Source organism: Enterococcus sp. E5-37 (assembly GCF_035726925.1).
In the GTDB taxonomy this organism is placed as follows: domain Bacteria; phylum Bacillota; class Bacilli; order Lactobacillales; family Enterococcaceae; genus Enterococcus_B; species Enterococcus_B faecium.
Window position 1 is genome coordinate 115344 of the sequence record NZ_JAPMLG010000007.1, and the last position, 43939, is coordinate 159282.

Here is a 43939-nt window from a genome sequence, read left to right on the forward strand (position 1 = left end):
AAACTTTGTGGAAGTGAAAAATGCTCAAATCGGCAAAGGAACTAAAGTCGGTCACTTGACTTATGTTGGGGATGCTACGTTGGGAGAAGAAATCAATGTCGGATGTGGTGTTGTCTTCGTCAACTATGATGGAAAGAACAAGCATCATACGACTGTCGGCGATCACAGCTTTATTGGTTCTAGCACGAATATCATCGGACCTGTCGAGGTAGCTAAAAACAGTTCGATTGCTGCCGGGTCAACAATTACAGACAATATTCCAGAATATGCGCTGGCAATTGCGAGAGCAAGACAAGTCAATAAAGAAGGATATGCAAAAAAACTCCCTTATCTAAACTAAGACTTTTGCAAAATCACTTGATTTATTTAAAAAATATGACTACTATTTATTAGGTAGAATTCTAGAGTTGTGAAAAAGAAAGTGGAGGTCCCCATGTCAAAACATTACTTTGACCCAAGATTAAAAATTTTTGCGTTAAATTCCAATCGCCCATTAGCAGAGAAAATTGCAGCAGCAGTCGGCGTCGAGTTAGGAAAATCATCTGTTACTCAATTTAGTGATGGAGAAATTCAAGTAAACATTGAAGAAAGTATTCGTGGATCGCATGTCTATGTTATTCAATCAACGAGTAGCCCAGTCAACGATAACTTGATGGAGTTGCTGATCATGATTGACGCACTGAAACGAGCAAGTGCAAAAACAATCAACGTAGTCATGCCTTATTATGGCTATGCGCGTCAAGACCGTAAAGCACGTGCACGGGAACCAATCACAGCGAAATTAGTAGCAAACATGATTCAAAAAGCTGGTGCAACAAGAATGCTGACTTTGGACCTTCATGCAGTCCAAATCCAAGGTTTCTTTGATATTCCAGTCGATCATTTGATGGGTGCGCCACTTATTGCCAATTATTTCTTAGAAAAAGGAATCAAAGGCGATGATGTTGTCGTTGTTTCACCAGACCATGGTGGTGTTACACGGGCACGTAAATTAGCGGAATTTTTGAAATCTCCGATTGCGATCATCGACAAACGCCGTCCAAAAGCAAATGTTGCAGAAGTAATGAATATCATTGGACAAGTCAAGGGCAAAACTTGTGTACTGATCGATGATATGATCGATACAGCAGGTACGATCACATTGGCTGCCAATGCTTTGAAAGAAGCTGGTGCAACCAGTGTGTATGCTTCATGTACACATCCAGTATTATCCGGCCCCGCTTTACAAAGAATAGAAGATTCAGCTATCGAGCGTCTAGTTGTTACAGACTCGATCTATCTTCCAGAAGATCGTAAAATCGACAAAATCGATGAAGTAAGTGTTGGCGGATTAATGGGAGATGCAATCAAACGTATCCATGAAAACAAACCAGTTAGTCCATTGTTTGAAACAAAAAATAAATAATAAATAAACTCACAAAGGGGAGTCCAATTGGGCTGAGATTGAATCTATTTCTAAACCCTTCGTACCTGTATCGGTTATGCGAGCGTAGGAATTGTGAATAAACAGCTGTTTGACTATTTTCGAAAGCTGCTTCCTCCTTTGTGACTTTTTTATTCAAAGGAGGAAGTTTTTTTATGGGAAAAAATAGAGTTTGGGTAGAAGGAACGATTGTTGCAGCGTTAGCGATGGTGTTGTCGTTGATTCCGATCCAGATCGGCAGCAGTTTTTCTATTTCATTAGGGCAGATTCCATTGACTCTTTTTGCGTTAAGAAGAGGGACAAAGGCAGGGATGCTGGCAGGTTTCATTTGGGGCATCCTACATTTTCCGTTGGGACAAGTTTATTATTTAAGTGTCGTTCAAGTGTTGATTGAGTACCCGATTGCCTATACTTTTGCAGGCGCAGCAGGGCTCATGGCTTCAAATGTCCAAAAAGGCTATGTAGACGATAATACGAAACAAATTAGAAAAAGCATCGTGTTTGGTGCATTGATTGGCGCACTTTCCAGATATTTTTGGCATTTTATTGCAGGAGTGGTTTTCTGGGGAGCGTATGCACTATGGGGGATGAATCCTTGGCTCTTTTCTTTCGTAATGAATGGTGCCAGCGGGTTGAGTACAGCTATTGTAACGATCATCGTTTTATTAGGGATCCAACAAACGATTCCTTCGATTTTTGTGCCAGATAAACGACAGGAGCTGTAAATAAAAAAGAAGCAAGAAACTTGAGACAGAATCATGTCCTAGTTTCTTGTTTCCTTTTTATTTTTTGATAAGAAATAGATCTACTTCAATGGCAGATAAGAAAGATCGGCATCTTCCACCAATTGCCAGTGTCGATCGGTGACAGAGTAGATTAAAGTAGCGATGATTTCCTCTTCTCGATACCGGGTGCCTTTTAATTTCCAAATATAATCTTCAATCACATAGATTGGGATACGATATTCACCATCGATCAAACCAACTTGATCAAAAGAAAAAATGATCCCTTCCTGCATCAAATTACGCATTTCTTTCAATAATTCCACACTGATTTTTTCAACAGGTGTTTCTTTTTTGAAAAAAGATTTTTTTACATTGATCTTATCTGACAAGATCGAACTTAATTTACTAGCAAAAATCCTATAAAATTCATCTAAATAGCGATAATAAATCCGATTCAGCTGATCATTAAGATCGAAGTATACAAAATTATTCTGTAGTTTATAAAAAAACGGCGAATGAAGGTGTGTTTTCATATGACCAAAATATAATAATTCTGAAATTTCTAAAGGTGTCAATTCTTTCAGCATCGTTAAATCAGTAAAGTCGATCCACTTCAATTCATCGAATCCACGCCTGTTACGAGAAGAGGAAAAGAAACGCTGGATATTTTCTGTACCACGAATTACTTTCAGCCCTGTATGGGATTCATATTCTCCAGCAGAAGCAGATGGATCAAGCAAGAGCAAGTTTTGAGGAAAATGCACGATACTGTTTGCAAAGTCAGTAGCAGTCAGCCCTTTTGTTAAAACAGCATTACTTGTGGTATCAATATGTACATAAACTGACTCAGTCATCATGTTCCTCCTCTTATTTCCTCTTAATCTCTTTTATTTTACAACATTTGCATTAAAAAAGCTTGTTTCTTTTATTTTAAAATTCCATTACAAAATCACGTTTTCATTAAAAATACTCTCATTTTCAATTAATTTTTGTGATTTTTGTATTTTTTTATTTAAAGGAGGTTTTATGAATTGTTTTCTTATGGAATCTACAAAGTCGAATACGAGACTCATGACCTTTTTATGACATACTGGTATACTTGAAGAAAAAGGAGAGAGCGATGGAGATAAAAAAAGTTTACTTTTCACAGAAAATGTCGCTGTATTCGCCTATCCAGCAAGCAAAACAACCCCTTCCATTTTTTCAAAGTCATCAAGAAAGTAGAGACGCTTTTTGGCGTTCTGCAAAAAAGCAATGTGCTTTTAAAGCAGTATCGAAAAAATATACCGTCTATTTTACTATTGCTAAAAGTAGAGGAAATGTTATTTTTAATAATCTGTTGATTGAAGGTGAAACTTTTGAATGGAAAAAATTTTTTCGGTATATGGAAGCTTGCGCTCGTTTTTTTATTAAAGAAAACTGTTGTTTTTTATTTCAATCTCCTCTATCAGAAGAATGGTTGCGTATTTTTCATAAAAACGGCTATCAAGGAACCACACAATTAAATAAAAAGCTGGTCTATCATACAGCACTTGTTTTAGGTGGAGGAGGAGCGCACGGTGCTTATCAGATTGGTGTGTGGCAGGCGCTGAAGGAACATGATATCAACTTTGAGATTATCACAGGTACCTCGGTAGGTGCGTTGAACGGCGCATTGATTTTACAAGGAGATATGAAAAAAGCTGTGAATTTATGGAAAAAGCTGTCGACAAGACAAGTGCTTGCGTTACCAGAAATGGCTGCGGTTGAAGACCTTCGTGAACGCTTCTATCGAGAAAGACGCCAAATGACGAAAACAGCACTAATTGAAGGCGGGGTTTCTTCTGCTCCATTGGAAAAGATGGTCAAAGACAATTTGGATTTGTCCTTACTCAAACATAATCCCAAAATACGTTTATATACGGTGTCTACTAAACTGCCAGAACTAGCGGAAGTAGTGACTGATATCCAACAGACAAAAACAGAAGAAATACCAGATTGGATACTCGCCTCTGCTTCATTTTATCCCGCTATGGCTTATCGAAAGATCGGAAAAAATAAATATGCAGACGGTGGGTATCGCAACAAAATACCTATTGATATTGCGATTAACAAAGGAGCAACAGAGGCATTTGTCGTAGATGTGCAAGGGCCAGGCCCAGCGAAAAAAATTCGTATGCCAGACATTTTTATCCATTGGAAATGTCAAACATTGTGGACACTAGGCAGCTTTCTGCTTTTTGATAGCCAAAGGAACCAATTAAATTTACAATTAGGCTATCTGGAAATGAAAAAACGATTAGGTTGTTACTATGGGAATTGGTATACATTTCATTCTGTTAAACCTGCAAGAACATACTGGCGAGGATTTTTGTCTTACTTAACAAAAGAAATTCAGTTAGAATTATCTTTTTTCAAAAGCATAAAATTTTGGCAAAAACTGCGTAATTTATATAAGAACAGGGTCGTACCAGAGACATGCGGATTGGCGATGCTAGAACTTTTAGCAAAAAAACATTTTTTATTGCCCAATGAAATCTATCAAGTAGACATGATGATTCAAATGATCTGCCAACAAGATATAAAAAGTATGCCGGATGATTTATTGGCACAAATTGGTCAATTAAGTACTGAAGAATGGCGAAGGTATCGAAAATACCAGCAAAAAATACAAAATGAGCGCACGAAAACTGTTTATTTTGATTATCTGCTACAAGGAAAACGCAAGAATTGTTTGCAGCATGAATTGCTTAAGCAACCAGTTGACACATTACTGATCCTATATTTATATTATCTCAAGGAGGAACAACCATGGCACAAGAATTTTCATATGAAATCGTAGAAGAAATCGCTATATTGTCAGAAAACAACAAGGGGTGGCGTAAAGAACTGAACCTAGTCAGCTGGAATGGTCGCCCGCCAAAATTCGATCTTCGAGATTGGGCGCCAGACCATGAAAAAATGGGGAAAGGCCTGACATTGACGAACGAAGAGTTTGAACAACTGCAAAAAGCAATAGAAAATATGTAATGAGGAAGGACCCTGTCGAATGAAAAGTATGACTGGTTTTGGCAAAGCCATCCGCGAAACAAAAGCGTATCAGTTAGATATTGAAATAAAAAGTGTCAACCAGCGTTTTCTAGATGTTCAAATACGAAGTCCTAAAATCCTGAACTTTATTGAAAACGATTTTCGTCAGCTTATTAAACAGCAGTTAAGCCGCGGTCGAATCGAAGTATTTGTGAATCTAGCTTATATTGGCAAAAACGAAAAACAGATCGTCATCAACTGGGAATTGATTGATTCACTTATCACTCAATTGACAGACGGAATTCAACAACGATACGGTAGTCAAAATCAAGTGTCAATTAGTCGGATGGCGGAACGCTTCGCGCTGGACGAAAACTTCGTAACGGTAGAAGAAAAACCGGAAGAGAGCATGGAAGAATTGGCACAGTTAGCTCTAGATACATTGAAAAGCGCACTTGACTCTATTGAGGCGAGTCGAGAAAAAGAAGGTCAAGCTTTAGCTTTAGTGTTGAAAAAGAATACTGAAGAATTCAAAGAAGTACTAAAAAAACTCGATAGTTTTGTAGAAATCTATGAAAAGGAATTTCAAATAAGGTATCAAAAAAAGCTGGAGGAATTTCTTGGAGCGAAAGTCGATGAGCAACGGTTGTTGACGGAGCTAGCCATCTTGTTGGAACGCGGAGATATTCACGAGGAACTGGATCGTCTGGCGATCCATGTACAAAAACTAGATGAACTTATCGAAGCACAATGTCCTGTAGGTCGGGAATTAGATTTCCTGATCCAAGAAATGAATCGGGAAATCAACACGATCGGTTCCAAATCAAATGCAATCGAAATTAAAAATCAAGTCGTCCAGTCTAAGACGATCTTAGAAAAAATCAGAGAACAAGTACAAAATATTGAATGACGAAAGAGGTAGAGATAATGAAATACTATGACGTAACGTTCCACGAATTAAGTGGAAAAACTGTTGTAAAACGGGATATCCCTTCTGAAAAAAACGGCTTTGACGTATGGAAAGATGCCTGTGCAGACTATAATGAGAACGAACTGTTTATTTTGATCAACGACGGTGCTTACGTGACGATGAATCGGAAATTTATTGTTCGAATCGACACAGAAGAGGTAGAAGATCCGACAGAAAAAGCACGTTCTCGAAAAGATGAGATCATGGGTGTAGTGAATACTTTGTCCAATATGGGCTTTTAGCAAGGATGCTGAACAAAGAAATACAATAAATAATCAGAATTGGATTTCTTCGCTTAGCTTCTTTGCTCTAGGAATACATTTAAAGGTTGTGACAAAATTCGTGTCACAACCTTTTTTTATTTTGAATAAGTGATGTTCAAAAACCATTTTCTCGGTATTAAGCCAAATTTATGCAAAAATGTGAGAAACCATTTTCACAAAATTTTTCTTCATACTCGAAACTAATCGGCTTCTTCACGACCTCTTATACACGGCGTTCAAAAGCTTGCATCTGCGGTAATAACCCCAACCAAACGAAAAACATGAGAAACTGTTTATGTTTGGCTGTTCTTATTACTTGATGCTGAACAGCTTTTTTACGACCTCTTATACACGGCGTTCAAAAGCTTGCATCTGCGGTAATAACCCCAACCAAACGAAAAACATGAGAAACTGTTTATGTTTGGCTGTTCTTATTACTTGATGCAGGACAGCTTTTTTACGACCTCTCGGTACAGGGTAGCTTTTTTACCAATTTCTAGCTATAATTAAAGATAACCTTGAAAGTTGCAGAAAAAAAGTGCAAAATAAACGATAAGTACAAAAAGACTAGTTGAAAGGACGTCGTCATGTCAGAGCGTGGATTATTAATCGTGTTGTCTGGTCCATCCGGTGTAGGAAAAGGCACAGTACGAAAAGCAATTTTTGAGAGTGAGGATAATGATTTTCAGTATTCGATCTCAATGACTACCCGTAAAATGCGTGAAGGGGAGGTCGAAGGCGTTGATTATTTCTTCCGAAGCAAAGAAGAGTTTGAATCAATGATCGAAGCTGGAGAGATGCTGGAATACGCAGAATATGTCGGGAATTATTATGGAACTCCTTTGTCATATGTCAACAAGACATTGGATGAAGGAAAAGATGTTTTCTTGGAGATTGAAGTCCAAGGAGCAAAACAAGTCAAAGAAAAAGTGCCCGATGGTGTATTCATCTTTTTGACTCCGCCAGATTTAGCGGAATTAAAATCACGGATCGTAGGCCGAGGAACAGATGCAGATGAAGTAATCGAAGAACGAATGAAAGTTGCAAAAGAAGAAATCGAAATGATGGCTCTTTACGACTATGCTGTTGTAAATGATGAAGTGCCGCTAGCAGTTGAACGAATCAAAAACATTATTGCCAGTGAACATTTTCGAGTAGATCGCGTAATCGGTAAATATATTAAAATGTTAAAGGAGATGTAGTCTTATGATGTTAAAACCTTCAATTGACTCACTATTAGATCGTGTAAATTCAAAATATTCTCTAGTGATTTTAGCAAGTAAACGCGCGCATGAATTGGATGCAAGTGCACAGCCTACTCTAGATTCTTTTGATTCAGTAAAAAGCGTCGGTCAAGCTTTAGAAGAAATCGATGCAGGAAATGTAGTCAATGATCCACATCCTGAATTAAAACGTGAACGTTTGAAGATGGAAGAAGAGGAACGTCAAGCACAAAAAGAGCGTGAACAACACGAATTGGAATCACGTATCCGTGAAGAGCAAAAAATGTAATAAAGAAAAATAGAGCGAACATCTAAAAAGAAAAGCAAACCCAGCTGTTTCCTTTTCAAACATTCGCCACTTATTGTCTGGTAGAAAAGGCTGTGTCTGAACTTTTTGACACAGTTCTTTTTTTTCTTATCTGCTGTTAATTTTTTGTTAGGATTTGGCAGAAAATAAGACAAATCCATCGATCTCTAGTAAAATAGGCAAGGAACTTTTTGTCGCTTGATAAGAAAAGACAAAAAAAGGAGGAAACGAACCATGACATTAACAGCTGAAGTCATTGTGGACGTACCTACTATGCAGACCGATCAGCCATTCACTTATTTGGTTCCCTCTGAAATGGAAACAGCTTTGCAAGTCGGGATGCGAGTAGAAGTCCCTTTTGGTAATGGCAATCGTCATGTCCAAGGATTTGTTATGGCTATCCAAAAATCAGAAGAATCAGCTAATCCATCTTTGAAGGCAGTTATTCGTTTGCTAGACCTTGCTCCGGTGGTCAATGAAGAATTGCTTTCATTAGCTGATTATATGAAAAAAATTACTTACGCATTCAAAATCACTTGTCTACAAACGATGCTTCCGAGTGTGATGAAAGCAGAATATGATAAATTGATCTATCCTTTGGCAGACACACCAGAAGTTCAGGTATTGTTTGATCAGCGGGAAGTGATTTCCTGGAAGGAAGCAGAAGAAGAAGGCAGCCTTTCTCAATTGATTCGCTGGCGCCAAGAGCAATTAGTAGATATCAAATATGAAGTCCATACACGAAATAAAGTAAAAACGATTCGTTTGGTCCGTTCTTTGTTAACTGAAAAGCAAATCGAAGAAGAATGGGCAAAATTACGGCAAAATGCCAAGAAACAAAAAGAACTTCTTTTGTGTTTATCTGAACTGAGCCAAGAAGAACCAATTGCTTATTTCAAAAATAAAGGAATCAGTACTGCTGTCTTGAATCAAGGAAAAGAAAAGGGCTGGCTGGAGTTTATAGAATCAGAACGTTATCGCGACCCTTATAAAGACCGAGTATTTGACCAAACGACGGCATTGGAACTGAATGCAGAACAAAAAAATGCTGTCGAACAAATCATCACAGCAGGTCAGCAGCAAAAAGATCAGGTCTTTTTGCTGGAGGGAATCACCGGCAGCGGGAAAACAGAAGTATATCTTCAGGCAATCGCTGATGTTTTGTCAGAAAATAAAACGGCGATCATGTTAGTGCCTGAAATCGCATTGACTCCGCAAATGGTCGAGCGATTCAAAGGACGCTTCGGAGAATCAGTTGCGGTCTTACATAGCGGACTTTCCCAAGGTGAAAAATATGATGAATGGCGCAAGATCGAGCGGGAAGAAGCACAAGTAGTAGTAGGCGCACGATCTGCTATTTTTGCCCCGCTGAAAAATATCGGGCTGATCATTATCGATGAAGAACATGAATCAAGTTACAAACAAGATGAGACACCGCGTTATCATGCGAGAGATCTAGCAATTTGGCGCAGTAAATATCATCATTGCCCAATAGTTCTAGGAAGCGCGACGCCCTCTTTAGAATCAAGAGCACGAGCTCAAAAAGGCGTTTATCAGTTATTGCAGTTGAACCACCGAGCCAAAGCAGCTGCACAGCTTCCAGCTATTGAGATCGTAGATATGCGTGAAGAGTTTCAGAATCATCGGACCTCTACTTTTTCTGCTAATTTGCAGGAAAAAATACAAAATCGATTAGACAAAAAAGAACAAACTGTCCTACTGCTCAATCGTCGAGGATATTCGTCTTTTGTGATGTGTAGGGACTGTGGATTTGTTCTTCCATGTCCTAATTGCGATATCTCTCTTACACTGCATATGGATACACGTTCAATGCGCTGCCATTATTGCGGACATGAAGAACCTATTCCCAATCGCTGTCCTAATTGTGGCGGCAATAAAATCCGCTACTATGGAACAGGTACTCAAAAAGTAGAAGAGGAACTCCGAGAACTTTATCCGCAAGCTAGGATTTTGCGTATGGATGTAGATACCACTCGAAGAAAAGGGGCACACGAACAGATTTTACAAAAATTCGGTGCAAAAGAAGCAGATATATTATTAGGGACACAAATGATTGCTAAAGGTTTGGACTTTCCAGAAGTGACATTAGTTGGGGTGTTGAATGCTGATACCTCCCTGAATTTACCGGATTTTCGTTCTAGTGAGCATACATTCCAATTGCTTACCCAAGTTTCAGGACGAGCAGGGCGAGCGGAAAAAGCAGGCGAAGTCGTGATCCAAACATTCAATCCTCAACATTACGCCATAGAATTGGCTAAAAAACAAAATTATGAGCAGTTTTATCAGCAGGAAATGCATGTACGGCATCGTGGAGGCTATCCTCCTTATTACTTTACTGTGAAAATAACCGCCAGCCATCCTGAAGAACAAGTAGCGGCAAAGAAAATCTTTCAGATTGCCAATCAGCTAAAAGAAGTGTTAAGCCCTCAAAGCTTGCTATTAGGGCCAACGCCCAGCATGATTTTGAGAGTGAAAAACCGATATTATTATCAATTAATCATCAAATATAAACATGAACCGAATCTTCCTCATGTTTTGGATGAAATTTTGAATGGAAGCCAGAAAGAACAGCGACAAGGTCTTTTTGTGGCAATTGACAACGAACCATTAAACTTTATTTAAGAAAGGGCCAAATTATGCGCTATCCTATATTGATCCACCCTAATGATAAATTAAAAAGAACTGCTCAGCCAATCGATGTAATCACGGACGAGACAATCGCTTTATTAGACAATTTATATGAGACAATGATTGCGAATGACGGAATAGGGATCGCTGCTCCTCAAGTAGGACAAAACAAGAGAATTGCTGTGATCGAAGTAGATGAAGGCGAGAAATTTGAACTGATTAACCCAGAAATCATCGAAGCAAAAGGTGAAAGCCTTGACGTAGAAGGTTGTCTCAGTATTCCGCATGTCTATGGAACGGTCAAGCGAGCAGATGAAGTGACCGTGCGTTATTATGATCGAGACGGAGAAGAGATAGAAGTGACGGCTTTTGGCTATTTAGCCCGTGCCTTCCAGCATGAAATCGATCACTTAGACGGTATCTTGTTCATTGAGAAAATGGTACAGCAGATCCCGGAAGAAGAACTTGAAGAATATATGGAGGAACATCTTGATGACTAAGCTAGTATTTATGGGCACACCTGCTTTTTCTGTGCCGATTCTTGAAGGGCTGATAGAATCAGGTTACGAGATCCAGGCAGTGGTAACACAGCCCGACCGTCCAGTTGGGCGGAAACGAGTAATTACGCCGACACCGGTAAAAGAAGCGGCTCTGAAGCACGGTATCCGTGTGCTGCAGCCAGAGAAAATCTCCGGTTCGCCAGAAATGGAAGAAATCATTGAATTGGCGCCTGATGTGATCGTCACTGCGGCATTTGGCCAATTCTTGCCTGAAAAGTTATTGCAAGTACCAAAATTAGGGGCAATCAATGTCCATGCTTCTTTACTTCCTAAATATCGGGGAGGTGCGCCTGTTCATTATGCCATCATGAATGGGGAGAAAGAAACTGGTGTAACGATCATGGAAATGATCAAAAAAATGGATGCAGGCGGAATCTATGCGCAAGAAAGCATACCAATCACTAAACAAGATGATGTAGGGACGATGTTTGAAAAGCTTAGCCTTTTAGGAAGAAAGCTATTGCTAGAAACATTGCCCAATATTTTGGATGGACAAAAACCAGTACCTCAAGACGAGTCAGAAGCAACTTTTTCGCCAAACATCACACGGGAACAAGAAGCAATCGATTGGCATAAAACTGCAGAAGAAATTGACAACCAAGTACGCGGAATGCGTCCTTGGCCAATTGCATTCACGACCTATGAGGGCATACGCTGGAAATTATTATCGGTTGAAGTATTGGCAGAAACTACAGACAAAGCACCTGGTACGATCATCCGGAAAGACAAAAAAAATCTATGGATTGCTTGCGGTAAACAGACCGTCTTAGCCATCAATGAATTACAGCCAGCTGGTAAAGGAAAACAGGCCGTACATGATTTCCTTAACGGAAGCGGTCAGCAAGTTCAGATTGGTCAGCAGGTGAAATAATGAAAAAAATCCCTAAAAAAATGAAAAAATCAGTACGATATATGGCATTACTGACATTAGAGCGAGTGAACAAGGGTGGCGCCTACTCGAATCTTTTATTGAATGAGATGATCAAACAAAGCGAACTAAATCAAAAAGATGTGGGTTTATTTACAGAATTGATCTACGGTACGATTAGCCATCAGCGACTATTGGAATTTTACGTTGCACCATTGATCGCTAAAGCAAAAAAAGTGGATGACTGGGTCAAGACGCTTCTTTATCTTTCTGTATACCAATTAGAATTTTTAGATAAAGTCCCTGCACATGCTATTTTAAACGAGGCGGTCGAAATCGCAAAAGTAAAAGGAAATCCTGGGACAGGGAAATTTGTAAATGGTGTCTTGAGGAATTATCAGCGTCAAGGAGCACCAGATCTGCAAGGCATTGCTGATCCTATCGAAAGACTTTCTGTCAAAATCAGCCTGCCTCTATGGATGACGAAACGACTGGTGGATCAAATCGGATACGAAGAAACTGAAAAGCTCGGTTTATCGCTATATCAGCCTAGCCATGCTAGTGCCCGAGTAGATACACGCCGACTTTCCAGAGATCAGGCCATCACTGTTTTGCAAGAAGAAGAGATCACAGCTGAAAAAAGCCAAGTCAGTCCATACGGTATAGTAGCGAAAAAAGGGCATTTAGCTTCTAGCTCATTGTTCCACGATGGCGTCATGACGATCCAAGATGAAAGTTCGATGCTTGTAGCGCCGTCTATGCAAATCGAGCCTGAACATCATGTTTTAGATGCCTGTGCAGCACCCGGAGGTAAGACGACGCATATTGCTTCTTTTTTAGATCCGTCATGCGGTGGAGAAGTGGTCGCTTTAGATGTACACGAACACAAAGTCAAACTCATTGAAGATAATGCAGCACGTCTAGGTGTCTCTTCTGCTGTCTACGCTCAAAAGATGGATGCTAGAGAAGTCAGTAAACAGTTCGAAGCAGAGCAGTTTGATCGGATTTTAGTAGACGCGCCTTGTTCAGGTCTTGGGCTGCTTCGGCGAAAACCAGATATTCGTTATAAAAAACAGCCGGATGAGTTAGCGAATTTACCAAAAATCCAATTGGAAATTTTAGAAAGCTGCGCACCAGCTTTAAAGTCTTCCGGTATTCTGACTTATAGTACTTGTACGATCTTAAAAGAAGAAAACCAAGACGTTGTTTCTGCTTTCTTGGAAAGACACCCTGATTTTGAGAGGATTGATGTTTTGACCAATCCTATGCTACAATCATCAATCGAAGAGAAAATGTTGACTTTGTATCCGCATCAGTTTTACACAGATGGATTTTTCATTTGTTGTTTGCGCAAAAAGTAATGAGGTGAAAAAATGCAGATTGAATATCAATCAGATGTAGGAAGACGACGTAACACAAATCAAGACTATGCCAGTGTATTTACCAGCCGTTCAGGTCTCAAGCTTGCTGTATTAGCAGACGGGATGGGTGGTCATCGTGCCGGAGACATTGCCAGTCAGATGGCGGTAACGAATCTAGGCGAAGCTTGGGAAAAACAAGAAGCTGTTGACGATGAAAAAATCGCCCAATGGTTCATTCAATCGATTCAAGAAGAAAATATGCTGATTTATCAGCGTGGACAAGAACAGCCGGAATATAACGGTATGGGAACAACAATCGTAGCGGCCGCTCTGTCAGATGACTGGTTCACGATTGCCAATGTTGGGGATAGCAGAGCTTATTTGATTCGTGAAGATAAAATCATGCAATTGACGGAGGATCATTCTTTAGTCAATGAACTAGTCAAATCAGGAGAAATCAGCGAAGAAATGGCAGTGAACCATCCAAGGAAAAATATTTTAACACGTTCTGTCGGCATGCCTGGAACAGTCGAAGTAGATGTTTCTACTCATCTTTGGCAACTAAAAGATCGACTGCTGTTATGTTCAGATGGCTTGACGAACATGCTGTCTGAAGAAGAAATAGGAACGATCATCAATCAAGAAGGCCCATTGTCTCATAAAGTAACTGAGCTGATTGATCGTGCCAATGAAGCAGGCGGAGCAGATAATATCACCGTTCTTCTTATCGAATATAAGGAGGACAGTGTATGATCGAGTTGGGAAAAAAATTAAATGGCCGTTATCAAATCACTGGAAATATCGGTAGCGGTGGTATGGCAAATGTATTTTTGGCGCACGATTTAATCTTGGATCGTGATGTAGCAGTTAAAGTCTTACGATTTGACTTTCAAAATGACCAGACTGCGATTCGACGATTTCAGAGAGAAGCTTTAGCAGCAACAGAACTCGTTCATCCAAACATTGTTAGTGTTTACGATGTTGGTGAAGAAGACAACATGCAGTATCTGGTGATGGAATACGTCAAAGGAATGGACTTGAAACGATATATCCAAACACATTATCCTGTTCCTTATGAAACAGCAGTAAATATTATGCAGCAGATCCTTTCTGCTATTTCTTTAGCACATAACCATCAAATCATCCACCGAGATTTGAAACCCCAAAACGTACTGATCGATAATGAAGGTGTTGTAAAAATCACGGATTTCGGGATTGCTATCGCTTTATCTGAAACATCGATCACGCAGACGAATACGATGCTAGGATCTGTTCATTATCTGTCCCCTGAGCAGGCCAGAGGAAGTATGGCAACGAAGCAGTCAGATATTTATGCTTTAGGGATCATCCTTTACGAGATGTTGACGGGTAGCGTACCGTTTGATGGTGAATCTGCTGTAACAATTGCTTTAAAACATTTTCAAGATGATCTTCCATCTATAAAAGCACTTGATCCAAATGTGCCACAAGCACTGGAAAACGTGATTTTACGGGCAACGGCTAAAGAACCTGCAGACCGTTATAAGTCAGCCGAGGAAATGTCTGATGATCTTTCTACAGTATTATCACCAGCTCGTGCAAACGAAGAAAAATGGCAGCCTCATGTGATGGATAATGAAACAAAAGTTATCACACCCCTTACGGAAGATGCACCAATGCCTGATTCATTCAAATCTATGCCTCTGCCAAAAGACAAGCCAGAAAACGAAACCTTACCAGATGAGGAAGAAGTTCTGCCTGATCCTAAAAAGAAAGGACAGAAAAAATGGTGGCTGATCCTATTAGCTATTCTTGCTGTTTTAGGAATCGGAACAGCTGTATTCTTTGCTTCTGGCGGGCGAGGAGAAGTTGTTGTTCCTGATGTTTCTGATCTTTCTGAAGCTTCTGCTAGAGAAACACTCGCAAAAGCGAAATTAGAAGTAGCAACAAAAACAGAAGAAATTGCAGATGACAAAATCGAAGAAGGTAATGTAGTGAAGACAGACCCGGCAGCGGGAACGACAGTCAAGCAAAAACGCGAAGTCACTCTGTATATTAGTAGCGGCACGAAAAAAATCAAATTAGATGATTACAGTGGTAAAAGTTATGAAGATGCCGAAGCAAGTTTGAAAGAATTAGGGTTTTCTGCTGACTTGATTCAAAAAGAAGAGGAATTCAGTTCAGAGGTAGAAAGCGGAATGATCATTTCGCAATCTCCATCAGAAGATACAGAAGTCGATCCTAAAACAGACACGATTACTTTCACAGTCAGCAAAGGACCAGAAACAGTGACTTTGAGTAGTCATGTAGGAGAAAACTACGAAACTGTTCGTAATTGGCTTGTTACACAAGGATTCAATATCAATAATATTAGTGCTACTTATGACTATAGCGACACTGTACCATCAGGTTCGATCATCAGTCAGGATCCAGCCTCGGGTGAAGTTGTAGCAGAAGAAACTTACATCAATTTTGTCGTAAGCCAAGGAACAGAGCCTAAATTGAATGATATCTCCGGCTATACAAAAAGCGAAGCACAAAGTTATTTAGCTAGTGTCGGTGCAGAATATATCGGGCATGAGACTTCCGAATATTCAAACACGGTGGATAAAGATAAAGTGATTCGTACAGTACCAGGGGCAGGAACGACAATTACCAAAGGAATGGTTGTGAACGTAATTTACTCTAAAGGACCAGACCCAGCGTCTTCTAGTTCTGAAAAAGACTCTTCAGACAGTTCTAGCAGCTCAAGTAGCTCCAGTAGCACAAGCAACTCTTCAAAAGAAGAATCTTCCAGCTCCACAAGTTCATCAGATAGTACCTCAGAAAGCTAAAAATAAGTTTTTAATAAAATATAATAAAGAGGTTGTGACAGAAGTGATCAGCTTCAAGAAATAAGAAGGGATTTACGAAAATTGCTTCTCAAATTTTTGTGAAATTTCGGCTTATTTCCGAAGAAGATACTTCTGGAACACCGTTTATTCGAAGGGACTGTACCACAGTCCCTTTTTTATGTTTTCTATCTCTTTTGATCAATTTTCAAGCTTTTTACTTTGAGAAGTTTGCGTGGAATAACACCTACTTTCCTCTTCGTATGGTAAAATAAACAAAAACGGAGGTGGCACTTATCAAAGGACAAATCAGAAAAGCAATCAGCGGTTTTTACTATGTATACGCAAACGGAGAGACCTATCAAACAAGAGGAAGAGGAAATTTCCGGAATCGGAAAATCACGCCGCTTGTCGGAGATCAGGTGATCTTTGAGAGTGAAAATCAAACAGACGGCTATCTTCTGGAAATCTTGCCGAGAAAAAATCAATTAGTTCGCCCACCAGTCACAAATGTTGATCTTGGAATCATTGTCACAAGTATCGTAGAGCCTGCATTTTCTTATAATCTACTTGACCGCTTTCTAGTTACCTTGGAATACGAGTCGATCGAACCGATTATTTTTTTGACGAAGACCGACTTGTCAGACAACCCAGAAAAAATCGAAGAGATCAAGCAAACCTATACTAAAATAGGCTATCCGGTGATTGTACCCAATCATACGGGTGATACGACAGAACTGATCCGTTACTTCCCAGAACGGCTATCGGTCTTCATGGGTCAGTCTGGAGCAGGAAAATCGACGCTACTGAATCAAATATCACCGGAACTGAATTTAGCAACAGGAGAGATTTCTGATGCACTTGGAAGAGGACGGCATACAACACGTCATGTGGAACTGATTCCTATCTATGGCGGGTTAGTAGCAGATACACCAGGATTTAGCTCGATTGACTTTTTGACCATTGAAGCAGGAGAACTGCCGAGACAATTTCCGGAATTTGTAGAAGCTTCTGTCCATTGCAAATTTAGAGAGTGCATGCATGCTAAAGAACCTGGCTGCGAAGTAAAACATAGAGTAGAAACAGGTGGTATCGCACAGACACGTTACGACAATTATTTGCAATTCTTACAAGAAGTCGAAAAAAGAAAACCAATGTATGCAAAAAAAGAAGGTAAACGAAAATAGGAGGAAACAAGAATGAAGATAGCACCATCCATTTTGAGTGCAGATTTTGCCAATTTACAAAGAGACATTGAGTTAGTGGAAAAAGGAGGCGCAGATTACATCCACGTAGATGTAATGGATGGCCAATTTGTCCCAAATATCACATTAGGGCCAAATATTGTTCAGGCAATCCGTCCTGTTACTAAATTACCGTTAGACGTCCATCTGATGATCGTTGATCCAGAAAACTACATTCCAGCATTTGCAAAAGCTGGAGCAGATATCATTACTGTCCACGTCGAAGCAACTCCTCATATTCATCGGGCACTTCAAATGACAAAAAGCTTAGGAGTTAAAGCTGGAGTAGTTATCAATCCAGGAACACCAGTCTCCATGATCAAACATGTTTTGCCTTTGGCTGATCAAGTACTAGTCATGACTGTCAATCCTGGGTTCGGCGGACAAAGCTTTATTGAAGAAACAGTAGAAAAAATTACGGAACTCGCTGATCTACGTAAAGAGAACAATTGGACTTATGCAATCGAAGTAGATGGCGGAATCGTTCCAGAAACAGCAAAAGTCTGTAAAGATGCAGGGGCGGATGTCTTCGTTGCAGGATCATATATCTATGGAGCCGAAAATCCAGTCGGACAAATCGAACGATTAAAAGAGGCATTAGACTAAATGAATATTTTATTAGCTGCTGGAGGTAATCCGCAAAACTGGCCGCAGTCTCTGCTGTCCAAATACGATGTCTATGTCGGGATAGACCGTGGTGCGCTGTATCTGCTTCAAGCAGGCTACCCAGTAGATCTGGCAGTGGGTGATTTTGATTCATTGTCGAACGAAGAGCAGGAAGAAGTATTTGCAAAAGCCAAAGAGTATACCCGTTCCCCTGCAGAAAAAGACGATACAGATACACAGTTAGGTATCTTAAAAACATTTGAACGTTACCCGCAAGCGGAAGTCACTTTGATTGGAGCTACGGGCGGAAGATTGGATCATCTTTTAGCCAATCTCTGGTTAGGTATGGAACCTCGTTTCAAACCCTTTGCCCATCAGCTTATTATCAGAGATTGTCAAAATTATTTGTCTTATTATTTGCCTGGAGAGCATATAGTAAGACAGATACCAGATATGAAGTATTTAGCTTATTGCTGCTTGACTCCCGTCTCGAATCTTACATTAAAAGGCAGCAAGTATGTATTGGAAAATAAAGAAGTAGAATATCCGACATCTTATGCAAGTAACGAATTTCTTTCAGATACCGCAGAATTTTCTTTTTCAGATGGTATGATTGCAGTTATTCAAAGCAAAGATTGATCCATAAACAAATAAAAAAATTTGTCTTTCAGGCTAAAAATGACAGAATCTATTATTTGCTAAAAAAAAGCTTAAGAGGAGCAACTTACCTTTTGTTTCACGGCATTTAGTGATAAAATTGAACACAAGAGTCTAATTAATTCGAGGTGTCTTTGTGAAGAAGTTCAATCCTAATAAAAATATTATTATTACCTTGGTTATTGTTATCATCGTGGTGACGATACTAAGTGTGACCGCTGCGCAGCGAGCGAATGAAGGAAAGCCTAATTTCTTCCAATCCATCGTTAATGACAGTGTTGCAATGGTTGATAAAACAATCTCCGCCCCAGTACGGTGGGTACGAAATGGAGTAGATTCTGTCCATAATCTTTTTTCAACTTATGCCGAAAATGAGCGGCTAAAAGAAAAAATCGATAGCTATGATGACGTTTCACAGCAAAACAAGAATTACGAGAGAGAAATCGAATCGTTGAAAAAAGAACTTGAGTTGAATCAGACGCTGACTAGTTACGAAAAAGTAACGGCAAATGTCATTACTCGTTCGCCTGACAGTTGGCAGGACATGCTGATCGTAGACAAGGGTTCTAAAGACGGTATCGAAGCAAATATGGCAGTCATGTCGCAAAAAGGATTGATTGGCCGAGTGATCGAGGTCAATACGGCTTCGTCTAAAATCGAATTACTGTCATCCTCTAATGAAAGTTCCAATCATTTTCCAGTACGGGTATCTTCGGCTAATGGCGAAGCGTTTGGTTTGCTTAAAAACTATGATGAAAAGCTCCATGCCTTAGTGGTGACCCAATTAACTGGTGATACGGATATCAAAGAAGGGGATGTTGTCCAGACATCCGGTCTTGGAGGGAATTCTCCAGCTAACTTGCCGATCGGTACGGTTATTAAAACGAAACCAGATAGTTATGGGCTGGATCGGGAAGTTTATGTGAAACCTTATGCAGAAATGTATGACGTGTCAGTTGTGACGATTGTCCAACGGCTAGCGGAGGATTAGTCCATGTTGAAGAAAGAAACAATGAAGTACTATCTGCCAATCGTTTTGTTCTTTTTGATGTTGATAGATGGTCATTTAACAAGAATGCTAGGGGAGTGGTCGAAAGGCACCTATATGTCAAATGCCCACTTTCTGATATTGGCATTATTATGTTGCAGTATGGCGTTTGAAAAACGTTATTTACTGATTACCACGATTGTTCTCGGGGCTATCTATGACGCTTACTATATTGGCGTTATCGGTATTTATGCAGTAGCTCTCCCTTTAATTGTATGGTTGATGTATGTAATGAAAGACGTTATCCATGTCAACATCTTTACTGAATTTTTCAGTATGATCATCTTTGTCACGGGTTATGAATTGTTTACGATGGTAGTCCAGTTGATTTTTAAATTAGCAGTAGTAAATAACACGTATTTTATTACAAGATTTTTAGGACCTACACTGCTGTTGAACATGATTATATTTGTATTATTCATTTTTCCATTTAAGAAATTATTCAGTGATGAATAATTTCTTTTTTTATTTTTAGGTCGACAGCGAAAAAAAATCGTTGTTATCTTAAGAAATGCTAGACTTAACGCGGCTTTTTCATGATCATTTTCTGAAACGAACAGTTTTGTCATTTTTAAAGGTTGTTTTGAAACATTTTTGTAACATAACTATTATATCGTTGACATACTGCTATGGTACAATTTTTATATCGTTAAGAAAGACTTAAATATATTTAGATATTTATTAAATTAAGCCAGTCGGAGGAATGAAGAGTGAAAAAGAGTTTAATATCAGCAGTAATGGTATGTTCAATGACCTTGACTGCCGTAGCATCACCGATCGCTGCCGCGGCGGACGATTTTGATTCTCAGATACAACAGCAAGATCAAAAGATTGCAGACTTGAAAAATCAACAAGCAGATGCACAATCACAAATCGATGCCTTAGAAAGCCAAGTTTCTGAAATCAACACACAAGCACAAGACCTATTAGCAAAACAAGATACATTGCGTCAAGAATCTGCACAATTAGTAAAAGACATTGCAGATTTACAAGAACGTATTGAAAAACGTGAAGATACAATCCAAAAACAAGCACGTGAAGCACAAGTAAGCAACACAAGCTCAAACTACATCGATGCTGTATTGAATGCTGATTCATTAGCAGATGCTATTGGACGCGTTCAAGCAATGACAACGATGGTAAAAGCAAACAACGACTTGATGGAACAACAAAAACAAGATAAAAAAGCTGTAGAAGACAAAAAAGCTGAAAACGATGCTAAACTAAAAGAATTAGCTGAAAACCAAGCTGCTTTGGAATCTCAAAAAGGCGATCTTTTATCTAAACAAGCTGATTTGAACGTACTGAAAACTTCATTAGCTGCTGAACAAGCAACTGCTGAAGACAAGAAAGCTGACTTGAACCGTCAAAAAGCAGAAGCTGAAGCAGAGCAAGCTCGTATTCGTGAACAACAACGTCTAGCAGAACAAGCTCGTCAACAAGCTGCACAAGAAAAAGCTGAAAAAGAAGCACGCGAACAAGCTGAAGCACAAGCTACTCAAGCTTCAGCAACTGCACAAAGCTCAGCAACAGAAGAATCATCAGCTACACAATCTTCAATGACTGAAGAATCATCATCAGCTACACAATCTTCAGCAACAGAAGAATCAACAACACCTGAATCTTCAACAGAAGAATCAACAGCGCCTGAATCTTCAGCAACAGAAGAATCAACAGCGCCTGAATCTTCAACAACAGAAGAATCAACAACAGCGCCTGAATCTTCAGTAACAGAAGAATCAACAGTACCTGAATCTTCAACAGAAGAATCAACAGCACCTGCGCCTACAACACCATCAACAGATCAAAGTGTTGATACAGGAAACGGTACAGGAAGTAGTACTCCGGCTCCAACACCAACACCTGAACAACCAAAACCTGTAACACCTGCTCAAGCTCCTTCTGGAAGTGTGAATGGTGCAGCAATCGTAGCAGAAGCTTACAAATATATTGGTACTCCATATGTTTGGGGCGGTAAAGATCCAAGTGGCTTTGACTGCTCAGGGTTCACACGCTATGTTTACATGCAAGTAACTGGTCGTGACATCGGTGGTTGGACAGTTCCTCAAGAATCAGCTGGAACAAAAATTTCAGTTTCTCAAGCAAAAGCTGGAGACTTGTTATTCTGGGGATCACAAGGCGGAACTTACCACGTAGCGATTGCTTTAGGCGGAGGACAATATATCCATGCTCCTCAACCAGGCGAAAGCGTAAAAGTTGGTTCAGTTCAATGGTTTGCACCTGACTTTGCTGTCAGCATGTAAGAATGATTAATCAAAAAGAGTTAGCCCATTCTGGACTAACTCTTTTTTTATTGTGATAAAATAGAAATCAGATAAATTCTTCTGTCAATTCCATGAACGTTTGGATATCTTCAATCACCATGTCGATACCTGCTTGCCAAAAATCTGGTTGGGTAAGATCGACATTCAAATGGTTCTTCGCAAGATCTTCCGTCGTCATTGAGGCAGTATCGCGTAGTAAATGGATATATTCTTCTTCAAAATTTGCTCCCTTTTGGTTGGCGTAAGCATAGATGCCCAAACTAAAGAGGTAGCCAAAGGTGTATGGGAAGTTATAAAACGGTACGTCATCAATAAAGAAATGCAATTTTGCAGCCCAGAAATATGGATGGTAAGTAGCTAAAGCTCCTTGATAGCCTTCTTTTTGCGCCTCAACCATCATCTCTGTGATCTTATCTTCTGAGACTAATCCTTCTTTCCGTGCTTCATAGAATCGATTTTCAAAAATGAATCGGGAATGGATATTCATGAACATAGCTAAAGCATTTTGCAGTTTTGTATCTAGCAAATTGATTTTTTCTTCTTTTGTTTTTGCGGCTTTTAATGTAGCATCGGCTACGATCAGTTCTGCGAATGTACTTGCTGTTTCTGCGACATTCATGGCATATTCGCGATTTAAAGAAGGTAAATCCCACATCGTGCTGCTATGGAAAGCATGTCCTAGTTCATGAGCAAGTGTCGCAACCTCATTAACAGAATTACTGTAGGTCATAAAGATCCTTGATTCTTTTGTTTCTGGTAACTCAGTACAATAACCACCAGGACGTTTCCCAGGACGATCTTCTGCTTCGATCCAGCTCTTTTCAAAAGCAGATTGGGCAAATTTAGCCATTTTTGGACTGAATTTGTTAAAGTTTTCGATAATAAATGCTGCTGCTTCGTCAAAACTAAAGGTTTTTTCTTTCAAATCGCCTAAAATAATAGGTGCATCTTGATCTTGCCATTCCATTTTTTCTTTACCGAAAAGATTAGCTTTTCTAGTCAAGTAATCAACAAGGGGTTGTTTGTTTTTCTGGATTGTATCCCACATGACAGATAATGTTTCTTTCTTCAACCGATTGTACTCTAATGGTTTTTGTAGAAAATCTGTGACACCATGAAGTTCATAGTCAGAAAGTCTAAAACCATCTAAATGATTCAAAGTATCCGTGAAGAGGGGTGCCTTTTCTTTCCAGGCTTCTTCCCATGCTGTGAAAAGTGTTTCTCTGACTTTTGGATCTGGATCGCCCATCATCTTATTGAAGGCTTGTCCAGCAGATAATTCGACTACTTGTCCATCTTGTTCGAAGGGAATCGAAATGCTGGCTACAATCGTATCATAATGACTGCTCCAAGCATTTAGACCATCTAAAGAAAGCGTATTTATAATGTTTTCTTCAGCTTCTGATAATAATTGTGAGCCATCACGACGAATCTCGTTTAAACGAAAAGCAATTGTTTCAAACGAAGATTGAGAAAGCATCTGATTCCAATCATTGTCAGATATTTCTGCAAATTTCTTTGACAATACAGTTTCGGCTGATTGCAGACGAGGCAGCATCGCGTAAAGCTTGCCCGATAAGACCTTTGCATCTGAATCATTGACATTGGCAGAAAGCAATGCAGTAATATAGCTGCTGCATTGGGTAAAGCCATTCGTAATCGTTTCTTGCAATTGAAGAATAGCGTTTAACTGCTCTGCATTGTCAGAACTAGGTGACCATTTTGTTACGCGGTGATAATACTCGTTCATTTGGTCTTCCAATTGCTTCATCCGTTGGTTCAAAGCATCAGAATGACTGCCTCCGGAAAAAATAGAATCTAGATTCCAATTTAATGAATAACTCATGAAAAAACTCCCTTCATATTGTAATACAAAATTAAGTATAGCACTTTTTTATGGAAGAAGTCTCTATGAAAATGATTGTTGTTTCTTCAAAAAAAGTCTAAGATAAAATACAGAGGTGACTTATGAATTCTTCAAAAAAACAAATGAAAAATGGAAATATTTATTTAGTAATCGCACTGATAGTCGTTATAATCTTATTTTACAGTTCTTCTCAAACTTACGGACAGCAATCACAAGTTTCGCGATTAGAAAGCTGGCTGCCTAATCAGCCATTTAAAGACACATTAGCGGGTATACGTTTTAATTATGGTGGAAGTATGGTGAGTATCGACCATCTGGGCTACGCCAAATTTTTAGAGTTCTTTTTAAGGAAGGGCGCACATTTCGGTACCTATTTTATTTTGGGAGGCAGCTTGTTTTTAGGTGTTTTCCCCAAGCTAAAAATTTGGTGGCTGACAGCGATCCTTGCTTGGCTTTCAGCAACAGGGTACGCAGGTTTGGACGAATTCCATCAGATGATGACCGGTGGACGAACACCTATGTTCCAAGATGTCATGTTGGATTCGATCGGTGCTCTGACTGCTGTGATATTATGTGTGCTTTTTGCGGCATTCAAGAAGCGTTTATAGATTGGCTGTGGCTTTGTTTTTTTGTGAAATAGTACTAGAATAGAAGTGTATTCTCAAAAGAACAAGGGAGGAAAAATCATGTCAGGACATAGTAAATGGCATAATATCCAAGGAAGAAAAAATGCCCAAGATGCAAAACGAGGGAAAGTCTTTCAGAAACTTTCTCGTGAAATTTATATGGCAGCTAAAGCAGGCGGTCCTGATCCATCTATGAATCCAGCTTTGCGGCTTGTTGTGGACAAAGCAAAAGCTGCAAATATGCCTAACGACAATGTGGAACGGGCGATTAAAAAGGCTACGAGTGCCGTAGATGAAACGAATTACGATGAAATCACGTATGAAGGATATGGTCCGGGTGGAGTAGGAATCTTAGTCCATGCATTGACAGATAACCGTAATCGGACAGCGACAAATGTCCGAGTAGCTTTTACTCGAAACGGTGGATCACTGGGAGAAACGGGTTCAGTCAGTTACTTGTTTGACCGCAAGGGATATATCGCTATTGAACGCGATGGGTTGACTGTTGATGAAGAGACGATGTTTGAGGATGTATTAGAGGCGGGGGCAGAAGATCTGCAAACTTCTCCTGAAGTATTCGAGATTTATACTGCACCAGAAGATTTTGCTGCTGTACGAGATGAGTTGGAAAAAGAGTTCACTTTGGCGCAAGCAGAATTGACGATGATTCCACAAACGACGATTGATTTAAATGAGGAACAAAAAGAGCAATTGGAACGTCTAGTAGATAAGCTAGAAGACGATGATGATGTTTCAGAAGTCTTTACTGCTGCTGAAATGTAAGTAGCACATGGTTAGATAATAAAAAGAAAGCACCTGTACCAATCGTACGGGTGCTTTCTTTTTATATATTATTTTTGTTAGAAGACCAATACAGGCGTTCCTTTTTCGACCATCCCGAATAATTCCTTCATTACACTTGGTGGGGTGTTGATGCAGCCGTGTGAACCGCGGGTTTTCCATAAGTCTCCACCGTATTCAGGTTGCCAGTCTGAATCGTGGATACCAACACCTGTCCAGTCAATCGGCATCCAGTAGTTTACCGGACTCTCGTAAGGTGTTCCATCGTCATTTGTTCCTTTTAAAGTTGCATCTTCTTCTTTATTCCAAACATAGAAGACTCCAGCAGGTGTAGGTGTAGTTGGCTTTCCGGAAACGATATCTGTTTCAAGGGCCACTTTTCCGTCTTTGTAATACCACATATGCTGGTTCTCCAGATCAACTTCGATATACGTATCTTCGATCAATGGATGATCAGCGGTTGTGCCACCTTGCACAATGGGTGAACGAGTAAAATCTTGGCCTGCCAGAATCGCTTTTTTCAATGCTTCTGTCTCGCTGTCTGTTTGGATCGTCCAACTGTAAGTGCCAACTGGGACCGTAACTTCTCCTCTTTTTGTACTTTTAAATTTTGTGTCATTCGTACTTGTGTTATACTTTGTGCCTAAATCTGTTACATATTGACGTACTTGTTCTGTATCTAAATCGACTTTTCCATCATTGTAGGTCAGCCAACTCATAATATCACTTGATGGGATCTGGAAAGTCTCACCGTTTATACTGTAAGTAGCTTTTACATTTGCGATAGCATTCATGGATGCGAGTTGTTCTTTCAGTGAGCTGTCTTCAGATGTTACTTTTGGTTTTTCTTTGAATTCAGTCAATTCAATTGTATCTTTACCAGAGTTTACCGCACTTTTTAATTGTTTGACCGCAGCATCGACGTCGATCGTATTTCCATTGACTTCAGGCTTGATAACGAAAGAGTCACCTGCTTTTTCGATCGTTGCATCAGTAGTAGGTGTCCGGTCTTTGTTCAAATCAGTCAGCTTAGTTGTCAATGTCTGAACGGTAGTGTCTAGTTTTTGGTGGTTTTGACTGACAGGATCTATTTCTTGTTTTTCTGCCGCTGAGACATAAGTCATTCCCCAAGTCCATCCGTTTTGTTCATTTAGGATCGGAGAAAGCTCCGAAGTGAAATCATCTTTGTAGCCGAGCTCGGATTTTGGTACTTCCTGCCAGACTTTTCCATCTTCTTTAATAGCCAGTTTTTTATCAGAATAAGCTTCTTTTAATTTTTCATTTGCTTTTTCGACTGTTAGATTGCTGACATTTATTCCATTTATTTCTGTATTCGGCAAAAAATGCTTTGTGTAGTATGTACTGCGATAGGTATAAAAGCTGATCAGCACTAAGAGAACACCAAGAGCTGAAAGCAAAGCAACATGTTTCGATTTTTTTCGATGCGAAGATCTTGTCATATCGACAACTCCTTAAGTAAAAGTTTAGGGTGGAACGGTCTCATGATAGCATAATTTAGAGGAAAAGACGAAGGTTATCTCTACTTTATGAAAAAATTTAGAAACCATAAGGGTGATAAAATAAAAAAACGGAAAACACCGAATAGATGTTTTCCGTCATGTTCAAAGATTATTCAGCGTCTAGTTTAGCAAAAGCTTCATCTAGAATTTCTTTTAATTGCTTAGCAGAAGCAGCCATACGGTCTTGCTCGCTGTCACTTAAAGGAATTTCGATTACTTTTTGGATACCTTGACGGTTGATAACAGCAGGTGCACCAATGTAGATGTCGTTCAATCCATATTCGCCATTCATGAATACTGATAAAGGAAGAACAGCATTTTCATCATCTAAGATGGCACGAGTGATACGTGCTAATGCTACTGCGATACCATAGAAAGTAGCGCCTTTTTTCTCGATAATTGTGTAAGCAGCGTCACGTACGCCAAAGAATAGGTTAACCATAGCTTCTTCATCGATTTCTGGGTTGTTTTTTACCCATTCATAGATTTGCAAGCCGGCAACATTTGCATGTGACCAAACTGGGAATTCTGAATCTCCGTGTTCACCTAAGATGTAAGCATGGACGTTACGTGCATCAACGTCAACTAATTCCGCAAGTGCTTGACGGAAACGAGCTGAGTCAAGAGAGGTACCTGAACCGATTACGCGTTCTTTAGGGAAACCTGAGAATTTCCAAGTTGAGTAAGTCAAAATATCTACTGGGTTAGCGGCAACTAAAAAGATACCGTTAAATCCTGATTCAACGATTTGTGTGACAACATCGCGGTTGATTTTTAGGTTTTTGTTTACTAAGTCTAAACGAGTTTCACCTGGTTTTTGTGGTGCGCCAGCTGTAATAACAACTAAGTCAGCATCATGTGCGTCTGCGTAAGTAGCAGAATAGATTTTTTTAGGTGAAGTAAATGCCAAAGCGTGAGACAAGTCAATTGCGTCTCCTTCAGTTTTAGCAGTATTGATATCCACGATACCTACTTCTTGAGCGATATTTTGAGTAACTAGAGCAAAGGCATAGCTAGAACCTACGGCGCCGTCTCCAACAAGAATAACTTTTTGATGATCTTTTTTTTCTGCAGCTGCAGTCATTTAGTATCAATCCTTCCATTGATTTGTTTTTTCCCATGCTTATGCTAACATTTCTCAAGCCCCATGTCACGCTATTTGGCTATAAAATATAACAGATAACAAGGTTGTATTATATGTAAAAGCTTACATGTGCGTTATTTCACTATTTTTATATATCAATTATTTCATTAAACTTTGAAGAAATTTTTAATTTCTTTATCATTTATTAACGATTCTCTTTTAGCCGAAACGCTTTGTTTTGTGTTATACTATGCATTGACAAGTATAAAAAAGAAAAAAGCTCGATGGACTGGACCGCTAATTAGCAGTCCAGCCTTTTGTGCTGCTTTTTAGAATTAGGTGGAAAACAAAAATGAAAATGATCGTCGGGTTAGGAAACCCAGGTACCAAATACCAATATACAAAACACAATATCGGCTTTATGGTCGTGGATAAAATTGCACGCGAGCATCAAGCTACTTTCAAAAAAAATCCGTTTGAAGCAGAAGTTGCCGAATTTTTTCATAATGGAGAAAAGATCCTTCTAGTCAAACCACAAACATTCATGAATGAATCTGGTCGTGCAGTCGGCCCACTAATGACTTATTTTGGGATTTATCCAGAGGAATTAGTCGTAATCTACGATGATTTGGATCTGGCAGTGGGAAAAATCCGGCTCCGTCAAAAGGGAAGTGCCGGCGGGCATAACGGTATCAAAAGTATCATTTCCCATTTGAATACGAATGTCTTTGATCGAATCAAGGTGGGAATCGGCAGGCCAGAAGGAAAAAAAACAGTAGTCCAGCATGTGCTTAGTCCTTTCAGCAAAGAAAATCAGCCTTTGATAGAAGAAAGCATGTGTCAATCTGTTAAAGCAGTCGAATATCTCATAGAAGGGCATTCGTTCGTGGATGCGATGAATCGATTCAATTGAGGAAGGAGGAAAAGGAATGGATATTATTCAATTAGTCGGAAAAGATCCGCAAGTAAAAGAATGGGTCAGCAATTTAGAAGAAAAAATGCCTAGACAACTAATCACAGGATTAGCGGGCTCAGCGAAAACACTTCTATTTGCTCGAGCGTTTAAGAAAACAAATAAAAACATGATTATTCTGATGCCAAATTTGTATTATGCGAATCAGTTAGCAGAAGATCTGCAACATGTGATTCCGCAAGATCAGATCCATTTATTTCCAGTGGATGAAGTGCTTTCTGCTGAAATGGCCTTTTCTTCTCCAGAAGCGCGAGGCGAGAGAGTCGCAACGCTTAACGCACTTCAAGAAAAAAAAGCAGGTATCTATTTGTTGCCAGTCGCATCTTTGCACAAGCGACTGCCGAATAAGAAAACTTGGCTACAGGCGCAATTGAATTGGCATATTGGTGATGAGATAGACGTGGAAAATCTTCCTCGCCAATTGACTTTGATGGGCTATGTACGAGAAGAGATGGTCGCAAAACCGGGAGAATTCAGTATTCGAGGAAGCATTATCGATATTTACCCGTTAACGACAACCTATCCTGTTCGTGTAGAACTATTTGATGTAGAGATAGATTCTATGCGGTATTTTGAAGCAGAAACACAACGCTCAATCGAAAAAACGGAAGAAATCTGGGTTTCCCCAACGAGTGAACAAGTCTACGGACCAGAAGATCTAGAACATGGAATAGAGCAAATGCAAAAAATGCTAGAAAAACGGCTTGCTGCGACCACAGAAGAAGCAGACCGCGAGTTTTTGCAAGATTACTTCGGTCAGCTGACTTCAAGCTGGCAAGCAGGTGTCCCGACAGAAGAAGCAAAATTCTACTCAGATCTTCTTTACCAAGAATCTGTGACGATCTTGGATTATTTCCCTTCAAATAGTTTACTAGTCGTTGATGATTATCAGCGAATCATGGAAACAAATCGGGAAATCGAAAGGGAAGCGGCAGAATGGCAGACTCAAAAAATCAGCGAATTGCGGGTGTTTTCTGAGCAGACATTTTCAGCAGATATACAAAAAATCGTGCAGAAGGAAAAGTTCACCACAACCTTTTTCTCGCTCTTTCAAAAAGGAATGGGAAATCTTCGCTTCCAAGCAATCCATAATTTTCAATATCGGACGATGCAACAGTTCTTCGGACAAATGCCATTGCTGAAAACAGAAATGGACCGTTGGCGCAAGCAAAAGCAAACTGTTGTGATTTTTATTCCGACAAAGGACAGGATACGCAAAGCAGAACAAATGCTTCGAGATGAAGACATATTAGTAGTAGAAACAGAAAAAAATGCATTGATCAGAGGACAAGTGCAATTAGTTGAAGGAGCTTTGCAAGCTGGTTTTGAACTTCCTCAAGAAAAAATAGTAGCTATCACAGAAAAAGAAATTTTTCAAAAAACAACAAAAAAACAAACGAGACGTCAAACAGTAACAAACGCAGAGCGATTGAAAAGCTATAATGAATTAAAAGCAGGAGATTACGTTGTCCATGCCAATCATGGTATCGGGAAATACATCGGGATGGAAACGCTAGAAGTAGATGGCGTTCACCAAGACTATATGACTATTTTGTACCAAAACGACGATAAACTGTTTATTCCTGTTACTCAACTGAACCTGATCCAAAAATATGTCGCCTCTGAAGCCAAAGCGCCTCGCATCAATAAGCTAGGCGGAAGTGAATGGACGAAAACCAAGCGAAAAGTCTCTTCAAAAATCGAGGATATCGCTGACGATCTAATCAAATTATATGCCGCAAGAGAGTCAGAAAAAGGATATGCTTTTGGACCTGATGACGCCTACCAAAAAGAATTCGAAAATGCCTTCCCCTACTCTGAAACTGATGACCAGTTGAGAAGTGCAGCGGAGATCAAACGGGATATGGAAAAAGAAAAACCAATGGATCGGCTACTCGTAGGTGATGTTGGTTATGGGAAAACAGAAGTAGCGCTTCGAGCGGCCTTTAAAGCGATAAAGGAAAGCAAACAAGTAGCCTTTTTAGTTCCAACAACGATCTTGGCACAGCAGCACTATGAAACGATGCTGGAAAGATTTGAAGGTTTCCCCGTAAATATCGGGCTATTAAGTCGTTTCAGAACAAGAAAGCAACAAAAAGAAACCATCGAACAACTGCGTACAGGTCAAGTTGATATTGTTGTAGGAACCCATCGAATCTTGTCAAAAGATATTGAATTTAGCGATTTGGGTCTACTGATCATTGACGAAGAACAACGTTTTGGTGTAAAACATAAGGAACGATTGAAACAGTTACGTGCACAAGTGGATGTTTTGACTCTGACTGCAACACCGATTCCGAGAACTTTGCATATGTCGATGTTAGGCGTGCGGGATCTTTCAGTAATCGAAACACCGCCTGCGAATCGTTATCCGATCCAAACATATGTTATGGAAAAAAATCCTGGGGCTATTCGCGAAGCAATCCATCGAGAAATGGGACGAGGTGGACAAGTATTCTATTTATATAATCGGGTAGAAACGATCGAACAAAAAGTAGAAGAAATCCAAGAACTCGTTCCGGAAGCACGGATCGGTTATGCTCATGGGCAAATGACAGAGGCGCAATTAGAAAATACGCTTTTTGAATTTATTGAAGGTCAGTATGATGTTCTTGTCACTACAACCATCATTGAAACAGGAGTAGATATCCCGAACGCAAATACGTTGTTCGTTGAGAACGCTGATTATATGGGATTATCCACGTTATACCAATTGCGAGGGCGGGTAGGAAGAAGCAGCCGTGTCGCATATGCTTACTTTATGTATGAGCAGCAGAAGATCCTTAACGAAGTCAGTGAAAAACGTCTTCAGGCAATCAAAGATTTTACAGAATTGGGATCTGGATTCAAGATTGCGATGCGGGATCTTTCCATTCGCGGTGCAGGTAATCTCTTAGGTGCTCAGCAGCATGGATTTATTGACGCAGTCGGTTTCGATATGTATTCTCAAATGCTAAGCGAAGCTGTTTCTCGTAAACAAGGAAAGAATAGTCAAGTGGAGAAGACCACTGTTGAGATCGACCTCGGTGTCGATGCGTATCTACCTGAAACATACGTGGCAGATCAACGGCAGAAAATCGAGATCTATAAACGAATTCGTGAACTTGATTCGCAAGAAATGCTAGATGAACTAGAAGATGATCTGCTCGACCGTTTTGGAGAATACCCAGAAGAAGTAGCACATCTCTTGACAATTGGGCAGATCAAAATGGATGGCGATCGAGCGCTCCTAGAAACGATAAGGAAACAGGAGGCGCATATAGTCTTTACTCTAAGTAAAGTTGGAACAAAACGCTATAGTGTGGAACAGTTATTCGAAGCACTGACAGCGACAAAACTAAAAGCCAGTCTAGGCGTTGAAAAAGAACAGATGGTGATACGCTTGACGATCCCCAACCAAATGGAAGAAGCAGTATGGCTTCAGGAAATCCAAAAGTTTGTCAAAGCGTTGCGTGAGCAAAAATATCTGTCAGCGTAGGAAGGAGCAATGATTTGGATCATAAAGAAATGCGGCGCGTCATGCAAGGAGCATTTGTCTTGACGATTGCTTCTTTCATAGCAAAAGTATTAAGTGCCCTTTACCGAATTCCCCTCCAAAACTTAGTCGGCGACGAAGGTTTTTATGTTTATCAGCAAGTTTATCCAATTTATGGGATAGCAATGACTTTAGCTTTATCCGGTCTTCCGCAGTTCATATCAAAGTACGTTGCAGAAAGAAAGAATCCTTTCGAGCGAAAGCAAGCTTTGCAAAATCTTTATCCCTTAGTATTTTGGACAGGTGTCTTTTTGTGGTTGTTTGTCTTTTCATTTAGCAGCTGGATTGCTTGGATGATGGGAGACATACAATTGAAACCGCTGATCCAAGTAGTTTCCTTTACCTTTTTACTGATGCCTGGTCTATCTTTTTATCGAGGGAATTTCCAAGGAAGATTCTTGATGGAACCAACTGCTGTTTCTCAAGTAGTTGAGCAGTTCGTTCGTGTTTTTGTGATTGTCTGTAGTGCGTTTGCTTTTAGAAAGCTTGGATGGACGGTGTACCAAACAGGGACGGCAGCAATGAGTGGAGCTGTTTTTGGCGGTTTATGCGCATATGGGATCCTTCACTACTATGAACAAAAGATTCATGGAGGAGCGTTAAGCTTCCGACGGTTTCCATTGTTCAAACAGCCGTCAAAGCCCTTGATCCGGCGTTTTCTGGTAGAAGGCGGACTGGTTTCGATTTATAGTGGATTGCTTATCTTTTTCCAGCTGATCGACTCTTTCTTTGTAAAAAATGCTTTGGAAGTTTACGGACTGTCAGAATACGGTGCGAAGATAGCAAAAGGGGTCTATGATCGAGGTCAGCCTTTAGTACAATTAGGTTTAGTGATTGCCACTGCATTAAGTGCGACATTCCTGCCTGCGTTGACTCGTCATTTGACCAACCGGATCTATCGTCAGTTTTTACAGACAGCCAAAATCTATCTTAGATTGACGACCGCTTTAGCATTAGCTGCGTCTTTGGGATTAGCCTTGCTGCTCCCTTATATCAATTATGCGTTGTTTAAAGATTATGCGGGAAATGCAGCGCTTGTATTGTTTGTTTTTTCCATTGCTTTCACTGCAGTCATCCAAGCTTATCAAAGTATTGCTCAAAGCAAGAACTCGTTTCGCCCTTCTTTAAAAGGCGCAGGATGGGGACTATTGGTAAAAGGATTGACTACTTCTTTTCTGACCGGTTTATTAGGAACAGCAGGTGCAAGCCTGTCTACCCTTTTAGGATTAGGTGTGACGCTTTGGTATTTTGTTCGAATCGAAACAAAAGAGCTAAATGCTTTTTGGAAAGAACGGCATTTTGGACGGAAGTTGATGATCAGCCTTCTTTGTATGACAGTAGTACTGCTGCTGTATTATGGTGTATTGAATATAGTATTTGGTCCTGTAACTCATCGTTCCACTGCTTTTTTTGTCAGCGTGATAGGAGTTGGGATCGGGGCTTCTGTGTTCATTTATGCAGTGATCCGTCTTCGTCTGTTTACAGTACGAGAATGGCTAATGTTGCCTTTTGGTAAGAAAATCCTGCGATTAAATAAAAAAATTAAAAAGTGAGGAATAAGATATGCGATTAGATAAATTTTTAAAAATTTCCCGAATCATCAAAAGACGATCAGTAGCAAAAGAAGTAGCTGATAAAGGAAGAATTCAAATCAACGGTAAATTGGCGAAATCTTCCAGTGATGTCAAAGTAGGCGATATTTTGAAAGTCCAGTTTGGCAACAAAACGTTGGAAGTGAAAATTACGGAATTACATGAATCAACCAAAAAAGAAGATGCACAAAAAATGTACGAAATTATTTCTGAAAATCGCACAGAAACACTAGAGAAATAGATTAGACAAGCTTTCACGATATTGGTATAATGAAAAAGACAATCAAAAAGATTGGAGCGAATCCAAGTGACGAAAAAAAGCAATAAAATCGCTGCGCTAGATACGGAATATGCAAAGAAAAAGTATGCTGAATTTCAGCAACAACAACGTCAACTGATTTTTCGAAGACGCAGACTGGCTGCAATTTTTGTTGGTGCTTTGGTCATTTTCGCGATAATAGGTGTGCAGATTTTCCATGACATGCAAAGGATGCATCAATTGAACGAATTGAGAGTCGAAGCAAATACTGAAATGAAAGAAGTCAACGCAGACGTTGATCAGCTGCACCAAGATGTTTCATTGCTGAAAGATGATGAGTATGTAGCTAAACTTGCCAGAAGCAAATTCTTTTACTCAAAAGACGGTGAAAAAGTTTATCCTATATTAGAATCAAATACAGACAGCTCGACAAATGAAACAGATCAATCAACTAGTTCTACAACTGCAAAATAAGCAGGAATATAAAAAAGGGAAATAATTAGGAGGAACATTTTTTTTATGTCAATCGAGGTAGGAGCAAAACTGCAAGGAAAAGTATCAGGAATCACAAATTTTGGTGCGTTTATTGATCTAGGTGCTGGAAAAACGGGTCTAGTTCATATTAGCGAAGTGTCAAATGGCTATGTAAAAGACATCCATGATGTTTTAAGTGTAGGAGATGAAGTAACAGTCAAAGTTATTTCAGTAAATGATGATGGAAAAATCGGACTATCTATCCGGAAAGCGCAGGAACAACCTGCTGAATCTGGAGAAGAAAGCCGTCCTAAAAAATATCAACAAAAAGATCCCCGTGACAACCGAAATCGTCCAGCACAGAAAAAATCTTTTTCTCGCAGTCAACCTTCAGCTCAAAAAGAAGACTTCGATTCATTGATGAGTTCATTTTTGAAAGATAGCGATGACCGCTTATCTTCATTGAAGCGAAACACAGAAGGAAAGCGCGGTGGCCGTGGCGGACGCCGCAGCTAAAAAGCCGCAAATAATGATAGTGCGACTATTTGGGTCATAGTATCAACAGAGGGCAGGTTAATTGTCGTTTTAGACGTTTTCCCGCTCTCTTTTTTTTAGGAAGAAAGGGTGTGGAAAGGATGAACGTTGAAAAAGGCGGGAAAAAAGCACCGCTATTACAGCAGTCATTTATTCGGCACGGGAATGAACAAGGATTCTGGCAACAAGGATCGAGAATTTTAGCAGCGGTATCAGGTGGTGTTGATTCGATGGTTTTGCTCCATTTACTTTTACAAGTGCAACGCCAAATCGGTTTTTCTTTAGGTATCGTCCACATCAATCATCAATTAAGAGAAGAATCAGCAGAAGAAGCTGCCTATCTTCGCTCATATTGTGAAGAGAAGAATCTCCCTTTATACGTAAGTATTTGGGAAGATCCAGCCAAATCCGCCATAGAAACAGAAGCTCGTAACTTTCGTTATCAAGAATTCACTCGCGTGATGGAAGAAGGACAATATGACACATTGATGACTGCTCATCACGGAGATGATCAAATCGAGACGGTGTTAATGAAAATCGTTCGTGGGGGACAGTTAAATACTTTTTCTGGAATCAAAGAAGTACAACCATTTGCTACGGGCAGACTGGTTCGTCCGTTGCTGAGTTTTAGCAAAGAAGACCTATATACTTATGCAGCGGAATCGCAGCTTGTTTACTTTGAGGATCAGACAAACCAATTGTTAGATGTCCAGAGAAATCGGCTTCGTCATTTGGTAGTTCCTCAATTGAAACAAGAAAATACACAGGCGTTGAGACATTTCCAGCAATTTTCGCAACAGATCCAATGGGCAGACCAAGTCATTCAAAAATATATGGGACAGTTGATCGAAAAGGAAGTCGAACAGTGGGAGGAACAATTTCGATTTTCTGCAGAAATGATCGAAGAAATGACAGATGCTGAACGATACTATTTTTTTTACTCCTTTTTCGACAAAGCATTCTCAAAAACAGGGATTATTTTGAAAGAACAACAAATGGAGTCGATTTTAGAACAGTGGCAACAGAAAAAAAGCCAATGGCAACTCAGTATTGGCAATAATTGGATACTGAAAAGAGAGTATCATTTTGTTGTACTCTCTAAAAAAGAAAAACAAGCAACTAGCCAGACAGAAGACCAGCGCTTGTTGCTGATTCCAGAACAAGGAATATATTTGAATGAAACAGAATGGATTGGTCTGGTCAAACCTGAAAATGCAGGGGACATCAAAGCAACAGATTCATGGTCTCTATTTTCTCATGACATTTGGATTCCTGCTGATGTGCAACTGTATGTCGAAAAAAGAAAAGCAGGAGACCGCATTAAATTAACAGAGAATCTCACAAAAAAAGTATCTAGATATTTTATCGATCAGAAAGTACCTAATTCACAAAGGCAGCATGCTTGGATCATTACAGATGCCAAAAGAAATATATATAGCTTGATACCTTTTGCCTTTTCATATTTGAGTATTCGTGAAGAAACTGATAAAATACACTACATACTTCTTTACAAATATCAAAAAGAAGCAATTGGAAGGAGAACCTGATGTTGGAAAAGGATATTGAGAGAATTTTGATCTCACAAGAAGAGATACAAGTTCGTTGCAAAGAACTAGGCAAAGAGTTAACAGAAATTTACCAAAACACCAATCCCCTAGTAGTAGGTGTCTTAAAAGGAGCGGTACCATTCATGGCAGATATCGTTCGTTCTATCGATACGTATTTGGAATTGGATTTCATGGATGTTTCAAGCTACGGGAATGCAACAGTCTCGTCAGGGGAAGTAAAAATCGTCAAAGACTTAGATACGAATGTAGAAGGTCGCGATCTGTTGATCGTTGAAGATATCATTGACAGCGGAAGAACACTTGCTTATTTAGTGGATCTTTTCAAATACCGCAAAGCAAAATCAGTCAAAATTGTTACACTACTTGACAAACCTGAAGGAAGAGTAGTAAATATCGAAGCAGATTATGTTGGCTTCAACGTACCAAATGAATTTGTGGTCGGTTATGGCTTGGATTATGCAGAAGCATATCGTAATCTTCCGTACATCGGTGTATTGAAACCTAGTGTTTATCAATCAAATTAATGCTGTATCTCAATTAAATTATGGTACAATAGAATGGTCAGGATTGATAAAAAACTGTTAAATTAAATTGACGCTTAGGGAGGGCAACTATGAACAAAAAGAACAACGGCATGATGAAAAATGCCTTGTATTATGTCCTCGTAATCTTAGCGATGGTAATGGTCGTTTATTTTATTTTTGGTAATAACGGCCAGCAATCGTCAGATATCGAGTACTCAAAATTCACAGAACAACTACAAGCAGGCAAGATCAAAGAATTTGAAGTGCAGCCTGCAAATGGTGTATATAAGATCACTGGTGAATACAAAGAACAGCAGACCGTCGCTAACAGCGGTGGGTTAGCTATCTTAGGTTCAACAGATACGACTACTACCCATTTCACAACAATCATTTTGCCAAATGATACAACATTGAGCCAAGTAACAGAACTGGCAAAAGAAAACAAAGTTGCTACAACAGTAAAAGAAGAATCAAGCAGCGGTATATGGGTTTCCCTATTGCTTAGCTTCTTGCCAATCGTAATCATCATCTTTTTCTTTTACATGATGATGGGACAACAAGGCGGCGGCGGTGGCGGTGGCGGCCGTGTCATGAACTTTGGTAAATCAAAAGCCAAAGAAGCAGACAAAAAAGCTAATCGCGTACGTTTTTCTGATGTAGCGGGTGCGGAAGAAGAAAAACAAGAACTAGTTGAAGTTGTTGAATTTCTGAAAGATCCTCGCCGATTTGTTGAATTAGGTGCCCGTATCCCGGCAGGTGTACTTTTAGAAGGACCTCCAGGAACAGGTAAAACCTTATTAGCAAAAGCTGTTGCCGGAGAAGCTGGAGTACCGTTTTACTCGATCTCGGGTTCTGATTTCGTAGAAATGTTTGTCGGTGTCGGAGCAAGTCGTGTTCGTGATTTGTTTGAAACAGCGAAGAAAAACGCACCAGCTATCATTTTCATTGATGAAATTGATGCGGTAGGTCGTCAACGTGGTGCCGGTATGGGCGGCGGACATGATGAACGCGAACAAACATTGAACCAATTGCTTGTAGAAATGGATGGCTTCGACGGAAATGAAGGAGTAATCGTCATTGCTGCAACCAACCGTTCTGATGTACTAGACCCAGCGTTACTACGTCCAGGTCGTTTTGACCGCCAGATTTTAGTTGGACGTCCAGATGTAAAAGGTCGTGAAGCAATCTTGCGAGTCCATGCACGGAATAAACCGATGGCAGATGACGTTGACTTGAAAGTTGTGGCTCAACAGACACCAGGTTTTGCCGGAGCAGATTTAGAAAATGTCTTGAATGAAGCAGCGTTAGTAGCTGCTAGAAGAAATAAAAAGAAAATCGATGCTTCTGATATCGATGAAGCGGAAGATCGCGTGATTGCAGGTCCAGCTAAAAAAGATCGCGTAATCAGCAAAAAAGAACGCGAAATGGTTGCTTATCACGAAGCTGGTCATACGATTGTCGGATTAGTATTGAGTCGCGCTCGGGTCGTCCACAAAGTAACGATCATCCCTCGCGGACGCGCCGGCGGATATATGATCGCTTTACCAAAAGAAGATCAGTTCTTGATGACAAAAGAAGATATGTTTGAACAAATCGTAGGCTTACTTGGTGGACGTACAGCTGAAGAAATCATCTTCAATGTCCAATCAACTGGTGCTTCCAATGACTTTGAGCAAGCGACAGCTCTAGCACGAAGCATGGTAACAGAATATGGAATGAGTGATCGTTTAGGTCCTGTTCAATATGAAGGAAACCATCAAGTGTTTGTTGGCCGCGACTATGGTCAAACAAAAGCTTACTCTGAACAAGTCGCTTTCGAGATTGATCAAGAAGTACGAAAAATCTTGATGGAAGCTCATGATAAAGCTCGAGAAATCATCGAAGCTCATCGTGCACAGCATAAACTGATTGCTGAAAAACTTTTGGAATTCGAAACATTGGATGCCAAAGCAATCAAGTCATTGTTTGAACACGGTGTGATGCCTGAAGGTACTGAGTCAAATGATTATCCAAGCGAAAAAGAAGCGAAAACTTTTGAAGAAGCAAAACGTGCTTTGGAAGAAAAAGACGCTGAAAAACAAGCGGAAGAAAAACGTGATTTTGAAGAAGCAAAACATGAACTGAATGAGGAAAATAAAGCAGAACATGATTCAGATTCTCAACAATCAGAAGATAATCATTCAGACGATCAATACAAATAAAAAAATATAGGTCAATTGATCTGATATGACTCCCGAAAACCGGAACAAAAACCGGTTTTCGGGAGATTTCTTTATTTAAGATGTAAATAGGATGATGTCCTGTTTTCTAGATGATTCTGAATTATTTTTAAAAGAAGCATTCCAAAGTTGAAAAAAGCAGTAGTTGCTAGTATGATTCACTATGAGTTTAAAAACGGAAAAAGGAGTACATAACAAATGAAAGATTATTTGGTTAAGGCACTTGCTCACGACGGATTCGTCCGAGCATACGCCGTTCAAGCAACAAATACCGTAGCGGAGGCACAAAGACGTCATGATACTTGGCACACCTCCTCAGCTGCTTTGGGACGGACATTGGTCGGTAGTCTGCTACTTGGTGCGACGCTCAAAGGAGAAGACAAACTAACTGTTCGAATCCAAGGCGATGGTCCAGCGACAGGAATTGTAGTAGATGCAAATGGAAAGGGAGATGTGAAAGGTTACATCAAAAATCCGCATCTCAGTCTTCCTCTAAATAGTGAAGGTAAAATCGATGTGCGGGGAGCAGTTGGAACACAAGGAATGTTTACTGTCACAAAAGACTTAGGATTAAAAGAACCTTTTTCTGGGCAAACGCCGATTGTTTCTGGAGAAATCGCTGAAGATTTTACTTACTATCTTGCTATCTCAGAACAAATCCCTTCAGCTGTTGGACTGAGTGTATTGGTCAATACTGACGACAGCATCAAGACGGCGGGAGGATTCATGATCCAAATCATGCCAGGTGCCGATGAAGAAACAATCAGCAAGATCGAAGAACAATTAAAAACGACACCAAGAATCTCTACCCTCTTAGATGAAGGACAGACACCAGAAGAAATATTGAAAGGATTGCTTGGTACAGAAGAATTGAACATTTTGGAAAAAATGCCTGTTCAATTCAAATGTGACTGTTCAAAAGAAAAATTTGCAGAAGCAATTATCGCGTTAGGTGCAGAAGAAATCCAAGCAATGATAGACGAAGATCACGGTGCAGAAGCGGTTTGTTCTTTCTGTAATAACAAATACAAGTATAGTGAAGAAGAATTAGCTGGATTGAAGAAAGAAGCCTTAGGAGGGATTTAAGTGGAACACACATGGAAAATCGGCAATGTGGAAATCCCTAATCGTGTCGTTGTTGCACCGATGGCTGGAATAACAAATTCAGCATTTCGAGTCACTGTCAAAGAATTTGGTGCAGGCTTAGTCGTATGTGAAATGATCAGTGACCAAGGTATTCATTTCAGAAACAAAAAAACTTTAGAGATGCTCCACATTGAAGAAACAGAACATCCATTAAGTTTACAGATATTTGGCGGAAATAAAGATAGTCTAGTTGAAGCTGCTCAATTTGTCGAAGAAAACACAGCTGCCGATATAATAGATATCAATATGGGCTGTCCAGTAAATAAAGTAATCAAAGCAGAAGCAGGAGCAAAATGGCTTTTAGATCCTGAGAAAGTATACGAAATGGTCCAAGCTGTTTCTTCAGCAGTAGATATCCCAGTAACAGTCAAGATGCGTATTGGTTGGGATGAAGAGCACGTCTTTGCTGTAGAAAATGCATTAGCAGCACAATCAGCTGGAGCAAGTGCCATCGCTATGCATGGACGTACACGGGTTCAGATGTATGAAGGAAAAGCGGACTGGGAAGTATTGAAAGAAGTGAAAAAACATTTGACGATCCCATTTATGGGGAACGGGGATGTCAAAACGCCAGAAGATGCAAAACGGATGCTTGACTATGTCGGTGCAGACGGTGTGATGATTGGTCGTGCAGCGCTGGGCAATCCATGGATGATTCACCGCACACAGCATTATCTCGAAACAGGAGAACTGATTCCTGAACCAACACCAGCCGAAAAAATTGCTACAGCTAAGCTTCATTTACAACGCTTAGCAGATCTCAAAGGAGAAAAAGTAGCTTGTAGAGAATTCAGAACACATGCGGCTTATTATTTAAAAGGGATTCCTCGAGCGGCGAAAGTGAAAGTAGCAATCAATCAGACAGAAAAACAGCAGGAAATCAATGACCTGCTGGATCAATTTGTAGAAAAAGCGGAAAAAGTACTATTGAAACAAACGTTGTGATTTCTAAGTTTTTCGTGAATTTTCAAGCCGAAATTCCAAGTTCGGCTTGCTTTTTTTGTGTTTCATTGGCATTATAGGAAAGAGATTAACATGAGAATGGAGGAACTTTTGTGACACAGGAACAACAACATCAAGTAGAAGATTTAAATGATCAAATGCTTGTACGTCGTCAAAAAATGGAACAATTGCGTGAAGATGGAATCGATCCATTTGGAAAACGATTTGAACGCACGCACAACTCAGAAGAATTGCATGAACTATTTGATCCAAGAACAAAAGAAGAACTAGCAGAAATGGGATTGACCGCTAGTGTAGCTGGTCGTATGATGACTCGCCGAGGAAAAGGGAAAGCTGGATTTGCGCATCTACAAGATCGTGAAGGCCAAATTCAAATTTATGTAAGAAAAGACCAAGTAGGTGATGAGGCCTATGAAGTATTCAAACATGCAGACCTTGGAGATTTCTTTGGTGTAACTGGACAAATCATGAAAACAGACACAGGCGAAGTTTCTATCAAAGCTTCAGAAATCACGATTTTGTCAAAAGCACTTCGTCCACTGCCAGATAAATACCATGGCTTAACGAATATTGAACAACGCTACAGACAACGCTACTTGGATTTAATCAGTAATCGCGAAAGCTTTGACCGATTTATGAAACGAAGCCAAATTATCAGCGAAATCCGTCGCTATTTAGATGGCAATGGCTATATTGAAGTAGAAACACCAGTATTGCACAATGAGGCAGGTGGAGCTGCCGCACGCCCATTTATCACGCATCATAATGCACTGGACATTGATTTATATTTGCGTATTGCGCTAGAACTTCATTTAAAACGACTAATTGTTGGCGGAATGGAAAAAGTTTATGAAATCGGCCGCGTTTTCCGTAATGAAGGAATTGATACTACACATAATCCAGAATTTACGATGTTAGAAGCATACACAGCATATACTGATTTCAATGATGTAATGAATCTGACAGAAGGTATTATCCGTAACGCAGCTGAAAAAGTACTAGGAACAGCAAAAATCACATATGATGGACAAGCTGTCGACTTAGAAAGTGACTTTAAACGCATCCATATGGTAGATGCAATCAAAGAACAAACTGGTGTAGACTTCTGGCAAGAAATGACATTGGAAGAAGCATTAGCTTTAGCCGAAAAACACAATGTAGAAGTAACCGAAGCTATGGGTGTCGGACATGTTATCAATGAATTCTTTGAAACATTTGTTGAAGAAACATTGACACAACCGACGTTTGTATACGGACATCCAGTCGAAGTTTCGCCTTTAGCGAAGAAAAATCCAGAAGATCCTCGATTCACAGATCGATTCGAACTATTCATCGTGGGGCGCGAATTTGCTAATGCCTTTACAGAACTGAACGATCCAATTGATCAAAGAGAAAGATTCGAAGCGCAAGAAAAAGAACGTGAACTAGGAAATGACGAAGCTCACGGTGTAGACGAAGACTTCTTGGAAGCCTTAGAATACGGTATGCCGCCAACTGGTGGTCTAGGTATCGGGATCGACAGATTAGTAATGTTGCTAACTGATGCACAATCAATTCGGGATGTTTTGCTATTCCCAACAATGAGATAATCGAATAAAAGCTGTCTAAGGAATTCCTTAGGCAGCTTTTGCTGTGTAGAAAGGAATAAATAATAACGAAAGTTCAAAAGCTAATGTCGACTATTCTAGACATTAAAGAAGACGAAAACGAACGATAAAGAAAGAAAAGTTATGAATAATCGTTTATTGAAAAAAACTTGAAAAAATACAAAAAATTCGTTGACCAAGATAAATTTAGTTGGTATATTATTACTTGTCCAAAAGACAGAAGAAAATATTTATTCAAAAACATAACAAAAAAGTTATTGACATGTTACTAACGACATGATAAGATAACTGAGTCGTTAAAAAAGAACCACTTGCGAAGCTTGATTCTATCGAAAAAAACTTCAAAAAAGTTCTTGACAAATAACAAACGATAAGTTATGATAAATGAGTTGCTGAAAGATTTCGAAAAACGAAATTGAAAAAACTTTTAAAAAAGAGTTGACAATCACTTGTCTCTCTGATATGATATAAAAGTTGCTACGGCAGCCAAAAACGAATTGGGAAACACTCCTGATGAAGTAGACCTTTGAAAACTGAACAAAGTAAGACAAACCAAATGTGTAGGGCGTCTTGATTCAATTCAAGACAACAAACATTTTTAACAAGCAAGCAATATGCTAGCAAACAAATTGAGCTTAA

General features: G+C 39.7%; 39 protein-coding genes and 1 riboswitch (1 of these 40 running past the window's edge). Of the genes, 35 read left to right on the plus strand and 4 right to left on the minus strand.

Annotation, left to right across the window (positions count from 1 at the left end; all coding sequences use genetic code 11):
• From glmU to thiT, 3 genes are all read left to right on the plus strand, one after another.
• A protein-coding gene (gene glmU / locus OS138_RS07795; RefSeq protein WP_325069949.1) for a bifunctional UDP-N-acetylglucosamine diphosphorylase/glucosamine-1-phosphate N-acetyltransferase GlmU crosses the window boundary here: on the plus strand, nt 1-340 show its end. Its footprint begins 1034 nt before the window's first position; only the last 340 of its 1374 coding nucleotides appear in the window; the start codon falls outside the window, past its left edge; its stop codon occupies nt 338-340.
• A 93-nt stretch (nt 341-433) separates the two neighbouring features.
• Nucleotides 434-1405, plus strand: a complete 972-nt coding sequence (locus OS138_RS07800; RefSeq protein WP_002287347.1) for a ribose-phosphate diphosphokinase — start codon at nt 434-436, stop codon at nt 1403-1405.
• A 5-nt stretch (nt 1406-1410) separates the two neighbouring features.
• Nucleotides 1411-1513, plus strand: a riboswitch (TPP riboswitch).
• A gap of 65 nt (nt 1514-1578) precedes the next feature.
• Nucleotides 1579-2148: an energy-coupled thiamine transporter ThiT gene (gene thiT / locus OS138_RS07805; RefSeq protein ID WP_002301201.1), complete on the plus strand. Its 570-nt coding sequence runs from the start codon at nt 1579-1581 to the stop codon at nt 2146-2148.
• 80 nt (nt 2149-2228) lie between these two features.
• Here thiT and OS138_RS07810 read toward each other — a convergent pair whose 3' ends face one another.
• On the minus strand, nt 2229-3002 hold the full coding sequence (locus tag OS138_RS07810; RefSeq protein WP_002298196.1) for a hypothetical protein: 774 nt from the start codon (nt 3000-3002) through the stop codon (nt 2229-2231).
• A 266-nt stretch (nt 3003-3268) separates the two neighbouring features.
• On the opposite strand from OS138_RS07810, the gene OS138_RS07815 reads away from it, so the two are divergent.
• The 18 genes from OS138_RS07815 to OS138_RS07900 all read left to right on the plus strand — a co-directional run bounded on the left by OS138_RS07815 (nt 3269) and on the right by OS138_RS07900 (nt 21987).
• Nucleotides 3269-4969 (plus strand): patatin-like phospholipase family protein, encoded by a 1701-nt coding sequence (locus tag OS138_RS07815; protein WP_325069950.1) that lies wholly within the window; start codon nt 3269-3271, stop codon nt 4967-4969.
• Nucleotides 4939-5157 carry a YdbC family protein gene (locus OS138_RS07820; RefSeq protein ID WP_002287352.1) on the plus strand — a complete coding sequence of 73 codons (219 nt, stop codon included), beginning with the start codon at nt 4939-4941 and terminating at the stop codon, nt 5155-5157. The genes OS138_RS07815 and OS138_RS07820 overlap by 31 nt, the downstream gene beginning before the upstream one ends.
• Before the next feature lie 19 nt (nt 5158-5176).
• Nucleotides 5177-6067, plus strand: a complete 891-nt coding sequence (locus OS138_RS07825; protein ID WP_002298192.1) for a YicC/YloC family endoribonuclease — start codon at nt 5177-5179, stop codon at nt 6065-6067.
• A gap of 17 nt (nt 6068-6084) precedes the next feature.
• On the plus strand, nt 6085-6369 hold the full coding sequence (locus OS138_RS07830; RefSeq protein ID WP_002287356.1) for a hypothetical protein: 285 nt from the start codon (nt 6085-6087) through the stop codon (nt 6367-6369).
• A gap of 608 nt (nt 6370-6977) precedes the next feature.
• On the plus strand, nt 6978-7592 hold the full coding sequence (gmk, locus tag OS138_RS07835) for a guanylate kinase (RefSeq protein WP_002287358.1): 615 nt from the start codon (nt 6978-6980) through the stop codon (nt 7590-7592).
• 4 nt (nt 7593-7596) lie between these two features.
• The gene (gene rpoZ / locus OS138_RS07840; protein ID WP_002287365.1) at nt 7597-7902 is read left to right on the plus strand and encodes a DNA-directed RNA polymerase subunit omega; all 306 of its coding nucleotides are present in this window, start codon (nt 7597-7599) and stop codon (nt 7900-7902) included.
• Between the two features lie 252 nt (nt 7903-8154).
• Nucleotides 8155-10563, plus strand: coding sequence for a primosomal protein N' (priA, locus tag OS138_RS07845; protein ID WP_002287367.1), 2409 nt, complete (start codon nt 8155-8157; stop codon nt 10561-10563).
• Nucleotides 10564-10577: 14 nt separating this feature from the next.
• The gene (gene def / locus OS138_RS07850) at nt 10578-11069 is read left to right on the plus strand and encodes a peptide deformylase (protein ID WP_325069951.1); all 492 of its coding nucleotides are present in this window, start codon (nt 10578-10580) and stop codon (nt 11067-11069) included.
• A complete protein-coding gene (fmt, locus tag OS138_RS07855) occupies nt 11062-12000 on the plus strand; it encodes a methionyl-tRNA formyltransferase (protein ID WP_002301208.1) in 939 nt (312 codons plus the stop codon). The genes def and fmt overlap by 8 nt, the downstream gene beginning before the upstream one ends.
• Nucleotides 12000-13358 carry a 16S rRNA (cytosine(967)-C(5))-methyltransferase RsmB gene (gene rsmB, locus OS138_RS07860; protein ID WP_002298188.1) on the plus strand — a complete coding sequence of 453 codons (1359 nt, stop codon included), beginning with the start codon at nt 12000-12002 and terminating at the stop codon, nt 13356-13358. Before fmt ends, rsmB begins: the two co-directional genes overlap by 1 nt.
• 12 nt (nt 13359-13370) lie before the next feature.
• Nucleotides 13371-14111, plus strand: coding sequence for a Stp1/IreP family PP2C-type Ser/Thr phosphatase (locus OS138_RS07865; RefSeq protein WP_002287376.1), 741 nt, complete (start codon nt 13371-13373; stop codon nt 14109-14111).
• Nucleotides 14108-16171: a Stk1 family PASTA domain-containing Ser/Thr kinase gene (pknB, locus tag OS138_RS07870; RefSeq protein ID WP_325069952.1), complete on the plus strand. Its 2064-nt coding sequence runs from the start codon at nt 14108-14110 to the stop codon at nt 16169-16171. The genes OS138_RS07865 and pknB overlap by 4 nt, the downstream gene beginning before the upstream one ends.
• Nucleotides 16172-16455: 284 nt before the next feature.
• Nucleotides 16456-17355, plus strand: coding sequence for a ribosome small subunit-dependent GTPase A (rsgA, locus tag OS138_RS07875; protein WP_325069953.1), 900 nt, complete (start codon nt 16456-16458; stop codon nt 17353-17355).
• A gap of 12 nt (nt 17356-17367) precedes the next feature.
• The gene (gene rpe / locus OS138_RS07880) at nt 17368-18018 is read left to right on the plus strand and encodes a ribulose-phosphate 3-epimerase (protein ID WP_325069954.1); all 651 of its coding nucleotides are present in this window, start codon (nt 17368-17370) and stop codon (nt 18016-18018) included.
• A complete protein-coding gene (locus OS138_RS07885) occupies nt 18019-18657 on the plus strand; it encodes a thiamine diphosphokinase (RefSeq protein WP_325069955.1) in 639 nt (212 codons plus the stop codon).
• A 154-nt stretch (nt 18658-18811) separates the two neighbouring features.
• Nucleotides 18812-19666, plus strand: coding sequence for a rod shape-determining protein MreC (gene mreC, locus OS138_RS07890; RefSeq protein ID WP_002298185.1), 855 nt, complete (start codon nt 18812-18814; stop codon nt 19664-19666).
• 3 nt (nt 19667-19669) lie between these two features.
• Nucleotides 19670-20179: a rod shape-determining protein MreD gene (gene mreD, locus OS138_RS07895; protein ID WP_002287385.1), complete on the plus strand. Its 510-nt coding sequence runs from the start codon at nt 19670-19672 to the stop codon at nt 20177-20179.
• 254 nt (nt 20180-20433) lie between these two features.
• A complete protein-coding gene (locus OS138_RS07900; RefSeq protein WP_325069956.1) occupies nt 20434-21987 on the plus strand; it encodes a C40 family peptidase in 1554 nt (517 codons plus the stop codon).
• A 67-nt stretch (nt 21988-22054) separates the two neighbouring features.
• Here OS138_RS07900 and OS138_RS07905 read toward each other — a convergent pair whose 3' ends face one another.
• Nucleotides 22055-23854 carry a M3 family oligoendopeptidase gene (locus tag OS138_RS07905; RefSeq protein ID WP_325069957.1) on the minus strand — a complete coding sequence of 600 codons (1800 nt, stop codon included), beginning with the start codon at nt 23852-23854 and terminating at the stop codon, nt 22055-22057.
• Between the two features lie 122 nt (nt 23855-23976).
• Here OS138_RS07905 and OS138_RS07910 point away from each other — a divergent pair, with 122 nt between their 5' ends.
• Entirely contained in the window at nt 23977-24483 is a 507-nt protein-coding gene (locus OS138_RS07910) for a VanZ family protein (RefSeq protein ID WP_002287389.1), read from the plus strand.
• Nucleotides 24484-24561: 78 nt separating this feature from the next.
• Nucleotides 24562-25284 (plus strand): YebC/PmpR family DNA-binding transcriptional regulator, encoded by a 723-nt coding sequence (locus OS138_RS07915; protein ID WP_002287391.1) that lies wholly within the window; start codon nt 24562-24564, stop codon nt 25282-25284.
• A 77-nt stretch (nt 25285-25361) separates the two neighbouring features.
• Here the strand turns inward: OS138_RS07915 and OS138_RS07920 are convergent, their stop codons facing one another.
• Nucleotides 25362-26762, minus strand: coding sequence for a L,D-transpeptidase family protein (locus OS138_RS07920; RefSeq protein ID WP_002298179.1), 1401 nt, complete (start codon nt 26760-26762; stop codon nt 25362-25364).
• A 169-nt stretch (nt 26763-26931) separates the two neighbouring features.
• A complete protein-coding gene (locus OS138_RS07925; protein ID WP_002287399.1) occupies nt 26932-27906 on the minus strand; it encodes an L-lactate dehydrogenase in 975 nt (324 codons plus the stop codon).
• Between the two features lie 352 nt (nt 27907-28258).
• Between OS138_RS07925 and pth the strand changes: the two genes are divergently transcribed.
• From pth to lysS, 12 genes are all read left to right on the plus strand, one after another.
• Nucleotides 28259-28819, plus strand: a complete 561-nt coding sequence (pth, locus tag OS138_RS07930) for an aminoacyl-tRNA hydrolase (protein WP_002287401.1) — start codon at nt 28259-28261, stop codon at nt 28817-28819.
• 16 nt (nt 28820-28835) lie between these two features.
• Nucleotides 28836-32357 (plus strand): transcription-repair coupling factor, encoded by a 3522-nt coding sequence (gene mfd / locus OS138_RS07935; protein WP_002287403.1) that lies wholly within the window; start codon nt 28836-28838, stop codon nt 32355-32357.
• Nucleotides 32358-32371: 14 nt separating this feature from the next.
• Nucleotides 32372-33967, plus strand: coding sequence for a putative polysaccharide biosynthesis protein (locus tag OS138_RS07940; RefSeq protein WP_080349308.1), 1596 nt, complete (start codon nt 32372-32374; stop codon nt 33965-33967).
• Nucleotides 33968-33977: 10 nt separating this feature from the next.
• On the plus strand, nt 33978-34247 hold the full coding sequence (locus OS138_RS07945) for an RNA-binding S4 domain-containing protein (RefSeq protein WP_002287407.1): 270 nt from the start codon (nt 33978-33980) through the stop codon (nt 34245-34247).
• A gap of 66 nt (nt 34248-34313) precedes the next feature.
• Nucleotides 34314-34739, plus strand: coding sequence for an FtsB family cell division protein (locus tag OS138_RS07950; RefSeq protein WP_002287409.1), 426 nt, complete (start codon nt 34314-34316; stop codon nt 34737-34739).
• A 45-nt stretch (nt 34740-34784) separates the two neighbouring features.
• The gene (locus OS138_RS07955) at nt 34785-35255 is read left to right on the plus strand and encodes a S1 domain-containing RNA-binding protein (RefSeq protein ID WP_002287412.1); all 471 of its coding nucleotides are present in this window, start codon (nt 34785-34787) and stop codon (nt 35253-35255) included.
• A 119-nt stretch (nt 35256-35374) separates the two neighbouring features.
• Nucleotides 35375-36820, plus strand: coding sequence for a tRNA lysidine(34) synthetase TilS (gene tilS, locus OS138_RS07960; protein ID WP_104765430.1), 1446 nt, complete (start codon nt 35375-35377; stop codon nt 36818-36820).
• The gene (gene hpt / locus OS138_RS07965) at nt 36820-37365 is read left to right on the plus strand and encodes a hypoxanthine phosphoribosyltransferase (protein ID WP_002287415.1); all 546 of its coding nucleotides are present in this window, start codon (nt 36820-36822) and stop codon (nt 37363-37365) included. Before tilS ends, hpt begins: the two co-directional genes overlap by 1 nt.
• An 89-nt stretch (nt 37366-37454) precedes the next feature.
• Nucleotides 37455-39566, plus strand: coding sequence for an ATP-dependent zinc metalloprotease FtsH (gene ftsH / locus OS138_RS07970; RefSeq protein ID WP_325069961.1), 2112 nt, complete (start codon nt 37455-37457; stop codon nt 39564-39566).
• 216 nt (nt 39567-39782) lie between these two features.
• Entirely contained in the window at nt 39783-40670 is an 888-nt protein-coding gene (gene hslO, locus OS138_RS07975; protein WP_002298174.1) for an Hsp33 family molecular chaperone HslO, read from the plus strand.
• A complete protein-coding gene (dusB, locus tag OS138_RS07980) occupies nt 40671-41675 on the plus strand; it encodes a tRNA dihydrouridine synthase DusB (RefSeq protein ID WP_002307694.1) in 1005 nt (334 codons plus the stop codon).
• A gap of 110 nt (nt 41676-41785) precedes the next feature.
• Nucleotides 41786-43282, plus strand: coding sequence for a lysine--tRNA ligase (gene lysS / locus OS138_RS07985; protein ID WP_002296055.1), 1497 nt, complete (start codon nt 41786-41788; stop codon nt 43280-43282).
• Nucleotides 43283-43939: the final 657 nt, after the last annotated feature.

Coding starts and splice junctions, on each gene's coding strand:
- OS138_RS07915 (WP_002287391.1), top strand. CDS start 24,562: ATGTCAGGACATAGTAAATGGCATAATATCCAAGGAAGAAAAAATGCC.
- OS138_RS07920 (WP_002298179.1), bottom strand. CDS start 26,762: ATGACAAGATCTTCGCATCGAAAAAAATCGAAACATGTTGCTTTGCTT.
- thiT (WP_002301201.1), top strand. CDS start 1,579: ATGGGAAAAAATAGAGTTTGGGTAGAAGGAACGATTGTTGCAGCGTTA.
- OS138_RS07905 (WP_325069957.1), bottom strand. CDS start 23,854: ATGAGTTATTCATTAAATTGGAATCTAGATTCTATTTTTTCCGGAGGC.
- rpoZ (WP_002287365.1), top strand. CDS start 7,597: ATGATGTTAAAACCTTCAATTGACTCACTATTAGATCGTGTAAATTCA.
- OS138_RS07820 (WP_002287352.1), top strand. CDS start 4,939: ATGGCACAAGAATTTTCATATGAAATCGTAGAAGAAATCGCTATATTG.
- gmk (WP_002287358.1), top strand. CDS start 6,978: ATGTCAGAGCGTGGATTATTAATCGTGTTGTCTGGTCCATCCGGTGTA.
- OS138_RS07815 (WP_325069950.1), top strand. CDS start 3,269: ATGGAGATAAAAAAAGTTTACTTTTCACAGAAAATGTCGCTGTATTCG.
- rsmB (WP_002298188.1), top strand. CDS start 12,000: ATGAAAAAAATCCCTAAAAAAATGAAAAAATCAGTACGATATATGGCA.
- priA (WP_002287367.1), top strand. CDS start 8,155: ATGACATTAACAGCTGAAGTCATTGTGGACGTACCTACTATGCAGACC.
- OS138_RS07865 (WP_002287376.1), top strand. CDS start 13,371: ATGCAGATTGAATATCAATCAGATGTAGGAAGACGACGTAACACAAAT.
- def (WP_325069951.1), top strand. CDS start 10,578: ATGCGCTATCCTATATTGATCCACCCTAATGATAAATTAAAAAGAACT.
- OS138_RS07910 (WP_002287389.1), top strand. CDS start 23,977: ATGAATTCTTCAAAAAAACAAATGAAAAATGGAAATATTTATTTAGTA.
- OS138_RS07945 (WP_002287407.1), top strand. CDS start 33,978: ATGCGATTAGATAAATTTTTAAAAATTTCCCGAATCATCAAAAGACGA.
- pth (WP_002287401.1), top strand. CDS start 28,259: ATGAAAATGATCGTCGGGTTAGGAAACCCAGGTACCAAATACCAATAT.
- mreD (WP_002287385.1), top strand. CDS start 19,670: ATGTTGAAGAAAGAAACAATGAAGTACTATCTGCCAATCGTTTTGTTC.
- OS138_RS07830 (WP_002287356.1), top strand. CDS start 6,085: ATGAAATACTATGACGTAACGTTCCACGAATTAAGTGGAAAAACTGTT.
- pknB (WP_325069952.1), top strand. CDS start 14,108: ATGATCGAGTTGGGAAAAAAATTAAATGGCCGTTATCAAATCACTGGA.
- mfd (WP_002287403.1), top strand. CDS start 28,836: ATGGATATTATTCAATTAGTCGGAAAAGATCCGCAAGTAAAAGAATGG.
- rpe (WP_325069954.1), top strand. CDS start 17,368: ATGAAGATAGCACCATCCATTTTGAGTGCAGATTTTGCCAATTTACAA.
- OS138_RS07955 (WP_002287412.1), top strand. CDS start 34,785: ATGTCAATCGAGGTAGGAGCAAAACTGCAAGGAAAAGTATCAGGAATC.
- fmt (WP_002301208.1), top strand. CDS start 11,062: ATGACTAAGCTAGTATTTATGGGCACACCTGCTTTTTCTGTGCCGATT.
- ftsH (WP_325069961.1), top strand. CDS start 37,455: ATGAACAAAAAGAACAACGGCATGATGAAAAATGCCTTGTATTATGTC.
- OS138_RS07825 (WP_002298192.1), top strand. CDS start 5,177: ATGAAAAGTATGACTGGTTTTGGCAAAGCCATCCGCGAAACAAAAGCG.
- hpt (WP_002287415.1), top strand. CDS start 36,820: ATGTTGGAAAAGGATATTGAGAGAATTTTGATCTCACAAGAAGAGATA.
- OS138_RS07800 (WP_002287347.1), top strand. CDS start 434: ATGTCAAAACATTACTTTGACCCAAGATTAAAAATTTTTGCGTTAAAT.
- OS138_RS07925 (WP_002287399.1), bottom strand. CDS start 27,906: ATGACTGCAGCTGCAGAAAAAAAAGATCATCAAAAAGTTATTCTTGTT.
- OS138_RS07810 (WP_002298196.1), bottom strand. CDS start 3,002: ATGACTGAGTCAGTTTATGTACATATTGATACCACAAGTAATGCTGTT.
- hslO (WP_002298174.1), top strand. CDS start 39,783: ATGAAAGATTATTTGGTTAAGGCACTTGCTCACGACGGATTCGTCCGA.
- OS138_RS07885 (WP_325069955.1), top strand. CDS start 18,019: ATGAATATTTTATTAGCTGCTGGAGGTAATCCGCAAAACTGGCCGCAG.
- tilS (WP_104765430.1), top strand. CDS start 35,375: ATGAACGTTGAAAAAGGCGGGAAAAAAGCACCGCTATTACAGCAGTCA.